The 57,671-nt window shown below is 36.9% G+C and carries 53 protein-coding genes and 8 tRNA genes (1 of these 61 running past the window's edge); 11 read left to right on the top strand and 50 right to left on the bottom strand.

All coding sequences use genetic code 11. The annotated features are described in order from the left end of the window. Nucleotides 1-224 precede the first annotated feature (224 nt). The 18 genes from ACIQXW_RS20555 to acpS form a co-directional block, all read right to left on the bottom strand. Nucleotides 225-298 (bottom strand) — tRNA-Gly (locus ACIQXW_RS20555). Between the two features lie 19 nt (nucleotides 299-317). Further along, nucleotides 318-394 (bottom strand) — tRNA-Arg (locus ACIQXW_RS20560). Nucleotides 395-423: 29 nt separating this feature from the next. Further along, a tRNA-Leu gene (locus ACIQXW_RS20565) sits at nucleotides 424-509 on the bottom strand. 71 nt (nucleotides 510-580) lie between these two features. Then, nucleotides 581-653, bottom strand: a tRNA-Lys gene (locus tag ACIQXW_RS20570). A gap of 15 nt (nucleotides 654-668) precedes the next feature. Next, nucleotides 669-743 (bottom strand) — tRNA-Gln (locus ACIQXW_RS20575). A 5-nt stretch (nucleotides 744-748) separates the two neighbouring features. Further along, nucleotides 749-824: transfer RNA gene (locus ACIQXW_RS20580), tRNA-Asp, on the bottom strand. A 30-nt stretch (nucleotides 825-854) separates the two neighbouring features. Continuing rightward, nucleotides 855-926, bottom strand: a tRNA-Glu gene (locus ACIQXW_RS20585). Between the two features lies 1 nt (nucleotide 927). Next, a tRNA-Asn gene (locus ACIQXW_RS20590) sits at nucleotides 928-1,004 on the bottom strand. A 79-nt stretch (nucleotides 1,005-1,083) separates the two neighbouring features. Beyond that, the gene (locus ACIQXW_RS20595; RefSeq protein ID WP_402765131.1) at nucleotides 1,084-1,557 is read right to left on the bottom strand and encodes a SprT family protein; all 474 of its coding nucleotides are present in this window, start codon (nucleotides 1,555-1,557) and stop codon (nucleotides 1,084-1,086) included. Nucleotides 1,558-1,623: 66 nt separating this feature from the next. Then, a complete protein-coding gene (locus ACIQXW_RS20600) occupies nucleotides 1,624-3,798 on the bottom strand; it encodes a Tex family protein (RefSeq protein WP_402765134.1) in 2,175 nt (724 codons plus the stop codon). Nucleotides 3,799-3,949: 151 nt separating this feature from the next. Next, complete coding sequence (gene sigB, locus ACIQXW_RS20605) at nucleotides 3,950-4,735, bottom strand: RNA polymerase sigma factor SigB (protein ID WP_340822062.1); 786 nt, start codon at nucleotides 4,733-4,735, stop codon at nucleotides 3,950-3,952. Next, nucleotides 4,713-5,183: an anti-sigma B factor RsbW gene (gene rsbW / locus ACIQXW_RS20610; protein ID WP_340822060.1), complete on the bottom strand. Its 471-nt coding sequence runs from the start codon at nucleotides 5,181-5,183 to the stop codon at nucleotides 4,713-4,715. The genes sigB and rsbW overlap by 23 nt, the downstream gene beginning before the upstream one ends. Continuing rightward, nucleotides 5,170-5,514 carry an STAS domain-containing protein gene (locus ACIQXW_RS20615; protein ID WP_340822058.1) on the bottom strand — a complete coding sequence of 115 codons (345 nt, stop codon included), beginning with the start codon at nucleotides 5,512-5,514 and terminating at the stop codon, nucleotides 5,170-5,172. The genes rsbW and ACIQXW_RS20615 overlap by 14 nt, the downstream gene beginning before the upstream one ends. Before the next feature lie 278 nt (nucleotides 5,515-5,792). After that, complete coding sequence (locus tag ACIQXW_RS20620) at nucleotides 5,793-6,143, bottom strand: type II toxin-antitoxin system PemK/MazF family toxin (protein ID WP_008177055.1); 351 nt, start codon at nucleotides 6,141-6,143, stop codon at nucleotides 5,793-5,795. 4 nt (nucleotides 6,144-6,147) lie between these two features. After that, nucleotides 6,148-6,411, bottom strand: a complete 264-nt coding sequence (locus ACIQXW_RS20625; protein WP_139859927.1) for a hypothetical protein — start codon at nucleotides 6,409-6,411, stop codon at nucleotides 6,148-6,150. A gap of 509 nt (nucleotides 6,412-6,920) precedes the next feature. Beyond that, nucleotides 6,921-8,042: an alanine racemase gene (alr, locus tag ACIQXW_RS20630; RefSeq protein WP_402765140.1), complete on the bottom strand. Its 1,122-nt coding sequence runs from the start codon at nucleotides 8,040-8,042 to the stop codon at nucleotides 6,921-6,923. Nucleotides 8,043-8,531: 489 nt separating this feature from the next. Next, nucleotides 8,532-9,644 (bottom strand): LolA family protein, encoded by a 1,113-nt coding sequence (locus ACIQXW_RS20635; RefSeq protein WP_340822056.1) that lies wholly within the window; start codon nucleotides 9,642-9,644, stop codon nucleotides 8,532-8,534. A 91-nt stretch (nucleotides 9,645-9,735) separates the two neighbouring features. Next, nucleotides 9,736-10,089 carry a holo-ACP synthase gene (acpS, locus tag ACIQXW_RS20640; RefSeq protein ID WP_340822054.1) on the bottom strand — a complete coding sequence of 118 codons (354 nt, stop codon included), beginning with the start codon at nucleotides 10,087-10,089 and terminating at the stop codon, nucleotides 9,736-9,738. Nucleotides 10,090-10,153: 64 nt separating this feature from the next. On the opposite strand from acpS, the gene ACIQXW_RS20645 reads away from it, so the two are divergent. Then, nucleotides 10,154-10,774, top strand: a complete 621-nt coding sequence (locus tag ACIQXW_RS20645; protein ID WP_401021728.1) for a rhomboid family intramembrane serine protease — start codon at nucleotides 10,154-10,156, stop codon at nucleotides 10,772-10,774. 106 nt (nucleotides 10,775-10,880) lie between these two features. Here ACIQXW_RS20645 and ACIQXW_RS20650 read toward each other — a convergent pair whose 3' ends face one another. The 8 genes from ACIQXW_RS20650 to ACIQXW_RS20685 all read right to left on the bottom strand — a co-directional run bounded on the left by ACIQXW_RS20650 (nucleotide 10,881) and on the right by ACIQXW_RS20685 (nucleotide 19,796). After that, on the bottom strand, nucleotides 10,881-11,456 hold the full coding sequence (locus tag ACIQXW_RS20650; protein WP_340822050.1) for a GNAT family N-acetyltransferase: 576 nt from the start codon (nucleotides 11,454-11,456) through the stop codon (nucleotides 10,881-10,883). A 111-nt stretch (nucleotides 11,457-11,567) separates the two neighbouring features. Beyond that, on the bottom strand, nucleotides 11,568-13,040 hold the full coding sequence (locus ACIQXW_RS20655; RefSeq protein WP_401021757.1) for a PH domain-containing protein: 1,473 nt from the start codon (nucleotides 13,038-13,040) through the stop codon (nucleotides 11,568-11,570). Next, nucleotides 13,033-13,512: a PH domain-containing protein gene (locus ACIQXW_RS20660; RefSeq protein WP_340822048.1), complete on the bottom strand. Its 480-nt coding sequence runs from the start codon at nucleotides 13,510-13,512 to the stop codon at nucleotides 13,033-13,035. Before ACIQXW_RS20660 ends, ACIQXW_RS20655 begins: the two co-directional genes overlap by 8 nt. A gap of 117 nt (nucleotides 13,513-13,629) precedes the next feature. After that, the gene (gene cshA, locus ACIQXW_RS20665; protein WP_340822047.1) at nucleotides 13,630-15,174 is read right to left on the bottom strand and encodes a degradosome RNA helicase CshA; all 1,545 of its coding nucleotides are present in this window, start codon (nucleotides 15,172-15,174) and stop codon (nucleotides 13,630-13,632) included. A gap of 349 nt (nucleotides 15,175-15,523) precedes the next feature. Continuing rightward, nucleotides 15,524-16,216 carry an alpha/beta hydrolase gene (locus ACIQXW_RS20670; RefSeq protein ID WP_340822045.1) on the bottom strand — a complete coding sequence of 231 codons (693 nt, stop codon included), beginning with the start codon at nucleotides 16,214-16,216 and terminating at the stop codon, nucleotides 15,524-15,526. 167 nt (nucleotides 16,217-16,383) lie between these two features. Beyond that, complete coding sequence (locus ACIQXW_RS20675) at nucleotides 16,384-17,751, bottom strand: UDP-N-acetylmuramoyl-tripeptide--D-alanyl-D-alanine ligase (RefSeq protein WP_402765147.1); 1,368 nt, start codon at nucleotides 17,749-17,751, stop codon at nucleotides 16,384-16,386. A gap of 11 nt (nucleotides 17,752-17,762) precedes the next feature. Further along, the gene (locus ACIQXW_RS20680) at nucleotides 17,763-18,842 is read right to left on the bottom strand and encodes a D-alanine--D-alanine ligase (RefSeq protein ID WP_340822043.1); all 1,080 of its coding nucleotides are present in this window, start codon (nucleotides 18,840-18,842) and stop codon (nucleotides 17,763-17,765) included. Between the two features lie 201 nt (nucleotides 18,843-19,043). Then, nucleotides 19,044-19,796 (bottom strand): hypothetical protein, encoded by a 753-nt coding sequence (locus ACIQXW_RS20685; protein ID WP_340822042.1) that lies wholly within the window; start codon nucleotides 19,794-19,796, stop codon nucleotides 19,044-19,046. 172 nt (nucleotides 19,797-19,968) lie between these two features. Here ACIQXW_RS20685 and ACIQXW_RS20690 point away from each other — a divergent pair, with 172 nt between their 5' ends. Further along, entirely contained in the window at nucleotides 19,969-21,156 is a 1,188-nt protein-coding gene (locus ACIQXW_RS20690; protein ID WP_340822040.1) for an FtsW/RodA/SpoVE family cell cycle protein, read from the top strand. 69 nt (nucleotides 21,157-21,225) lie between these two features. Here the strand turns inward: ACIQXW_RS20690 and ACIQXW_RS20695 are convergent, their stop codons facing one another. Continuing rightward, nucleotides 21,226-21,363, bottom strand: coding sequence for an Lmo0850 family protein (locus ACIQXW_RS20695; protein WP_004232019.1), 138 nt, complete (start codon nucleotides 21,361-21,363; stop codon nucleotides 21,226-21,228). A gap of 478 nt (nucleotides 21,364-21,841) precedes the next feature. Between ACIQXW_RS20695 and ACIQXW_RS20700 the strand changes: the two genes are divergently transcribed. From ACIQXW_RS20700 to cls, 3 genes are all read left to right on the top strand, one after another. Then, complete coding sequence (locus ACIQXW_RS20700; protein WP_402765152.1) at nucleotides 21,842-23,002, top strand: MFS transporter; 1,161 nt, start codon at nucleotides 21,842-21,844, stop codon at nucleotides 23,000-23,002. 97 nt (nucleotides 23,003-23,099) lie between these two features. Then, nucleotides 23,100-23,897 (top strand): YwqG family protein, encoded by a 798-nt coding sequence (locus ACIQXW_RS20705; RefSeq protein ID WP_401021713.1) that lies wholly within the window; start codon nucleotides 23,100-23,102, stop codon nucleotides 23,895-23,897. Nucleotides 23,898-24,190: 293 nt separating this feature from the next. Beyond that, on the top strand, nucleotides 24,191-25,648 hold the full coding sequence (gene cls / locus ACIQXW_RS20710) for a cardiolipin synthase (protein ID WP_340822036.1): 1,458 nt from the start codon (nucleotides 24,191-24,193) through the stop codon (nucleotides 25,646-25,648). Between the two features lie 222 nt (nucleotides 25,649-25,870). Here cls and ACIQXW_RS20715 read toward each other — a convergent pair whose 3' ends face one another. The 4 genes from ACIQXW_RS20715 to ACIQXW_RS20730 all read right to left on the bottom strand — a co-directional run bounded on the left by ACIQXW_RS20715 (nucleotide 25,871) and on the right by ACIQXW_RS20730 (nucleotide 29,079). Continuing rightward, complete coding sequence (locus tag ACIQXW_RS20715; protein ID WP_340822035.1) at nucleotides 25,871-26,641, bottom strand: M15 family metallopeptidase; 771 nt, start codon at nucleotides 26,639-26,641, stop codon at nucleotides 25,871-25,873. A 347-nt stretch (nucleotides 26,642-26,988) separates the two neighbouring features. After that, nucleotides 26,989-27,237 (bottom strand): hypothetical protein, encoded by a 249-nt coding sequence (locus ACIQXW_RS20720; protein WP_340822033.1) that lies wholly within the window; start codon nucleotides 27,235-27,237, stop codon nucleotides 26,989-26,991. 56 nt (nucleotides 27,238-27,293) lie between these two features. Continuing rightward, on the bottom strand, nucleotides 27,294-28,055 hold the full coding sequence (gene yidC, locus ACIQXW_RS20725) for a membrane protein insertase YidC (RefSeq protein WP_340822032.1): 762 nt from the start codon (nucleotides 28,053-28,055) through the stop codon (nucleotides 27,294-27,296). Between the two features lie 229 nt (nucleotides 28,056-28,284). Continuing rightward, a complete protein-coding gene (locus tag ACIQXW_RS20730) occupies nucleotides 28,285-29,079 on the bottom strand; it encodes a helix-turn-helix transcriptional regulator (RefSeq protein ID WP_173479406.1) in 795 nt (264 codons plus the stop codon). A gap of 505 nt (nucleotides 29,080-29,584) precedes the next feature. Between ACIQXW_RS20730 and ACIQXW_RS20735 the strand changes: the two genes are divergently transcribed. From ACIQXW_RS20735 to ACIQXW_RS20745, 3 genes are all read left to right on the top strand, one after another. After that, nucleotides 29,585-30,235, top strand: coding sequence for a LytTR family DNA-binding domain-containing protein (locus ACIQXW_RS20735; RefSeq protein ID WP_173479405.1), 651 nt, complete (start codon nucleotides 29,585-29,587; stop codon nucleotides 30,233-30,235). A 295-nt stretch (nucleotides 30,236-30,530) separates the two neighbouring features. After that, entirely contained in the window at nucleotides 30,531-32,051 is a 1,521-nt protein-coding gene (scpC, locus tag ACIQXW_RS20740; RefSeq protein ID WP_340822029.1) for a succinyl-CoA:acetate CoA-transferase ScpC, read from the top strand. Between the two features lie 106 nt (nucleotides 32,052-32,157). Then, nucleotides 32,158-33,309, top strand: a complete 1,152-nt coding sequence (locus ACIQXW_RS20745; RefSeq protein ID WP_340822028.1) for an MFS transporter — start codon at nucleotides 32,158-32,160, stop codon at nucleotides 33,307-33,309. Between the two features lie 207 nt (nucleotides 33,310-33,516). Here the strand turns inward: ACIQXW_RS20745 and ACIQXW_RS20750 are convergent, their stop codons facing one another. The 13 genes from ACIQXW_RS20750 to ACIQXW_RS20810 form a co-directional block, all read right to left on the bottom strand. After that, complete coding sequence (locus ACIQXW_RS20750) at nucleotides 33,517-33,828, bottom strand: hypothetical protein (RefSeq protein ID WP_340822027.1); 312 nt, start codon at nucleotides 33,826-33,828, stop codon at nucleotides 33,517-33,519. Between the two features lie 75 nt (nucleotides 33,829-33,903). Continuing rightward, on the bottom strand, nucleotides 33,904-34,353 hold the full coding sequence (locus ACIQXW_RS20755; protein ID WP_340822025.1) for a GNAT family N-acetyltransferase: 450 nt from the start codon (nucleotides 34,351-34,353) through the stop codon (nucleotides 33,904-33,906). Nucleotides 34,354-34,695: 342 nt separating this feature from the next. Further along, on the bottom strand, nucleotides 34,696-34,977 hold the full coding sequence (locus tag ACIQXW_RS20760) for a GNAT family N-acetyltransferase (protein ID WP_069508933.1): 282 nt from the start codon (nucleotides 34,975-34,977) through the stop codon (nucleotides 34,696-34,698). A gap of 198 nt (nucleotides 34,978-35,175) precedes the next feature. After that, nucleotides 35,176-36,090, bottom strand: coding sequence for a DUF1002 domain-containing protein (locus ACIQXW_RS20765; protein WP_402765162.1), 915 nt, complete (start codon nucleotides 36,088-36,090; stop codon nucleotides 35,176-35,178). Nucleotides 36,091-36,223: 133 nt separating this feature from the next. Then, complete coding sequence (locus ACIQXW_RS20770; protein WP_401021697.1) at nucleotides 36,224-37,081, bottom strand: CvfB family protein; 858 nt, start codon at nucleotides 37,079-37,081, stop codon at nucleotides 36,224-36,226. Nucleotides 37,082-37,261: 180 nt separating this feature from the next. Then, entirely contained in the window at nucleotides 37,262-37,681 is a 420-nt protein-coding gene (gene mntR, locus ACIQXW_RS20775) for a transcriptional regulator MntR (RefSeq protein ID WP_173479397.1), read from the bottom strand. Nucleotides 37,682-37,821: 140 nt separating this feature from the next. Then, nucleotides 37,822-38,100, bottom strand: a complete 279-nt coding sequence (locus ACIQXW_RS20780; protein ID WP_173479396.1) for a late competence development ComFB family protein — start codon at nucleotides 38,098-38,100, stop codon at nucleotides 37,822-37,824. Nucleotides 38,101-38,270: 170 nt separating this feature from the next. Then, nucleotides 38,271-40,394: a heavy metal translocating P-type ATPase gene (locus ACIQXW_RS20785; RefSeq protein WP_401021694.1), complete on the bottom strand. Its 2,124-nt coding sequence runs from the start codon at nucleotides 40,392-40,394 to the stop codon at nucleotides 38,271-38,273. Beyond that, nucleotides 40,375-40,746 carry an ArsR/SmtB family transcription factor gene (locus ACIQXW_RS20790; protein WP_340822021.1) on the bottom strand — a complete coding sequence of 124 codons (372 nt, stop codon included), beginning with the start codon at nucleotides 40,744-40,746 and terminating at the stop codon, nucleotides 40,375-40,377. Before ACIQXW_RS20790 ends, ACIQXW_RS20785 begins: the two co-directional genes overlap by 20 nt. 376 nt (nucleotides 40,747-41,122) lie before the next feature. Continuing rightward, nucleotides 41,123-43,486, bottom strand: a complete 2,364-nt coding sequence (locus ACIQXW_RS20795; protein WP_402765168.1) for a penicillin acylase family protein — start codon at nucleotides 43,484-43,486, stop codon at nucleotides 41,123-41,125. Nucleotides 43,487-43,724: 238 nt separating this feature from the next. Beyond that, nucleotides 43,725-44,480, bottom strand: a complete 756-nt coding sequence (locus tag ACIQXW_RS20800) for an exodeoxyribonuclease III (protein WP_402765171.1) — start codon at nucleotides 44,478-44,480, stop codon at nucleotides 43,725-43,727. A gap of 55 nt (nucleotides 44,481-44,535) precedes the next feature. Then, nucleotides 44,536-45,450: a UDP-N-acetylmuramate dehydrogenase gene (gene murB / locus ACIQXW_RS20805; RefSeq protein WP_402765174.1), complete on the bottom strand. Its 915-nt coding sequence runs from the start codon at nucleotides 45,448-45,450 to the stop codon at nucleotides 44,536-44,538. Between the two features lie 258 nt (nucleotides 45,451-45,708). Further along, complete coding sequence (locus ACIQXW_RS20810; protein ID WP_340822016.1) at nucleotides 45,709-46,014, bottom strand: winged helix-turn-helix transcriptional regulator; 306 nt, start codon at nucleotides 46,012-46,014, stop codon at nucleotides 45,709-45,711. 143 nt (nucleotides 46,015-46,157) lie between these two features. Between ACIQXW_RS20810 and ACIQXW_RS20815 the strand changes: the two genes are divergently transcribed. Further along, nucleotides 46,158-47,021, top strand: a complete 864-nt coding sequence (locus ACIQXW_RS20815) for a VOC family protein (protein ID WP_402765178.1) — start codon at nucleotides 46,158-46,160, stop codon at nucleotides 47,019-47,021. 118 nt (nucleotides 47,022-47,139) lie between these two features. Here the strand turns inward: ACIQXW_RS20815 and ACIQXW_RS20820 are convergent, their stop codons facing one another. From ACIQXW_RS20820 to ACIQXW_RS20830, 3 genes are all read right to left on the bottom strand, one after another. Next, nucleotides 47,140-49,500, bottom strand: coding sequence for a bifunctional 2',3'-cyclic-nucleotide 2'-phosphodiesterase/3'-nucleotidase (locus ACIQXW_RS20820; RefSeq protein ID WP_401021680.1), 2,361 nt, complete (start codon nucleotides 49,498-49,500; stop codon nucleotides 47,140-47,142). A 306-nt stretch (nucleotides 49,501-49,806) separates the two neighbouring features. Then, nucleotides 49,807-50,433 (bottom strand): FMN-dependent NADH-azoreductase, encoded by a 627-nt coding sequence (locus ACIQXW_RS20825; RefSeq protein WP_340822011.1) that lies wholly within the window; start codon nucleotides 50,431-50,433, stop codon nucleotides 49,807-49,809. Between the two features lie 235 nt (nucleotides 50,434-50,668). Further along, the gene (locus ACIQXW_RS20830) at nucleotides 50,669-51,376 is read right to left on the bottom strand and encodes a DsbA family oxidoreductase (RefSeq protein WP_340822009.1); all 708 of its coding nucleotides are present in this window, start codon (nucleotides 51,374-51,376) and stop codon (nucleotides 50,669-50,671) included. A gap of 126 nt (nucleotides 51,377-51,502) precedes the next feature. Between ACIQXW_RS20830 and ACIQXW_RS20835 the strand changes: the two genes are divergently transcribed. Next, on the top strand, nucleotides 51,503-52,882 hold the full coding sequence (locus tag ACIQXW_RS20835) for an FAD-dependent oxidoreductase (protein WP_340822008.1): 1,380 nt from the start codon (nucleotides 51,503-51,505) through the stop codon (nucleotides 52,880-52,882). 359 nt (nucleotides 52,883-53,241) lie between these two features. On the opposite strand, the gene ACIQXW_RS20840 is transcribed toward ACIQXW_RS20835, so the two are convergent. Then, complete coding sequence (locus tag ACIQXW_RS20840) at nucleotides 53,242-54,168, bottom strand: manganese-dependent inorganic pyrophosphatase (RefSeq protein ID WP_402765183.1); 927 nt, start codon at nucleotides 54,166-54,168, stop codon at nucleotides 53,242-53,244. Nucleotides 54,169-54,497: 329 nt separating this feature from the next. Between ACIQXW_RS20840 and ACIQXW_RS20845 the strand changes: the two genes are divergently transcribed. After that, the gene (locus ACIQXW_RS20845; RefSeq protein ID WP_402765186.1) at nucleotides 54,498-55,304 is read left to right on the top strand and encodes a GNAT family N-acetyltransferase; all 807 of its coding nucleotides are present in this window, start codon (nucleotides 54,498-54,500) and stop codon (nucleotides 55,302-55,304) included. 123 nt (nucleotides 55,305-55,427) lie between these two features. Here ACIQXW_RS20845 and ACIQXW_RS20850 read toward each other — a convergent pair whose 3' ends face one another. Together ACIQXW_RS20850 and ACIQXW_RS20855 are read right to left on the bottom strand one after the other, a co-directional pair. Continuing rightward, nucleotides 55,428-56,294, bottom strand: coding sequence for a MurR/RpiR family transcriptional regulator (locus tag ACIQXW_RS20850; protein WP_401021668.1), 867 nt, complete (start codon nucleotides 56,292-56,294; stop codon nucleotides 55,428-55,430). Nucleotides 56,295-56,650: 356 nt separating this feature from the next. Next, nucleotides 56,651-57,671, bottom strand: the 3' portion of a protein-coding gene (locus ACIQXW_RS20855) for an MFS transporter (RefSeq protein WP_340822001.1). Its footprint extends 194 nt past the window's final position; only the last 1,021 of its 1,215 coding nucleotides appear in the window; its start codon lies off the right edge, out of view; it ends in the stop codon at nucleotides 56,651-56,653.

The raw sequence follows: 57,671 nt of genomic DNA on the forward strand, positions 1-57,671 counted from the left end.
ACTCTCCATAAAAGAAATTTGATTAGCTCAAATTGTTTTGCTGGCATCAATTTTGATGTCCAAAATTTTGTTTCGTTCACTAACGAAGTTAGCTAATAAAAACTATATTGATTACGTTTTGCTTGTTCAGTTTTCAAGGTTCATTTTGTTGCCGTTTGTTTTTAGCAACTCTTACATCATATCATCAATCATTTGTGATGTCAACATTTTTTTAAAATGTTTTTTGGAGCGGGTGATGAGAATCGAACTCACGACATCAGCTTGGAAGGCTGAGGTTTTACCATTAAACTACACCCGCAAATATTTTAATTTTATAATGGCGCGCCCGGCAGGAGTCGAACCCACAACCTTCTGATCCGTAGTCAGACGCTCTATCCAATTGAGCTACGGGCGCAAGTATTAAATAACCGAACTGACTTGACTTGGTGCGGCCGAGAGGACTTGAACCTCCACGGGGTTGCCCCCACTAGGCCCTCAACCTAGCGCGTCTGCCGTTCCGCCACGACCGCATTCATAAAATAGGAACTTTCTTATTATACTATGATAACTTGAAATATCAACCTTTTTTCTTAAAAAAAGATGAGCCATGAAGGACTCGAACCTTCGACCCTCTGATTAAAAGTCAGATGCTCTACCAACTGAGCTAATGGCTCAAATTAAGAAATGAATGGCTGGGGTACCTGGATTCGAACCAGGGCATGACGGAATCAAAATCCGTTGCCTTACCGCTTGGCTATACCCCAATAAGTGGCGGTCCCGACCGGGATCGAACCGGCGATCTCCTGCGTGACAGGCAGGCATGTTAACCGCTACACCACGGGACCAATGTTACAATTATTTATATTTATGAAAAATGACCCCTACGGGATTCGAACCCGTGTTACCGCCGTGAAAGGGCGGTGTCTTAACCGCTTGACCAAGGGGCCATGGCTCCGAAGGCAGGACTCGAACCTGCGACAACCTGATTAACAGTCAGGTGCTACTACCAACTGAGCTACTTCGGAATAATCATATTGTTTTGTCGTCTTTATCTTGTCGACTTTTACTATTATAAGGATAAGCACAGTAAACGTCAATCTTTTTTTAAAAGTTTTTTTCACCAATTAACTTTAATTGCCCTGAACACTTGCCACAGCAGTATCTCTTCACATTTAATCTTATTTTTCTAACATATATTTGGTGGCATTTTATACAAGTGTATTTATATTGAGAACGCTGTTTTTCGTTCCGAGATGTAGGTTTCTGCAACGCTGAACAAAATCGTGGAGCGTTCACTTTTTTCAATAAATCTCGAAAATCTTTATCTCGATGTTGGTAGCCCTTCCCTTCTATGTGCAAATGATAATGACATAATTCGTGAAGAATTATCCCCTCAACCTCACTGACACCATACATTTCATATGCTTTTGGGTTTATTTCAATATGGTGGGATTGTAAAAGATAGCGACCACCTGTTGAACGCAGTCTTGAGTTAAAGTATGCGCGATGCATGAATGGTTTATGAAAACTTTCTAATGAAATGCGGGTTACAAGCTGTTGCAGTTCCTCATTGTTCAACTTTATCACCTCTAACAATAAGAATACCACACTGCGCAGTATAGACAGTGTGGCAATAAATTATTACTACTTTTCAATTGTTTGTTTTTCTGGAGGTAGCATCGTTAACGAAATACGCCCTTTGTTTACCTCTATCTGTTCCACCCAAACTGTGACAATATCACCTAGCGCCACAACTTCTAATGGATGCTTAATACGTTTCTTTTGTAACTTAGAAATATGCACAAGCCCATCTTGCTTAACACCGATATCAACAAATGCACCAAAATCGACTACATTACGTACAGTGCCTTGTAATTCCATACCTACCTGTAAATCTTCCATTTTCAAAACATCTGTTTTTAGTAGTGGCTGCGGAAAGGCATCGCGCGGATCTCGACTTGGCTTCTTCAAGGTATCCACAATATCCTGAATTGTAACAACACCCATACCTAATGTGTTACTTAGTTCTTGAACATTAAGGGATGCAATTGCTTCCTCCGCCTTTTGCGTTCCTAGTTCTTTTTTATTTAAATTTGCTACTTCTAAAATTTGTTCAGCTATATTGTAGCTTTCTGGGTGAATACCTGTAGCATCAAATGGATTTTTCGCTTCAGGCACACGTAAAAATCCGATTGCTTGCTCATACGTTTTTGCACCAAGTCGTGGGATTTTCTTTAGCTGCGAACGCGTTGTGAATTGTCCATTTTCTTCTCGAACTTTCACAATATTTTCGGCTACAGTTTTCGATAACCCAGAAACATATTGCATTAATGAAGCTGACGCTGTATTAACATCAACACCGACTTGATTGACTGCAGTTTCTACTATAAATGTTAACGACTCTGATAATTTCTTTTGAGAAACGTCATGTTGATATTGACCAACACCTACTGCCTTTGGCTCAATTTTCACTAATTCTGACAATGGATCTTGTAAACGTCGTGCGATAGAAACGGCGCTTCGCTGCTCTACTTGTAAATCCGGAAATTCAGTACGCGCAATCTCGGACGCTGAATAAACTGATGCACCAGCTTCGTTTACAATCACATATGCCGCATCTGTTTTCACTTCACTCAATACATCAGCAATAAACTGCTCCGTTTCACGTGAGGCAGTACCGTTACCAATCGCGATAATCTTAATAGGATACTTCGCTAAAATTTCTTTCACTACAGCCTTTGATTTTGCCACATCTGGTTTTGGTGGATGTGGATAAATAGCTGTAACTTCTAGCATTTTTCCTGTCTCATCAACAACAGCTAATTTACAGCCAGTTCGATAAGCAGGGTCCACTCCTAAAACATATTTGCCCTTTAGCGGTGGCTGTAGCAAGAGGTTGCGGAGATTTTCTGAGAAAATGTGAATAGCTTGCGCCTCTGCTTTTTCTGTTAATTCATTGCGTAATTCTCTTTCTATAGATGGCTGAATTAATCGTTTGTAGGAATCTTCTATCGCTAGCTTCACCTCCGCGATAGCTGGCGATGAACCTGTAGCAGGTATCCATTCTTTCCACATAATCATCAGTACTCGATCTATCGGTACTTGTATCGCTACCTTTAAGACATCCTCTTTCTCCCCACGATTCACTGCTAAAATACGGTGAGGAACAATGCGATTAACAGGTTCTTCATATTCGTAATACATTTCAAAAACCTTTTTTTCATCTACTTCTGCATTTTTTAATGTGGTTGTAAGTACGCCCTCTTTCCAAGAAAAGGCACGGATTTTTTGTCTTATACCCGCATCATCCGCAAAGCGCTCTGCTAAAATATCACGTGCCCCAGCTAATGCGTCATCTACTGTTGCAACATTCTCCACGTCAACAAATTGTTGAGCTAACTGGACTAATGCTTCATTACGATATTCTAATAGAATGTCGGCTAAAGGTTCTAATCCTTTTTCCTTTGCGATTGTCGCCTTTGTACGTCGTTTTTGCTTGTATGGACGATACAAATCTTCTACACGCTGTAGAACTGTTGCTATCTGAATTGCATTTTCAAGCTCGGGAGTTAGTTTATCCTGTTCTTGAATTAATCGAAGAACCTCTTCTTTACGTTGTTCAAGTTGCTGTATGTAATGGTAACGATCTTCTACAGCTTTAATTTGTACCTCATCAAGAGAACCAGTAGCTTCTTTTCGATAACGCGCGATAAACGGAACGGTGTTACCCTCATCTAATAATTTTATCACTGCCTCCGCTTGATTTGGTCTGATAGCTACATCCTTTGCAATAAGCTGTAACATTTGTTTTTGTTCCACATTATCACTACCTTTTTTCTTTTCATTTTAACACTACACTTCAATAAAAAACCAAGGATAGTCTATATGATGGAAAAAAAAGACAAAAAACAAGACGCTTATCGCTATTGGACGGAGAAATCCTCTAGTAATAAACGCCTTCGTTTCATCCTCACAGTGGCACACTACCACTTGCAAGAATGACTTCTTGTAATTTCTTAATTGCTTTTCTTTGTATTCTGGATACATGCATTTGAGAAATGCCCAATTGTTCGCCCGCTTCTTTTTGGCTAAGCTGCTCTAAATAAGTAAGCTGAATAACTTGCTTCTCTCGTTCATTTAAAACTTCCATAGCATCAGCAACGATCATCCTTCTATTGGTCATTTCATAACCCATATCTTCTTTACCCATAATATCAGCTAGTGTGACAGTACTTCCGTCATTATCTGATTCTATTGAATGATCCATTGAGAGTGCTTGATAACTGCGACTCATCTCCATCGCTTCTAAAACTTCTTCCTCAGGTACCTCTAATCGCTCAGCAATTTCTTGAATGGAAGGTGAACGTTGGAACTCTATCGTTAACGATTCTACAGTCGATTTAATACGTGGCCCTATCTCTTTAATTCGTCTTGGCACATGAACGTCCCATGTTTTATCTCGTAAAAATCGCTTAATCTCTCCAACAATAGTAGGTACAGCAAATGCCTCAAAACTGCGGCCAAAACTTGCATCAAAACGTCTTATTGCACCTAGTAACCCCAACATCCCTACTTGTACGATATCATCATAATAAGATTTACCATACGAATATTTGCGAGCGATGGACTCTACTAAATTTCGATAATGAATTACCAAATTGGTTTGTGCTTCTTCATCCTCTGTTGTTTGGTACTGTGCTATCCACTTTAACACATCTTCTTTTGAAGAAGATTTATGTAGTGATTCTTTCGACATTTTTTTCCACCTGCTCCCTAGCGACGTACTTTGTCATGAAAACAGTTACGCCACCATCGTTATTAATCATCACCTCATCCATCAAAGTTTCCATTAAATAAAGCCCTAAACCGCCCTCTCTTAGCCCCGCAATACTATCTTCAGGATGATAAGGCCCAATTTTTGTTTTAACTTCTTCAAAATTAAAACTATTTCCATAGTCTGCAATCATCATTTCCAACTTGTTATCATAAAGGGCGCAACCTATTACAATTTCGCCTTCCTCAGCATCTTTATAAGCATGGTGCACAACATTCGTTACCGCTTCACTAACTGCAATTTTCAAATCCTCGATCTCATCGAAGTTAAATCCAATACGATTAGCTAATCCAGAAACAGTTAAACGAATGACACTGACAAACTGAGGTTTTGCAGGAACCCTTATTTCAATATAATCAAATTCCTTCATTGCTTAATTCCACCTTTTTATCAGTTTCAATATCCATCAGTTCACTTAAGCCAGTAATTTCAAATAATCTTTGTAGTCGCTTAGACAGTCCAACAATCTTTACTTTACCTTCTTCACGTAAAGCTCTTTTATAAAAAGCTACAAAAATACCAAGACCAGTACTATCCATATAATTTACTTTTGATAAATCTAATTCAATTTCAATACCTTTTGTAACCTTTACTGCCTCTAGTTCCTCACGAAGACCTGAGGCTGTATACGTATCAATTTCACCTTCAACAAACCCATATAATTTTGTACCATCTTTTTTAAAATGCACCACCATGTCCATATAGTACACCTCCACCATATTTATTCGACTTTTTTTCTTTTCCCACATTTATCGGATGTTAAACATAATTAATTATATTTATTATCATAACTTTAATTTTTTTTAGAGTTAACATAAAAGCATCGACATTTTTCTACAAAACTTATAAATCGATATTACTTGCATTTTTTTTCATTCTATTAATACTACTAAATAGTATTTTAACTATATGATAACGCAAAAAATTAAAAAAACATCAGGATACGTAAAATCCCTGATGCTCTATACATATATGTATATCAAAATTTAACAAGCCCTAAGCTAATCATCAACGCTCCATCCACTTTTTCCATCACTGCATGATCGAGCTGTGTAATACGATCAGTCAATCTAGACTTATCGATTGTACGTACTTGCTCAAGCAAAATGACCGAGTCACGTTCAAATCCATACTTCTCAGCATTTATTTCAACATGTGTCGGTAACTTTGCCTTTTGAATCTGTGCAGTAATTGCTGCGATGATGACAGTCGGACTAAATCGATTTCCAATATCATTTTGAATAATCAATACCGGCCTAGTGCCACCTTGTTCGGACCCAACTACCGGCGATAAATCTGCAAAAAAAACGTCACCACGTTTTACATTCAAAGTGTCATCCCCCGCTAACGAGACGCTCCACTGTATGTTGTGCTTCATATTCCGCGTGCAAGCATTCACTTGCAATCATCAGATTAATATGAGACATCTCAACATATCCTTTCATCATAGCTTCCCGTATTTGATTTGGTTGCTCCTGCATTAAATTTTTGCGCGACAAAAAACGCACAAAAGATTCACCTTCAATTACTTCCTTTGTTTGTAGAAACAGTCTATCTTGAACAGCAATTGTAGCTTCTCTTAACTTTTTCTCGTACACAGCAAGCACCTCCAACGGAACCATACACTTTTTCATTACAACTCATTCTACCATTGAAAGATATTGTTGAAAAGACATGAAATGACAAAATATCTGACTATTTGAAGAACAAGTTGTGAAATTTCGTTGGTTGTCGATGGTAAATACTGCTTCCATATGTCTCTTTGACATTGGTGCCTGTTGCTTACATTCCTTATATGCCTAAGTTATAACCGAATTGGATTATGTTTTCCCACACAATTATTAATTTCGACAAATATTTTCTAACTGCGAAGTATATAGAAATTATTTTTATTGATGACTGCTATAAATAAAATCAATTACATCTCAGGCGTAATTGCCTTCAGACTTTTTTAGAGCTCCCTCGCAAAGCTCCTGTTAAAATCTGAGACATGCACTAGTAACTAATAATATGATTCAGCCTGCCTCCGTGTGACCCATACAGAAGTCATTACTTATTTAACATTTCTCCCCTACTTGTAGATGTGAAAAACTTATGCTGCAACAAGTTAAATGTATACTCGAGGAACTCTGGCTGTAATAATGCATGGTACTTCATAATTAATAGTTTCAAGTCTTGTTGCCCATTCATCCATTGAAATAACTTCTTGCCCTTGACGACCAATAAGCGTCACTTTCTTACCTATAGCATATGCTTTTGGTAGAGCAACCATACATTGGTCCATACAAATTCGTCCGACTATCGGCATTCTTTGTCCGTCTATAAGTACATCTTGTCCAGCTAACTTACGAATAACCCCATCCGCATAGCCTACCGGAATCGTTCCAATCCACATATCTGTCTGTGCAATAAATGTTGCTCCGTAACCTACTGAATCACCAGCTTTTAACTGTTTGACATGCACAAGTTCACTCTCAAGTGAAAAGGCAGGTTTCAATGGAAATGGTAAAATTTCTCCTACGTAAGTAGATGGCGCTAGCCCATACATTGAGATGCCATAACGTACAGCGTCATAGTGTAAATGATGATCTTTCACTAATGCCGTTGCTGTATTGGATGCATGTACTAGTCTAGGTTTTTCAGGCAATGTAGAAATAAGCTTTTCAAATAATTGTACCTGACTATCGAAATAGGCTGTATCCTTCTCATCGGCAGTTGCAAAATGAGTAAAAATGCCATCCAATTCTACATTGTATGTTGAATTGATTGTATGATATACCTCTAACAATTCTTTCTCTGTGCGAACCCCAATTCGCCCCATTCCGCTATCAACCTTTATATGTAGTTGTAAAGGGTTTACTTCACCAGCTATGAACGTTGAAGCTTGCTGTATCCATTCACTAGAAAATACTGTAAGTGAAATACGCTGTTGCGCTGCATAAGGTGCAAACGCTACTGGTGATGCTCCTAATATTAGTATGTCTGGTTCTTCGAAATGTGCCCGAATATGTAATGCTTCGTCTGGTGTAGCCACTGCAAGCATCGTTGCGCCAGCTTCCAAAGCAGCTTGTGCAACTGCTATATCCCCATGTCCATATGCATTGGCTTTTACGACTGCGATAATTTGTACATTTGGTTGAAGTAGTTCTTTTAAATTTTTTATATTTTGCTGAATAGCTTGTAAATCTACAATTGCTTTCGTTGGTCTAAAATGCTGCTGTGTCTCCATTAGAATACCCTCTTTTTTATTTATTAAACCGTTATGTATTGAAAAAACTACCAAATAACAATTCAATTATGCATTAGCCTTATTTACATCCAGAATTTTCTCAAGCTTTCTAAAAAACTTCTCTTAAAAATCTATACTATCTTCAGATTCCTTTAACTTAATTCAGCAAGGTTGAAGCTCCCCATTGAATTTAATGCATTCATCCTCTACATCTCGAAGTAAAGAACTTCCGCAAAGGTTGAATTTTAAGCATAATGCTCGTCCGCAATTCGAATCAACTTCACATAAAAATTTACAGCACTCGTTACTTAAATTCGACGACACATCGCTATCTCCCTTTTTTTTCCTATAAAAAACCGCTTGTTTTTACAAATTACATAACACTATTCTATAGTTTGTATTATCTATAGAATAGTGTTATTATCAAATTTACATTTTTTTCTAACAAACTACAGCTTCCTTTATATCGAAAACTGTAGCTTGAAAAAATTATTTCATACTGCTTATCGTCATGGAAGCAGCAACTTCCACCATTTCTTCACGGGTTAATTTACTAGAAGCTACAAAGAATGCAACTCCATCTTTTTCCCAGCTAATAGACGTATCGGTAATAGCTCCGATTGTAAATCCTAAGTCTACAGGATCGCCAGGTGAAGTAACTGGTAACATAGACGTCTCTTTCATAACTGGTTGTTGCATAACCGTAAACGCTTTATCACCTTCAAACGTTAAAATAACACGATCCATGCCACCCTCGCGGATAGCTTTCTCATCTGTCATTTTAGTGTTCTCGAAATTCACAACTGGATAATGCGTTTGGAATTCTTCATACTCAACCTCTGCACCGACTGCTTCTTTTTCACCATTTTCACCTTTAGCATCTTTTTCACCTTTAGCATCTTTTTCATCTTTAGTAGCATCTTTTCCGTCTTTATTTGTAGGTGCAGCTTGTTCGCCTTTTGAATCATCTGATTCAGTAAATTGCTCAACAGCATACTCTTTTGCAGCATGTTGTACACCTAATTTAATATTATTAAAAGTGATACGGATTTGCTCTTCCTTGACATCATTCATAATGACTACTGATGTAGGGAGCATAGTTTTCTTATCAACTGTAATGACTTGGTGAGGCATACTATTTTTATAGCTATTTCTAGTAGCCGCTTCAAATATATATGCTTTGTCCTCTTCTTTCATGACTAAATTTTTATCTTCAGCTAAATCTTCTGCTAGTGCTCCGATTAAATATGCCTGACTATTTTTCTTTGGCCAATCACTTTGGAACTTATACATTTTGTTTAATGTTGGTGTTACAACAAAAACTCCATCTGCATTACGCACAATCATTTGCGAAACATCTTTCCCACTTTCAACTACTTCCACTCGATAGAAATCAGGTTTAGTATGCCATACCGTAACATCATATGTTCTAGGTTCTCCACCTGATTTAATCTCCATCTTAGCGTCTAACTCATAACCATTCGTCTCTGACCATTTACCATTAACTTTCTTTAACACTTTTTCCTGTGAGGCTGTACCACACGCCGACAGAAGTAATATCGCACAAATTAAGACGAGCCAAGTAACTAAACGGTTGCCCACGCTTTCACCCTTTCTTCTTTCAAATCCACTACGACAATATATGAACCGTATGTGTCAGTTATGTCATTTGATGAAAAGGCAATATATTTTATTACAACAGTAATATTACTTGTGCGGCTGCATATTGCTTAGAATGCGTGATACTGACAAAGCCATTTACAAGCTCTCCTTTAAAATATAAAACAGGGTTACCAGCTTCCCCTCTTAATATTTCAATATCTTGCAGTGCACAATCTTTACCGATACCTGTGCCTAGCGCTTTCGAAAAGGCCTCTTTTGCGGCAAATCGTCCTGCCAAAAACTCTACTTTGCGAGATTCTGTATGCAAAGCAAATAGTGCTCTTTCTTTCTCTGATAAAATCCGGTCTTTAAATTTATCTGTACGAGTCATTGCCTTCACAATACGCTCGGTTTCTACAATGTCGAGACCTATTCCTTTAATCATATGAACTTCTCCTTTTCTTATTTCCAAAAAGCCATGTATAATAATTGTAAATTGAGGTGGAGCTATGTTTAGTAGAACAGAAAATTTTAAGCAATATACAAGTTATTACCCTGTCGTTTCAACATTAATAGCAGTGAATCTAATTCTTTATGTATTAACACTTGTTCCCGTTATAGGGGAACTTCTGTGGAACTATGGGATTCAGGTCAATTTCCTCGTACAAAGCGGTGAATGGTGGCGAGTTTTCTCAGCAATGTTTTTGCATGCAAACTTTATGCATGTGCTCTTTAATATGTTCTCCCTGTTTTTATTTGGGCCAGAACTTGAGAAAATTGCAGGTAAAGCACGTTTCATTACGATTTATTTATTATCTGGTATCGTAGGTAACATGGCAACCTTTATGCTTAATGACGGAAGCTATGCTAGCCTTGGCGCAAGTGGTGCAATTTTCGGGATTTTTGGAGCGTTCGGTGCTCTTGTATACTATACACGTCGCACAATGCCAATGCTTCGTAAGCTTATATTGCCGATTATCGTCATCAGTGTCATCATGACTTTCTTACAGTCTAATGTAAATGTTTATGCACATTTAGGTGGTTTAGTGACAGGATTCGTTCTCGGTCTTATTTACTTACATCCCAAAAGAATTTTAAGCTGGCGCAAGCAAAAAATGGCTGGCAAATAGCTTATAAAAAGAGGAGCTGACCCAAACAGTGACGTCTATATCACTTAGGGCTAGTCCTCTTTTTTCAGCTCAAAAACTCCGCATCACTGTCATACTATCGTTGAAATTATAGTACAACATTAGCCTCTTTAGCCATTTTTATTTTTTTCCATTCTGCCGCGGTTATCCCATATACAACTTGATCCACATGATGATCGTATAACCATTCAGCATCTCTTAATCGTCCTTCTTCATTAAAACCTAACACTTTTGGAATTGTACGACTACGAATATTTCCTACTGCAACACGTACCTCAATGCGATTTAACTTTAAATAGTCAAAAGCAAAATCGATGAATGCCCTCATAGAATTTGTCACAAGCCCCTTGCCAACAAAATCACTTCCAAGCCAATAGCCAATGCTCGTCCATTTATGTTGCCAATTCACTTGATGATAACCAATAACTCCCGCTAGCTTACCATCATAATAAATTCCAGCCTGTATTCCATTATTATCGGCATATTGTTGCATCGCATTTCGTACAAATTGTTCCGTATCCTTGACCGTCTTCACATTGTCTACAAAGGGTAACCACTCACGTAAAGTCTCTCTCGAACGATCCGTTAGCGCAAATAATTCATCTACATCACTTAAATCCAACATTTTTAAATATGTGTGTTCATTTATGCTGTATTTAAACATCAATCCCACCCCTTTTCGTTGATTTATTCTATTATAAACGCGTTTTTCCTATTATTGTATATAAAAAAAGCCAATCTCCACATTTTCATGTAAAGATTGGCTTTTTATCTATTAATGTTCATACCAAGATAATATGGTTTCTGCATCTCGTTGCTCTAAGCTTGGTACATTACCTGTCATACCAGACATTCCTGACATTACCGTGGCTTTTATAGACATCACTTGCTTGCGCTTTTGGAAATACGTTTGACTACTTTCCATAGATTGTATACGTTTTTTCTCCATAAACAATGTGATACGACTGAAAATACGATATTGCATTGCGAGTTGCTTTCCGTCAATCATATAACCCGCTGTTCTATGTTGCCAAATGCCAAGCAATATTGATAATGGAATTAGTAATAATGACAACAACCCATAAGGATATAAGAAATAACTACAAGCACCTAAAATCGGTACAAGCCATAAAAAATCTATGCGATAAAAGAATGGACGTGCTCGTTTCGGAGCCCTCGTAAATTCAGGTTGCCAATTCATTTCAGGGAAAAGCTGAACTAATGTTTGTAAACAATCTTGCTTTTTAATTAATGGGAATAACGCAATTTTCTTATCTCGACCTTTTTCACCGTTGCCACCAGCGCTTTCTACAACAACAGTAGCAAAGCCAAATACTTGTCGCAAAGGATTTTCAACAATTCGGATTGCCTGAATACGGTTTAAAGGTAGTGTAATTCTTTTCTTCTCCAGTAACCCCTTAGTAATCATTAGCTTTTCATCTTCAATACGAACTGTATAATCGTAATAATTTACAAGTGTTATAACAACCGATACTAACCATGCAATGATAAGTACGAACATGACCATTAAGGCAACTAAAAATGCCCCAACTTTCACAAAATCCGCCAGTTCATGAAAAACCTCTTCATAAGGGATAATATCCGAAAACTGTGAGACTACTGCCGCAAGCCCAGACAATACTACTCCTATCCCACCAGAAGTCGTTGCTAATACAAGTAAATCCCGCATCGACATATGGTAAATAGCAGGAACCATTACTTCACCTATTTGCTCAGGTGACTGTTCAACGTCAATGTGTTGAGCGAATTGCGTTTTTGCACGACGCATTTCCTGTTCTATTACGTCTGCTGCTATTTTCTGGATAGCTGTCAATTCTACCTCTGGCTTACCGCCTTTATTCCCCGCAGTCTCAACTTGCACCTTTACTAATCCGAATAGCCGATGAAAAATACCTTCATGGTAATTCAAGCTTTGAATGCGTTCAAATGGAATATAACGCTTCTTCTTTACGAATAACCCATACTTCACCCGTAATTCGCCATCCTCAAACCAATAAACAAAAGTACGCCATTTAACGATACCACCAACAAGTGCAAGCACTGCTGCTACACCCCACACTCCAAACAATAAAACTGTTTCAAAAAAATGTTCGCTGCGGAAGTTAAATGAAAAGTTAAAACCGTTACTAATAATAATAATCGCAACAGGTAATATCATACTTTTTAGCGCTTTGACACTAGAAATAATGGCCGATACTGGGTGCAATCGATACACTTCATTAGACATCATCTTCTGCCACCCTTGCTAATTCCGAAATACGTGCACGAAGTCCATCTGCCTCATCCATGACAAGTGCAGGAATTGTATGTACTGTGGCAGCTGTAGAAATTGAAATATTTCCTAAGCTATATCTTTTTAAAATAGGCCCTTGTGTAGTATCGACATGTTGTACACGTACCATTGGTATAAGTGTGCGTTTTACAACAAATAAACCATGTTGTACTTCAATTTCATGCTCACGCACTTCATATCTCCAACGCTCCCATCGGATTTTAGGGAATAAATACGCCAATAAAAAGGCACTTAATAAAACAACAGCAATTGCAATGATATAAATAAATGATGGCCAATCAAAATAATAAGTACCGTAACATACCAATGCTGCGACGACTAACAATAGTAATGTTTGTAACACACCATATAATCGCCATACAGTTAACCCTTTTCGGGAAATTTGATGGATTGGTTCAGCTCTCATGTTGTTCCTCCTCTTTTCATTACCTATGTATACGTACACTAACACTAATTTGTTTCAATATAAATATAAAAAACCTTACAGTCGAATTGACTGTAAGGTTGGAAGTTTTAAAATTAATTAGTCTTCATGACGACGTGGTGCACGTGAACGACCTTGTCCACCTTCACGGCGAGCTCCACCTTCACGGCGACCACCTTCACGACGGCCTCCACTGCTGCGACGATCTCCGCCACCACTACCTTCACGACGGTTACCGCTAAAGCTACGACCGCCACCGCTTCTGTTACGACCGTTACGATCGCCACCGCGACCACCGCCGCCGCCAGAACGCTCACGGCGCATTGGTAATGGACGTTCTTCTGTAATTGTAACAGGCGAATCATCCGGCTCTTTTGTTAATGAACGTAATGCAGCAGCTACTACATCAATTGCATCATGGTTTTCAAGAACTTCTGTAGCTAATGTACGATAATCACCTAAGTTATTAGTTGAAATAATACCTTCAAGTGTCTCAATAGCTAAACGTTGTTGACCTACTAAAGCTTCGTCATTTGTTGGTGGACGAAGTGGTGTCATACGTTTTTTCGTTGTTTCTTCAACGATACGTAAATAACCCATTTCACGAGGTGTTACAAACGTTACTGCAAGACCTGATTTTCCGGCACGGCCAGTACGACCGATACGGTGAACGTAAGACTCAGGGTCTTGAGGAATATCAAAGTTATATACATGTGTAACGCCTGAAATATCAAGACCACGAGCGGCTACATCTGTTGCAACTAGGATATCAATTTTATTTTCTTTAAATTGGCGTAAAACTGAAATACGTTTTGCTTGGCTTAAATCACCGTGAATTCCTTCTGCAAGATATCCGCGGATTGATAAAGCTTGTGCTAACTCATCTACGCGACGTTTTGTACGTCCAAAGATAATTGCTAATTCTGGTTGGTGAACATTCAATAGACGAGATAAAACATCGAATTTTTCACGTTCAGCAGCTTTCACAAAAAATTGTTCAATGTTATCCACTGTTAATTCTTTAGCTTTAATTTTTACAATTTCAGGTTCACGCATAAATGTTTCAGCAATTTTACGGATTGCTGGTGGCATTGTTGCTGAGAATAATAATGTTTGACGCTCAGCAGGTACGTTTTCTAAAATTGAATTAATATCATCGATGAAGCCCATGTTTAACATTTCATCTGCTTCGTCCAGTACAAGCGTTTGAACATCTTCTAGTTTTAAAGTACGACGATTAATATGATCTAAAATACGACCTGGTGTACCAACAATAATTTGTGGTTTATTTTTCAGTGCACGAATTTGACGGCCGATTTCTTGACCACCGTAAACTGATAATAATTTCACACGTTTGTCGTAACCGATTTTATATAGTTCTTCTGAAACTTGAATCGCTAATTCACGAGTTGGAGCAATTACTAATGCCTGGATATTAGGGTTTTTAGGATCGATTTTCTCGATAAGTGGAATACCAAAAGCGGCAGTTTTACCAGTACCAGTTTGCGCTTGACCTAATACATCGCGACCTTCAATGGCAAAACGAATAGTTCCCTCTTGGATTGGTGTTGCTTCTTCGAATCCCATACGTTTTACTGAACGTAATGTAGATTCGCTAATATTTAATTCTGAAAAATTTGTCAAACTTCTCAATCTCCTTTTTTCCTTTTAAGTTGACAAATGGTTACATTTTCAGATGAAGTTGTCGGCAAATTCGAGCCTGTGTTGTGGAACGTTTCCGTTACTTAAAAATTTTCTCTACAAAGGTTTCATGTAGAGCTCTCTTATATGAAAAGGAAAGCCCGGTCTTTACCGAGCGGTTCGATTCTGCGTAATTATTCACTTAGAATAAAACCGTTATGTTCAAAAAAAAGTACTCTTCAACCAAATTATGAAGAGTCTTCGCACAAAATGTATCCATTGCTTACACTAGTCTATCATGGTAATCAGCCGTATGCAACGATAACGCATGAGTCGTAATAATCTGACTACTTTATTGCTCCTTTAAAAACGCTAAAACCTTCGCAAACCAGTCAAAACAATCTTCACAATAACATATATGATGTTTGCCATTGTCAGAAAAATACAACTTTTTATTTATTGAGGCTAGTTGATCAAATAAAAATCGGGCGGTATGATACGGCACAATACCATCTAATTTTCCTTGAATAATATAAACTGGCACTTTGATATCTTGGTAATACGGCGCAACCTTTTGAACGAGTTTCATGAATTCAATTGTTGCTGATAATGGCACATTATTAAACTTATGGCGATATCTCAAATACAGCTCATTATTAGAAAGGTTTCGATGATATGCCTCAGTCGCTAGCATTTTAAAATCCTTTACAAGTTGCTTAGGACTTACATATTTAGCTGCCGCACTAAGCAGTACGAGCTTCTTTACTTTATAACGCTTTGCTAAATATAGCGCGATAATCCCGCCCATTGAAAAGCCAACGACAATGATTTCATCAACCTTTTTGGCAAGCGCTCGAAAAGCCAACTCCGCATCCATTAACCAATGCATTGCTGTAAAACCTTTCATGTTTAAATCTTCCCCATGTCCTGATAAAGTCGGAGTCTCGATTAACCAATCTGTATTAGCACGTAAATAAGTTGTAAACGGCTCTACCTCATAAGCGCCACCTGAAAATCCATGTAAACATAAAACACCTATTGCCATTACTCTCACCTCTAAAAAGTGGACATTATACGCGCAACTTAGCCCGCCATAAAGGCATCCTATATTGCCTTTTTCAATAAAAGGTAAAAATCCGCATAAGATGTCTATTGCAGCCAAAGCGGATTTTTACCCTATAGGTAACTATTTATTATACTTACACTCGTTAATTATGAAGTAAATGCTTGTAAAATCGTCTCTAGCTTCATGCCTCGTGAACCTTTTAATAAAACGATGGATTGCTCCGTTGCCTGTTGAAGCTTTGCAATAATAGGTGCAAAATCATCCTGCTCATATAGTAAATGATCAGCATCAAAACGGTCTTTTAACACTTCATATAAATATGCCATACGTGGACCATATAAGCACACGTAGTCAATTTCACCTTCGTGAATAGCAAGTGATAAGTCTTCATGGAAGCTTTGTTCATTAGCTCCCAGTTCGAGCATATCGCCTAAGACAAGCCACTTTTCTGGTCGAATCGTTGTTGTAGCAATAAACTGAATGGCCGCCTTTACAGATGTAGGTGCAGCATTGTATGCATCATTAATAAATAATGCACCTTGATTTCCTTGTACTTGTTGCATGCGCATATCAGTTAAAGTTACACCTTTTAATGATTCGCGAATTTGTTCATCATTTAACCCTAGCTTTTGTGCGATAAGCATTGCAATCAATGTGTTTTTCACCTGATGCTTACCAAGAACTGAGATAAAGAATTCACCTTCAATCGCGCCATGCGTTGTAAAGCTACTTCCATTGGCAGTTGCTTCAATATTCTCAGCATATAGCAAATCGCCTGGTTCTAAACCAAATGCCTTGGCATTTAAATTTTGCTCTTTTGCAACGAGTTCTTTTAATAATGGTTCATCACCATCATAAAATAGTACACCGTTATCCTGCATACCTTGAATAATTTCAAACTTCGCCTTGGCAATGCCTGCACGAGAACCTAAATCTTGCATATGCGCCTCACCAATATTTGTAATAACTGTCATATGAGGTCGAGCTAATTTTGTTAAAAATTCTATCTCACCAAAGCCACTCATGCCCATTTCCAGCACTGCAACTTCTGTATCCTCATCGAGCTGTAAAATCGTAATCGGTAATCCTAGTTGGTTATTAAAATTGCCAATCGTTTTTTGCACTTTAAAAAACGGAGCAAGCGTACCTGCTAAAATATCCTTTGTTGAAGTTTTACCATTCGACCCTGTAATACCAATAAAAGTCGCCTTATGCTCATCGCGATAAGCCCGTGCCATTTGCTGTAAGGCTTGCTCTGGATCTTCGACAAATAATAATGGAACACCCTCTGGTGGATTCGGTTCATCTTTTTGCCAAAGCGAAGCACCTGCACCTTTTTCAAAAGCTTGTAGTACGAACTTATGACCATTTGCCAATTCTCCACGAAATGGTACAAATAAATCTCCTTGATTGATTGTTCTTGTATCAATAGAAATACCAGTTACAACCGTCTCTCCGAAAGTCGGCTCCTCTTCATTCAACCATGCTGCTAATTGCTTTAATGTCTTTTTCACAATAATCCCACTCAGTCTTTTTTATAGTGAAGCTGTTGTTTTTCTTCATAACGCTCAAGTGCAAGAGCAATCAGACGATTAATAAGCTCTGGATAGCTTACATTTGTGTGTTGCCAAAGAAGTGGATACATACTAACAGGTGTAAAACCTGGCATTGTATTTACTTCATTAATATAAATATCATGATCTGCTGTAACAAAGAAGTCAGCACGTACTAAACCGCTTCCATCTAAAATTTTAAACGCGCTTTTTGCATGTTCTTTTAAGCTTGTTACAACTTCTGTAGGAAGCTCTGCAGGAATAATGAGCGCTGTTGAGCCATCCTTATATTTCGAATCATAATCATAAAATTCAGTCATAGGCTTAATTTCACCTGGCACTGAGACTTCTGGAAAATCATTGCCCAATACAGCCAATTCAATTTCACGAGCTACAATTCCTTGCTCTACTACAATTTTACGGTCGAATTGTAAAGCCACTTCGATTGCTTTAATTAGCTCTTGACGATTTGAAGCCTTACTAATGCCAACACTTGAACCTAAATTGGCAGGCTTTACAAACATTGGCCAAGTTAATTTTTCTTCACAGCGTGTTAAAATAGCTTCTTGTTCGTTAGCCCATTCACTGCGAATGAAGTACGTATATGGCACTTGTGGTAAACCGGCAATTTCAAATAATTGCTTCATAATTACTTTATCCATACCTGCTGATGACGCCAATACACCATTTCCAACATACGGAAGATTCAAGACTTCAAGTAGGCCCTGTACAGTTCCATCTTCCCCATTTGTTCCATGCAGTAAAGGGAAAATAACATCAAATTGTACCGCTGTCCCGTTATTATCGATTAAAAATGCTGTAATATTATTTTCTAAAATAATAGCTTCATCACCAAATTGTAATTCTTCAATCGAATTTGCAGGTTTTTCTAGACGCTCACCGCGTCGCCATTCCCCATCTTGTGTAATGTAAATCGGATATATCTCATACTCCTCGAAATTCAAAGCTCCAGTGACCGCACACGCTGTCGACAATGACACTTCATGCTCCGCTGATTTTCCGCCGTATAATAAACCGATTCTTTTTTTCATTTTTGTGCCCTCCACATACTTCTTGAGTATTATTAGTTTATCACGAAACGTCTTGACAAATGACATAAAAATCTCACCGTTAAAATTACGGTGAGATTTGAGTGCCTTATTCATTCGAAAGTTGGTCACCGAAGTAAATGACATAAATCACTCGCTTCGGTTCCCTTCATATTTGGCTGGTGGAATGCCTGCTAAATAGAGCTAAATAATTTGAATCAATTCATCGTGTTCGTTTTTCAAAATTGTATTTAAATCATCCCAGACTTCATCTGGGAAGGAATAATCTGATAAGTTACGAATTTCTATACCATATGCTGCTTTCGGCTTCTCGATGCGATACAGCGATAATAATGCACCGTCCTTAGCAAAAGAACGATAAGCTCTTAAAAATTCAGGTGTAAGACAAGGAATACTCGATTTTACTTTACGTCTCCAAAAGCCTGTGCTTCTTTCTTTCTCACGAATTAAAGAATTAATGACATTTGCAACTAGTAAATCTGAATCACTTAAATGGCGAAAATAAATTTTTGTCATCTTCTCTACATCCGAAGAACAATAAACAAACCGATTTTGCAATTTATTAAAGAATGGCGATGTAATCGGTTCCTTTTTATGGCTAATGTAGAGCAGTTCTCCCTGCTCCATCGCAGTCAGCTGATCTAGCCTCTTTTCATCCATAAAATCTATCCAACACAATTCTTTTGACTCTGTAGCCTTTTTTACAAAACGAGGAACCTCCTCATCAGGTACATAATCAAACTGTGTATGCATATTAAATGATCCATCTTCATAGGAATGCTTAAGTAAAAGTAAGTGATGCAGTGGATCTAAAGCAGCCACAAATTGCGAGAGCTTAAGCCCGCTAAAAATAACAAATTTATCGACATCGTTCATATGAACGTATATATGATACATAAAATCTTCAGCTGACTTTAATTTCTTAGCCACATCCATCACCCCATTCTTCACTTCATTATAAAACTAATCATCATTTTTTGAAACATTTTATGCTATTTGTCGTCAGAACAATATACTCAGGCGTAAAATTGTTTTTTGCGTTATAATGTTAATGTTCAACATGCGTATACACGCATCTCTTTAAACTATTTTATTTTAGGTGGCTTTTATGGAAAATAAACGAAATTTCGTGAACCGTTTTGACTGGACGCTCGCTTTTATACTTTTCACTTTTCTTGTCATAAGTTTGTTAGCTATTGCATCTGCGCAAACTTCTGGACAATACGGTATTAACTACGTGCCAAAACAGTTACAGTGGTATGTAATTGGTGCAGTTATTATCGGTGTCATTATGTTTTTCGAACCCGATCAATATAAAAAAATGGCTTGGTATATGTATGGAGCTGGGATCGCCCTTTTAGTATTACTTATTTTCATGCCGGAAGGAAAAGGTCAGATTGGTGAGCCTGTAAATGGAGCAAAAAGCTGGTTCCATACACCACTCGGCAATATCCAGCCCTCCGAATTTATGAAAACATTTTATATTTTAGCACTTGCGCGACTTATTAGTAAGCATCATGAAGTTTATTCTTTAAGATCCATAAAATCCGACTTCATTTTACTAGGCAAAATTGCTATAACGTTGATTATACCACTTGGTATTATTATGAAACAGCCAGACCTTGGTTCTGCACTTGTTTTCTTTGCGATTACTGCAGCACTTGTTATTGTTGCAGGCATTTCATGGAAGATTATATTACCTACTTTTTTAGGTGGAGCAGCTATCGGAGGAAGTCTCCTTTGGATGGCGCTTTATATGCAGGACTTTTTAGAAAAAACTTTTGGGTTTAAAGCTTACCAGTTTGCCAGAATTTATTCTTGGCTAGATCCTTATTCTTATTCATCCAGTGATGGCTACCATTTAATCACTTCCTTAAACGCCATTGGTTCGGGTGAAATTTTTGGTAAAGGTTTCCGTGGGCGCGAAGTGTACGTAGCAGAAAATCATACGGACTTCATATTCACCGTCATTGGTGAGGAATGGGGATTTATTGGTGCAAGTATCGTAATCTGTATTTTCTTTTTGTTAATCTATCATTTAACAAAAACAACACTATTGTTAAAAGATCCTTTTTCAACTTATGTATGTGCAGGAATTATTGCTATGATTACGTTCCACGTATTCGAAAATATCGGAATGACAATTCAATTACTACCAATTACGGGTATTCCGCTTCCGTTCATTAGTTATGGAGGAAGTTCATTAATGGGGAATGCACTTGCCATCGGACTGGTCTTTAGCATGCGTTTCCATTATCGTACTTACATGTTTACAACATATGATGAAGATGATTAAAAACTTGAATAAAAAAGAATGGATAGTCTTATTTTCAAAAGACTATCCATTCTTTTTTTGTAAAACGAGTTAAGCTTGAACTTGCGGAGTTTGCGTTGGAGGTGTGAGCACTTTTAAAAGTTCAAGTCGAGACTTCGTTACAGTGGCAGTCACACCCAACTTCGATAAATTCGAAACAATCTTTTTCAAATCTACTTCCTTTGTCATACATTCCACCTCAATCTTTCCTCGATTTTATATAACGTTTTATTTCCAAAAAAGTTTCAATTTTCTATGTTATAGATGTCAGACGAGTTTATCTTTATCTATCATACCATTTAACTCGCCTTTAATATTTTTCAATTTTGTTACAATGTAAATTATGTTTAATGACCATTTTTTACGGCAAAAAATAAACTGATTTGATATAACTATATTCTTTGCATATCTCATTGGTTCTATTCGTATTTCCTCATTTTTTTTTGACATTCAATACGGATATTTGGGACCTGTTAAAACCTCTACCAAAGGAGGGAATAGAAGAAGAAATAAATATTGTGGAATAACCGCTCAGCGAAATAAAAAACAATTTAAAAAAACTTTTTACAGTACCCAACAAAATGCTTTACCTACGTTTCCTTGTAATAGCAAGAACAAGAGAGGTAGAATATACATACTGAAATATTGTAAGAAAGCAGGAAATTAAATGATAAAACCAATTTTACTCTTAATGTCAGTACAATTTCTCGTCTACTTAGGCTTCGGAATTATTATTCCAGTCTTACCAGAAGTCATTGTGCAACAAGGCTGGCAAAACATTCATGTAGGCGGTTTACTGACAGTGTATTCACTTGCAAGTTTTTTTACTGCACCACTGTGGGGAAAGCTATCCGATAAAGTCGGAAGAAAGCAACTTATTTTAACGGGATTGGTTGGATTCAGTCTCAGCTTCGTTATCTTTTCAATATTTATTGATAATTTAACGATGCTATACGTATCACGTATAGTTGGCGGCTTATTCTCAGGTGCACTATATACAGCGGTAACAGGCTTTATCGGTGACATGTCGAGCGAGGAAGATCGTAATAAATACATGGGTTTAATGGGCATGTCCATCGGTCTAGGTTTTATCTTCGGTCCTGCAATTGGTGGCATGCTAGGTCATTATAGCTTGCAACTACCATTTATCGCATCAGCAGTTTTAATTGCGCTATTATTTATTTATGCAATTTTCGTCTTAAAAGAACCAGAAAAACGAAAAGATGTAACAAAACGTGCAATCGTACCAAAAGGTGTTAGCAAAATGCTTCAATACCGAGTTCGTTATTTATTTATGTTCTCTTTTTTAGTCACTTTTATGCTCGCAGGAGTAGAAGCAACATTCCAGCTTTTCCAAATTGATCGCATACACATAACACCATTGCAAATTGGTTATTTATTTATGTTTAGTGGTTTTGTAGATGCGGCAATACAAGGCGGTGTTGTTCGTCGTATTAAAAATGGTACGGAAACTTCTTGGCTTATTGGAGCTCAAATCGTTACTGCACTTGGTATGATTTTATTTACTTTAACAGGCAATCTATTAATGGCAGGATTTGCTCTTTGTGTATTCACAGCAGGAAATGCCCTTGCAAGAACATGTGTTGTGTCACTATCCTCCAAAGAATCTGGTGGCCAATACGGAACAGCAGCAGGCCTTTCTTATTCTATGGACAATTTAGGACGTATTCTCGGCCCTCTATTCTTTACATGGTTATTCACAATGGAATCAAACCTTGGCTACTACATTGCTGCAACAATCGCCATTATCTCCATTAGTCTAATGTTTATTTATAACGCATCAAATAAAACTTTACGCCTTGAATAATTTACTTACAAAATGTCGTACCTTATAGTAACAAACGTTTTTGATTATGTTAGTTAAAGACATCAATGTTTGAAAGTGTAAACTCGGAGGGCACTGCATGAACAAAACGATAAATTTATCTCTACCTAGAGAGCTCTACCCATTACGTTCTGAAATTGAAGATTCGCTTTCTCCAGCGATTATTATTTCGCCATCTAAACGAACAACTTCATTAACAGAAAGTAAATTTGCTGGTGAACCTTATTTACCATATTATCAAACAGTTCCAAAAGACATTACTGGTGAATCTATGCGTTTATTAGCTCAAATAAATTTTGCAGAAATACCGCTCATACAAGATTTCCCTACACAAGGTATTTTACAATTTTTTATATCATCTAATATTTTTGCCAATGCAGCGCACTATAAAGAAGATATTTTCCAACAGTTTTATAAGGTACGATTTTACCCGACAGTAGAATCCAAAATAACTATGCCATCACATAATAACCTATCACAATCCTCAAATGATTGGTTTCCTATTAATGAGGAATTAGCATTACAATTTCACTACACGCAAGAACCTGTTTCTGCGTTAGATTATCGTGCTGTGCATCATTTACCTAGCCTAATAGCAACGCAAAATTATGATGTTAATTTATATGAAATTTATTTACAGCATTTTTTAGGTGCAGGGGCAAAGATAGGTGGTTATGCATATTTTTTAGATGAGGACATTCGACATGCATCTCAGCTTTTGCAACGATATGATGTACTTTTACTACAAATAGATTCTAATGATGAGTTCGGTATTATGTGGGCGGATAGTGGCGTAGGTAAGTTTTTTATCAATCGTGATAAACTTCTACAACAAGATTTTTCCGATATACTATTTCAATGGGAATGTTATTCATAAGTTAGTAAGATGCCCCCCTCCTCTTGAAGGGGGCATCCACAGTAGTCAAAACCGGCAAGCCATACCACAGGGGAGGCTTGCCGGTTTTCTATTATAGTTTGCACAGTCCATACAGCACGAATTTCAAGCATCCGTATTTATACACTTTCATTTATAGAAGCGCTGCGGATTACCTCTTTATATTTTAGGGTAATCTTTTCTATGGTGACAACAAATAGCGGACTCTTCTTTCTTTCCACCTGAAAAGTAGGCTATACTAAGTATTATATGAAAAATAGTAGAGGGGTGCAGGAATGAGCATTTTTACAGATGTAGAATATCTAGTACCTTTAGTATTAATCTTTAACATCTTATCAGCGATGACCATAATTTTTTTAGAACGTAAAGATGCCTCTTCTACATGGGCATGGATTCTCGTCCTATTTTTCTTGCCATTAGTTGGATTTATTTTATATTTACTAGTCGGCAGGCAACTGCGGAAGAAACATTTGTTTCGTTGGGAAGGGCGCAAGGATATTGGGATTGATAATCTGATTAGCTATCAAATGGATACGATTCGAGATGATACATTTGAGTTTCGTATTGAAAATGCTGAAAATTATAAAGAGATGATTTACATGCATTTAAAAACGAATAATGCCGTATTAACACAAGACAACCATATTTCTATTTTTGATGATGGTGCAGACAAATTTGAACAGCTTATAAAAGATATCGAAGCAGCAAAAGATCATATCCACATTCAATATTACATCTTTCGTTTAGACAATTTAGGTACGCGTCTCGTCGACGCAATGATTAAAAAGGCAAAACAAGGGGTTAAAGTGAGGCTCTTGTATGATGAAATGGGCTCACGTAATGTTAAAAGAAGACATTTCAAAGAACTTCTTGAAGCGGGCGGTGAGGTTGAAGTGTTCTTCCCCTCAATATTCCCACTGCTTAATCCACGTCTAAATTTCAGAAATCACCGTAAAATTGTAGTAATTGATGGTCGTATTGGTTATATTGGGGGCTTTAATGTAGGAGATGAATACCTTGGACTTCAAAAGAAATTTGGCTATTGGAGAGATACACATTTACGTATCGAAGGTAGTGCCGTCCATCCGTTGCAAACACGCTTTTTGCTAGATTGGAATCAAGCTTGTGCACAGCAAAAAATGGGCTATTCAGATCGCTACTTCCCTGCTATTCCGAAAAAGGGTAATGTAGGCTTACAAATTGTTTCGAGCGGACCAGACTCTGAGTGGGAACAAATTAAAATTGGTTATTTAAAGCTTATTAATATGGCCAAGAGATATATTTATATTCAAACCCCTTATTTCATTCCAGATGTCAGCTTTTTAGATGCCATTAAAATTGCTACGCTTTCAGGTATTGATGTTCGTATCATGATTCCAAACAAACCGGACCATATGTTTGTTTATTGGGCTACATACTCTTATGTGGGGCAATTACTGCGCGCTGGGGCAAAAGTTTATATTTATGAAAAAGGATTTATTCATGCTAAAGCCATTATTATCGATGACGAGGCTTCTACAGTCGGAACTGCCAATATCGATGTACGAAGTTTCAGTTTAAATTTCGAAGTAAATGCTTTTATTTACGATTCAACAATTTCTCATCAGTTAGCGGAGCTATTTGAAAAGGATATTTTAGATTGCACGGAATTAACTTGGGAGATGTATCAAAATCGTTCGAACATGATCAAGTTTAAGGAATCTATTTCACGTTTACTAACACCAGTACTGTAGTAAACTACTTGTTCAAATCTTGCTGATACAAAAAGAAAAAGTGTTAGATTGACTTCAAATCAATCTAACACTTTTTCTTTATTTTTGATTTTCGCTACGGGCACTTTTAAACAATTCTCCCCTGATTTAGGTAATAAAATGGGATCTCCTTTCAACACGGTCAGTTGATTGGAGCGGAAAGCACCCGCTGTAGTGGAAATCAACGATAGTAGTCTTCTATTGTTATTTCACGCCTAAATATTCTTCTAAAGTAAGGTTTTGTTCTTTAATTTTTTTCGCAATGTCGACTCCAACGAAACGGTAATGCCATGATTCATACATATAACCTGTAATGTCTTCTTTGTTTTGAGGGAATCGTAAAATGAAACCAAATTGCGCAGCATTATTAAATAACCATTGTCCAGCTGGTGTTTCGCCAAATTCCTCAGTCAACCATAAATCATCTTTGCCAACTTCACCAATATCAAATGCTAAGCCTGTTTGATGCTCAGAAAAACCTGGTCGCGCACTATAGCGGTCCGCAGCAGCCTGACCATCACGCTTAACATAGTTGTTATACAATGTTGTTTGATATTCGTATGAACGATATCCACTAAACGCCACTAAGTTAAAACCCTGTTGCTTCGCTTCTGCTATCATCTTATTTAACGCTTGACGAGCCTCTGGACTTTCACCAGGTGCAAATGTTGATGGTAGTGGATATCTTTTATTAGCTAATAAAATACCATCAATATAAGTAGGCTCTGTTGGTATAGTTTGATTTGGGTAATAACCGTTTTCATCCGGCTGTTCTTGAGGCTCAGATGTATTATCAGGTGTTTTTGGTTGTTCTTTTGTTGGCTCATCTTCTTTGCCTTTTTGTGCTACTGGTTGTTCCTCATCAGATGCTACATTTACTTGGCTTTTTTTATAGTTTATAACTACAAAAATTGAAACGATCAATGCCACTGAAATAACAGCACCAATAATAAGTGGTAAACGACTTTTTTTCACTTTTTTTTGCCCCTTTTGTACAGATACAGGATTGCCCAACTACCAGACAGGTCGTTTCATCGAGAGTTTGAGCAACCTTAAGACCTTTAATCAATTACGCCTCGGCGTAATGGCGTCCAGATTTTTTCGAGCTTGCTCGAAAAGCTCATGTAAAAAATCTGTGACATCCGCCGGGGCTTTTAACTTGGTTCAGCAAGGTTTTGAACCCCCATAGATTTCAGTGCATATTCAAGGCATTCATCCACCACTTCTTGAAGTGGAGTACTTGTGCTGAAGCAAGTTATAACATTTTCATTTGATAGTTTTATTTTATCACTGTTCACATTTTTAAGTGAAGCTTTTCACTATTATTCTGTAAAAATGATAATAAGGACAACAATTGAAGCTATCGAGAAAAAGATAGACATATACTTCATCCATTTTGCCTCTTTAATATATCCCTGCTCCTTAAAACTTTTCGCTCTAAAACCATTAGACATGGCAAACATGATTGTCATCGCTAGTACAGCAAAGTTGAAATTTCCTAAAATGATGCATACAATTGCCGCGATACTAAAAATTGCCACAAGAATTGATGATATCCATTTTGTATTCACTCTGTTTTCCTCCTAAAAAAAATCGAGGCTACACAAGCGCCTCGACATAAATTCATTTATGATTTTGCTTTTTCGGGATGCTCCGAATAATATTTTCGACCGATATATGTTTGAAGAATTAGTAATGCTCCGCTGACAGACCAGTAAAGAGGTAGAGCTGCCATAGAGGACATAGAAATAAAGACAATCATAATTGGCGAAATGTAAATAAACATTTTCATTTGCTTTTTTTGTTGCTCAGGTACAGTCCATAAAGATACACGTGCTTGTACTAAATAAACGATCCCTGCAATAATTGTCATAACAATGTCTGGTGAACCTAAGCTAAACCATAAAAACTCATGTGATTTCACATCGGCAGAATATAAAATTGAAAAGTAAAGACCCATAATGATTGGCATTTGAATTAACATCGGTAAACAACCCATATTTAACGGATTAACACCATGCTTTTGATACAATGCCATCATTTCTTGCTGATATTGCGTTTGTTCTTCTTTTGTCTTTGCTTCCTTCATTTTCTTCTGAACGGCTTCCATTTCAGGTTTGAAGGCATCCATTTTCGATTTCATTAATTGTTGCTGACGATAGTTTTTCAACATAATCGGCATTAAGACTAAACGAATAAGGACCGTAATGGCGATAATCGCTAAACCATAGCTACCTGAAAAAATATCATTTCCGAAAAACTCCAGTAAAAATTCCATAGGTTTTACAAAAACACTATAGAAAAAGCCTTCTTTGTTCTCAACTGCTTGACAGCCGCTTAATACAAAAACAACAAGACCAAGCATTGATAATAGCTTCAAATTTTTCATTTTTCCACCTACTATTATTTTTCAACTAATGTGAAGTATACCTTATAAAGACTACCTTTATCAAATAGCAAGCGCTACTTATCAATTCTTCCTAGGTGTTTTGTAAGCTTGGAACTATGGCGATCATTTCATATAAAAAAAGATGCGCGCTTTAGCATCGCTAATACGATCGCATCTTATCAGTATGTTTTTATATTTAGCGCCAGTCATTCAATGCCCATGATTAAAATTATACGTTTTGCATCTCAGTCTCGTTCATTTCAAAACGGTAAAATTCATGGTGTAACTCATCACGGAAATGCTTAGGTGTTACACCTGTGTATTTTTTAAAAATACGTGTAAAGTAGCTCTGATTACAAAAATGGAATTGGTCTGAGATTGACGTAATGCTTTTATTTGTATGTCGTAAGTAATATTGTGATTCTTCTACTCGGCGTACATTTAAATATTCAACCAATGTTATGCCCACATGTTCTCTAAAAATACGTGATAAGTGACTAGTACTAATATGGAAGTTATTCGCGATACTTTCTACTGTCAGATCATTTTCTAACTCATCATTTATATACATAATCACTTTGTTGACTGTCTGATGACGGAAAGTCGGTTGTTTTCTATCTGCGATAAAATAGACAAAGAAATCAATTAAATCATCAGCAAATTGCAAAAATTCAGCGTCTTTCATTTGGTTTTCAATCATATCATTACAAGCAATATTAAAAGCAAAGGCTTTTTTTGAAGGTACTTGATTGTCTAGCAATTTACGAGCAACAATCGACGCTAACACAGAAAAATAACCTCTCACAATTTTAATAACTTGCTTGCCAAAGCGTATAGAAAGAATATCAATTAATTCATGCAAGGATTTTTTCGCCTTCGCAGATTCTAAATGATAAATTTCAAATATTAACTTTGACTCAATATTAAAAAATTCTTCTACGCCGACATATTGGTTAATATTATCGATTTCTTGGAAGTATCTTTTTGATATCGTTTCGGACATAGAATGTTGATGTAGTTGCATAATCTTCCCCATCTTTCCTCAGAGTGCACGAATTACATTACAATATTTGACATCAAATTACAATTTCTAAATAAGAAAAAAGTATTTACTTATCTATCATATGAATTGAGTCCTATTACACAATTATATATTGAATATAGCTTAAAAATAACCCAACTTAAACACCAGTCTTAAAAAAAAATATACTTTACAGTGAATTTTACCATATTCTGCGATTTCCTTTCAACCACATTTTACACATCATTCTAGTTCTTATTTATCATATAAAGATAGTTGAAACCTTGTAAACTTATTAATAGACATTTAAATTTTACCATATACATAAAAAAAGTAATTAGTAATTAATTACTCCATTTTGAATATTATGTAAGCATTTATCCTACTTTTTATTTCAGGAAACGACATATCTCTTTTTTATTCCGAAATCTTCTCTATATAATTTATACGAATATGTAGTAAAATAGATGATAATACTATTTTTAAAAGTTAAAACGAGGTGCTAATAGTGGATCCAAAACAAATAGAAGAAATTATGGAGATTATTAAGGAGTTTTTCCCTGAGAATACTTCAATCGCAATTTCTGATACAAATGAATACTTGTACTACCAACCAAGCAAAAAGGTTGATTTAAAAATTAAGCCAGGTGATCCGATTAAAGAAGGTTCAGCTGCACATAAGGCTTTAAGCTATAATCAAAAAATCAGCACGTATATCGAACCTGATGTATTTGGTGTTGCTTACTATGGTATGAGTATTCCTTTAATGGAAGAAGGCGAAACAAAAGGTGCTATCACAGCCATCTTCCCGCAAAAGCCATCTGCATTTTTAACAAACTATATTACGATTAAAATCGATGATTGTTGGTATCCAATTAAGCACGATCAAGTCATTTATCTTGAAACACAGCTTCGTAAAACATTTGTTAAAACAATGGGACGAGAAGGCTACCACCGTTTAAATTTAAGTGATCTTGAGCTATTTTTAGCACCTGACTCATTTATTAGATGTCACCGTTCCTATATTGTAAACATTGATTACATTGATGAAATTCAACCAGATTCACACTCAACTTTCTTATTAATAATGAAAGATGGTACACGTATCCCTGTTAGTCAACGTTACGCAAGTTATTTCCGTCGTTCTTTAGGCTTCTAATTTTCTCTAGTACAGCAAGTACCTACTTCAGGATAGCTTGCTGTACTTTTTAATTTAAAGCTTGAAACCTCAGCTCTACAATAAAACGTTTTCTCTGTCGAAAAATCAGCCTTCCGCTCGTTTTTTCTTCGTTTACTTAATTTAATGCTAATTATAAAGTTTTTGTGACAAATTGGTGATAGTATTAATCAAATGGTTGGAGTCATACTACAACTAAATAAACAGAAAATTCATACAGGTTTTTTCTAGTTTTGTAATCGGTTTCCATCAAAATGATTTAGGGGAGGATTTTTTTATGGATGCAAATATTCAAAAACGCCTAGGTTTAAAAGAACTTGAAAGTAAAATTGTCACTGCTGAAGCAGCAGCAGCGCTTATTTCTAACGGTGATGTAGTTGGTATGAGTGGTTTTACTCGTGCTGGGGATGCAAAAGTAGTGCCAATGGCATTAGTTGAGCGTGCAAAAAATGAAGAATTTAAAATTGATGTATACACAGGTGCATCATTAGGACCAGAAGTAGATAAATACTTAGCTGAAGCTGGTGCAATTCGTAAACGTGGACCATTCCAAGGTGACGCTGGTATCCGTAACTTAATTAACTCTGGCGATGTCCTATATGTAGACGCTCACCTTTCTCATAATGCTGAGTTAGTGCGTCAAGGAATTATCGGACCAATTAAATATTTAATTCTTGAAGCAGTTGCTATTACAGAAGATGGTTATATTATCCCAACAAACTCTGTAGGTAACTCACCAATCTTTGCTCAATATGCAGAAAATATTATTATTGAGTTAAACATTTCTCATCCAGAAGCTTTAGTAGGTATCCATGATATTTATGTTCCAGGAGAACAAGGTAATCGTGAAGCAATTCCAATGACAGATGCTATGCAACGCATTGGTGAAATCGGTATTAAAGTTGATCCAGCTAAAATTAAAGCGATTGTTATTTCTGAAGAGCCAGATGCTCCTTCATTAATCGTACCACCAGATGAAGAAACACAAGGAATGGCTAACATTCTATTAGACTTCTTCCGTGATGAAATTAAAGCGGGTCGTTTAACAAAACAATTAATGCCATTACAATCTGGCGTAGGTTCAGTAGCAAATGCTGTACTTGATGGCTTTGCAGATTCTGAATTCGAAGATTTAGTCGTTGCATCAGAAGTGCTTCAAGATGCTGTATTTAACTTAATCGATGCTGGTAAAGTTAAATTTGCAGCTGCTACTTCAATTACACTTACTGAAGAATTACAGAAAAAAGTATACGGCAATTTAGAAAAATACGCTGATAAAATTTGCTTACGTCCACAAGAAATTTCTAACCACCCTGAGCTTATCCGTCGATTGGGATTAATTTCAATCAACACTGCTCTTGAGTTAGATATCTACGGTAACGTAAACTCAACACACGTATCAGGTACTCGTATGATGAATGGTATCGGTGGTTCGGGAGACTTCGCACGTAATGCACGTCTTGGTATTTTCGTAACAAAATCTTATGCAAAAGGCGGAGCGATTTCTTCAATCGTACCAATGGTTTCTCACGTAGACCACACTGAGCATGATGTAGATGTAATCATCACTGAGCAAGGTATTGCTGACTTACGTGGTTTAGCACCAAAAGAACGTGTACCTTTAATCATTGAAAACTGTGCACACCCAGATTACAAAGAACAATTATGGGATTACTACAACCGTGCTATTGAAGCAACAGGTAACCAACAAACTCCTCATATTTTAGAAGAGGCTCTTTCTTGGCACGTAAACCTTGCGAAAAACAAAACAATGAAAAAAGAAATTGCTAAAGCTTAATTTTATCAATTCACGAATGTCTAATAAGTTCAACTTATTAGGCATTCTTTTTTTGTCGAAAATGGTATAATAAACCCACTATGTCGTAATTTGTAGTGGAGGAGTTATGAAAAAGTTTATCTATTTGATTATATTCTTTTCATTTTTTGACCTATTTACTCAGCTTCCTGTAATGAGTACATATGCAGAATCTTTAGGTGCATCTGCCTTTTTAACTGGCCTTGCCGTTGGTATGTATTCTCTTTCTAATACGTTCGGGAATATTATTTCTGGTTTTTTAACCGATCGTAAAGGACCCTTTATCATATTAATTATCGGTCTTTTAACAACAGGACTCTCACTAACATTATATAATTTAGTAGATGCACCACTTGCCCTATTAATAGTCCGCTTTATTCATGGACTAGTTGCTGGTTTTATTGTCCCTGCTGCTTTTACATTTTTAGCTAATGCTACAGAGCAAGAAAAGCGGGGCAAAGGTAGTGCCATTTCCGGAGCATTTGTAGGGATTGCAGCCATTATCGGTCCAGCTTTTAGTGGTATCCTAGCAAGTCGTACTAGTGTACCTTTTGTCTTTAATATTACTGCAAGTTTTATGCTACTGTTAGGTATCCTTTCTTTCTTTTTACTAAACTCTAATAAAGTAAAAAAAGAAAAGTCTTCTTCTAAAACCTATATCCCAATTAGTGTATTTTTTAATAATGTAGGTACGTTAAAGGCTTTCACAGGCGCATTCTTTTTAATGTTTTCACAAGGTGTCATTGCCTATTTACTACCTTTAAAGGTTCAATCTTTAGGTTTTGATTCGCGCTTAAGCGGTACTTTAATGAGTGCTTTCGGTATTGTTGCTGTACTTGTATTTATATTGCCGAGTAATCGCATTTTTGATAAAGTAGCTCCAGTTAAAACATTATCGCTCGGTATTGCTTTAATGGGCTTAAGTCAAATACTGATTAGTCAGGCTGATTCAAGTACGTTACTTTATACAGCAATGGCTTGTTACGGCATTGGCTTCGGTTTATTATTCCCGTCTGTGAATTCACTATTAATTGACTCTACGACTGTTGAAATCCGTGGGAAAGCATACGGTTATTTTTATGCCTTCTTCTCATTAGGAGTAGTGTTAGGCTCCTCATTACTCGGATGGTTATCACTTGGTGTAGTCAGTGGATTCATCTTCACAGGAATTGTGTTAATCACATTCGCTGGTGTTACCCTTATTCCTAATAAAAAGGGGCAACCTCTTAATTCGCTATAAGTAAACTACTGGACTACCTCTTTCGTAAAAGCCCACTTCGCTTTCCACGGGCGCATTGTAAGGCGCAGCCCTCGCTCTAGCGCGGCTTATTGCGTCTTACGTTCTGTAATGTTCCCGCAGGATTCTACGTGGGTTTTTAAATTCAGAATTGTTTACGTGCCTGGCACTATAAAAAACCTTCTCAAAGCTAAATGAGAAGGTTTTTTATTATTTTTCTTTTTCTTGAATTTCTTCATTGTAGAAATGAACACCTGTATGCCCTCCACCTTCAGAAACCATCTCGTTTGAAGCGAGCTTTGTAGGTGCTGTCCCTGCTTCTGTAGCTACTTCAGCAGTTACACGTTCCGCGATTCTATCATCCATATTAACATTCGATGTATTCAAAAAAGATTCAAGTTTCGATTTTGCACTGTTGAACATTTCACATGCTTTATCACGATTTTCTTTTTTACTTAAATAAGATGCTGCAAATCCTGCTAATCCAGCAAGCACAACACCTGTTCCTTTACGCTTTGCCATAATAAATCCCTCCTAAAAATGATATAGAAACTAGCCTTATACTATAGCTATTCCCTATTCGGAGAGGACTAAACATTATTTTTTTGCTTGATATAGCATATCTAAATGTGGCAAGCTATCGTAAATATACGGCTCTGAGACTTGTTGAAAGCCAAAGGAACCATAAAAATTTTTTAAGTATTCTTGCGCTTGAATAAATACTTCAGAACCTGGCCATCGCTGTTCGATTGTTTCTAATGCTAATTGAATCAATTCTTTACCTAGTCCTGTCCCTCGCATCTCCTGACTAGTAATAACTCGCCCAATTGACGCCATTTCAAATTTTTCTCCTGGGGGCAATATACGCGAATATGCGCATAATTTTCCATTCTCAACATATGATATATGTATAGAGTTTTGATCATGGTTATCTAAATCCTCATAGCATGTTTGTTGCTCAACAATAAAAACATTTACTCGTAGCTGAATAATTTTATACAGTTCTTCCGTCGTTAATTCATCGTACGTCTGTATTTTCCAAGACATTCGCAATCACTCTCCTACTCGTTATTATCACATAATTCTAATATTTTTTCGTAATTCTTTATTATTTTGCACTTATATATGATTAATACTGACAATATGAGGGAAATAATACAATAATACAAACGATAGGAGGATGTCATTTATGAAAGATTTAGATTTAGTATATGATTGGGTAGATATGGCTTCGTTAGTTGGAGGATCAGGCTTTTTAACAGTACTTATTTACAGTGTCCTTTTTTTATAATATGTGTAAAGAAAAATTTCTATATTCAACCTAAAAAGCAATCCGCATTATAGCTCGAGGCTATGTAGCAGATTGCTTTATTTTTTTGTTTTACATTTTTATTGTTTTACATCGTCATAAGCATCCGATTTTTCAAATGCTGCGACTACATATGAACAAACAGCTACCATTTTATAATTATTTTCACGGGCATAATCTGCAGCACGATCTAATAATTTTTTTGCTACCCCTTGACCACGAAGCTTATCTGAAACGTAGGTGTGATCCATGACCATTACTTGACCTTCCTGTTTCCATGTAATTTCCGCTAACTGTTCCCCATCCTGCTTATAAACAAAAGCCAGTTTGTTTTCCGTTACATTTTGTAATTGGAATTCCATTTCTCACCACTCCTTTTTTTTCATAGTACCATAGCTATTTGCATTTTTACAAAAATAGTAGAAATCGTTTCGTATTTACGCACCGACTGGACATCATATTGTTTATATAAAAAAAGACTGTAAACAAAGCCAAATATTTTTGACTTTATCTACAGTCTGAAGCGCCACTACCTACCTAATAGCAGAGCGCTCTTTTATTTAGTTAAACCATGTTGAAATTGTATCCTTTAAATTTGCAAAGAAATTTTTCACGCTCGTCCAGAAGCCTTCATCTTCCATTAATGCTCCAAACTTCTCTTGCAATGTATTACTAATATCATTTAGTTGATCGGACCATTTACTAAAATCAATATCTAGGTTACTAATTTTGTCCATCAGGTCAACTAATAGCTGACGATCTTTTTCGCTTAAATTTACTTCTAGCTTATCTAGCTGCTCTTGAACAATTTTTTCAACATCTTCACGCGTTTCCGGCTTTACTTCAGCAATTTGTTTTTTAATTTCTGTAAGTAATTCCGCAACCTTTGCATCATCTACACCAGCAGAATCAGCTAGTTTAGTTGCTACTGATAGTTCTTCATTGGCAACGTCTGTACGGTCTATATCTAACGTTTCGCCTGTTGTTACCTCATAGGCTTTATAAATCCCTACAAGCGCAGAGTGACCTGTTACAGGCTTTGGCGCTGCTACTTGAACCGTTGCATCCTCAATACCCGCTGTCAGCATTGCATTTGCATACATTTCTGAAGTTACTTGTGTAATGTTTGATGGTGTGACAATTTCGATAACTAAGCCTTTTCCAGCATCCTTACGCGTAATTTTTGCAGAAGAATACATACGTGAGCTTGAATTACTATCTTTAATGTATTTAGCTAAGTCATTCCCTGATACTGTTATTTCCTCAACTTCAGGATCTTCATTTACTTTTAACGATTTTTTTACAGATTCTTTTTCGGCCTCAGATAGGTTTGCGCCATATACGACAATTGGTACACCTAATTTTTCATCAATTGCTTTCGGTGGCGTATTGTCTGCTGCAAATCCCGTTGTTGGTGCCAGCACACCAAACACTAGCATCGTTGCTACTAGTATTTTCCCCCATGTTTTTTTCAAATTGTGTGACCCCTTTCGCTAGAAAAATCATTTAGCCTGTATAATGTATGTCATTATACAATTATTAGTACGAAAAAATGACGAGAAGGTTTCAGGCATGGTTCTCGTCATTTCTATATATATTTTAAAGAAATTAAATTTCTTCTGTCCAGCCATTTTGCTGTTTCACTTTACCAGCCTTCATAAGTGTACCGAGTGCACGTTTAAATGCTGCTTTACTCATATTAAACATTTCTTTAATTTCATCTGGTGAAGACTTATCACTAAATGGCATTTTACCACCGACATCTTGCAAGTAGCTTAAAATTTGCTGTGCATCTCCTGTGATGCGCTCGTGTTTTCGAGGTAAAAGAGAGCCATTCATTGAGCCATCATCTTTTATATCAATAATACGGACCTCTACATCTTGTCCAAGACGCGGTTCCTCATAGCGTTCTGTTTCATGCACGAAAATACGATATGGTTGATCTACCCCTAGTAAAAATGTGCCCACTGGTAATAATCGATATGGACGAGCTGTAATATTTTTATTGTGCATATCTTCAAATGCACCTTCGAATAGCTCCGAAATCTTTTCTTCCGTTACTAAACGACCAAATAAATCTCCATTTCGATCTGTTCGTAATGTCATAAATACATGGTCACCTGGTTCTGGCCATACTTCTTTAACAGCAGGTAGATCCTCTGCTTCGATAAGCACTTCACGTGAAGTACCAATATCTACAAAAGCACCTTCATGCTCTACAACACGAAGAACTCGAGCCCAGCCGTATTCGCCTTGTGCAAATGCCGGAATAGCAGTAGTAGCTGCTAAATCGCCTCGTCTATCCGCAAATAAAAAAACTTCAAGACGATCCCCTACAGCTAGTGGTTCTGTGACCTCAGAAGCATTTAATGGCAGTTCAACTACCCCATTTGTTAAGATCCATTTCGATGCTTGTTGCTCTAACACTGTTAAAGTAACAACTTCACCTGATTTTAATTCGTTCATAATGTCTTCCTTTCCTTCATACCATCAATTTCGCAAAATATATAATTCCGTACTTAATGCATATACTTCAAAGCAACGAGCACAAGTTTACACAATATTGGTCATCTAAGCATCGTCTGTAACACGGAGATTAAATTTTCCATAACAGTCGACGTAACCCCAAAAGATGAATGTTTTATCTTATAAATTGTGCTGTTTTCTTGATGCTTCTAGTTTTTTTGCGATGTCTGGATTTTCTTCCATTACTTGCACAAGTTCCGCAATACGATCAATTGAATTCCAACTCAAATGATGCTCGATTCCTTCTACATCATTGTAAATACGCTCTTCATCTACACCAATGATTCGCAAAAATTGTTCTAGCAGTTCATGTCGCTGCACAAGACGTTTTCCAAGTTGTTCTCCTCTTGGCGTCAATGTAAGTCCACGATATTTTTCATAAACTAAATAACCATCTTTATCTAATTTTTGAACCATCTTAGTAACAGAAGAAGGAAGAACAGATAATGCTTCAGCAATGTCAGACACTCGAGCATAACCTTTATTAGCGATCAATAAATATATTTGTTCGATATGGTCCTCCATACTAGGTGTTGGCATATCCTATTCCCTCTCTTTCCTATTCTTACTCTCTAGTTTACTACAAGCTTGCCTTAAAAGTTAACTGAAAATACATAACCAAGATAAACACTTCTTTGAAACATAAAAAAAGCCTACTTCACTATAGAAGTGGGCTCTTTTTAATGTCGAGGATACTTATTTACCACATGTAATGCATGAATAATTTCTCTGTTAATCAACTCGATATTTTCAGGAGTATTCAATGCTTTAAATGCTTCATCTCGCGTTTCCATAGATGTAACATACTTACTAGCCAAAGCATTTAATGCAAGTGCCACTGTATCAAATTCGCAGTTTTGACATTTACAAAATGTTTGATATTCTGGTCCCCGAAGCAGAAAACTTACTAAACCACGCACAATTTCCTCTGTAACATTTACTAAAATAGGTTCTGACATATAAAACTTTCGCCTCATTTATAATGTATTGTTACATTTTTCCTCTATTAATAATAACGTGAATTTTAATGCTTTTCAAGAATCGCTAGTAGCATCTATACAACAATAATAAATAAACATTGGAATGATTATTTACCTACAGAGAAAAACATCGCACATCCTTATACCTATTATTTTCTCGTTTTAATAAGCCTTAAAGAATTGAAAACAACGAGTAATGTTGCACCCATATCTGCAAAAATGGCAATCCATAATGTTAACCATCCTGGAATAACGAGTAATAGGGCAATTAATTTTAAAGCTAGTGCAAATATAATGTTTTCTTTAATAATTCGTAATGTTTTTCTGCTTAAAGCTATCGTATACGGTAATTTTGTTAAATCGTCACCCATTAGTGCAATATCAGCTGTCTCCAACGCGGCATCTGTACCTGCACCACCCATTGCAATCCCTACATTAGCCGAAGCCAATGCTGGCGCATCATTCACACCATCTCCGACCATTGCAACAGCTCCGTATTTCGTGCGTAATTCTTTAATAGCAGATAGTTTTTCCGCTGGAAGTAACCCTGCTCTTACATCGCTCATACCTAATGTAGAGGCAATCGCTTCAGCAGTTGATTTGGCATCTCCTGTTAGCATCACAGTATGCTTCACCTTTAAAGCACTTAATTTTTCTAACACTTTTTTACTTTCCGCGCGCAATTGATCAGCAATAGCTATTAATCCTATAAATTGACCATCACTAACAGCTGCTACTACAGTCTTACCCTGTTTTTGAAGTTTGTTAACCTGTTCCTTTATCGTGTCATCAACTGTCGCTAACGATAAAATCCAATTCATACTACCCACATAAACCTTCTGACCATCTACCGTTGCATAAGCACCCTTACCAGTTACGGATTGAAAATCTGTCGGAACAAGCTCTGTCAGCTCTTTATCATGTAACGCCTTCAATATCGCTTTTGCTAACGGATGCTGAGATTGCTTTTCAACTGCTGCTACAAGCTGTAATACATCATTCTCTTGCAATCCCTTATGTGTAACAATATCTGTTACGACAGGCGTTCCTTTTGTTAATGTCCCTGTTTTATCAAATGCAACTGCATCTATATGACCTAATTGCTCTAAATGAATACCACCTTTTATAAGAACGCCTTGTCTTGCAGCATTCCCAATAGCTGTTACGATTGCCACTGGCGTGGAAACAACAAGCGCACATGGGCATCCGACAACAAGTACTGCCAATCCTTGATAAATCCAGTGTTGCCAATCTCCTACAAATAAAGGTGGAACAATCGCTACAAGAAGCGCCACAAGCATGATTGCTGGTGTATAGTATTTAGCAAAACGATCTACAAATTGTTGGGATGGAGCCTTTTCTGCCTGTGCCTCCTCCACTAAATGAATAATCTTCGCAATTGTTGTATCCTCTACACGTTTCGTTACACGTACCTCTAATGCGCCTTCTTCATTCAACGTTCCTGCAAATACCTCATCACCGACTGATTTGTTGACAGGAATTGATTCACCTGTAATGGCTGCCTGATTAACCGCGGATAGCCCCGTAAGTACAATGCCATCCATTGCAATTTTTTGACCAGGCTTCACCATTAAAATATCGCCAATTTCAATTTGTTCTGTTGCCAATTCCATCTCGTGGAAGTGCTCACCATGCGCTCGTTTAATAGTGGCAGTTGGCGGAGCAATATCCATTAGCTGACGAATTGATTGACGTGCCTTATCCATTGAATAGGCTTCAAGTGCCTCACTCACTGCGAATAAAAAGACAACAACTGCCGCTTCTTCCCACTCACCAATTATTGCAGCGCCAATTATCGCAATGGTCATAAGCGTTTTCATATCAAATTCTAGTCGCGCAAGATTGCGGAAGCCTGTTTTAAAAATCTTTACGCCTCCAACGATAATCGCAATGATAAACATAGCAATCGTCAACAAGTCTTCTTCTCCACGAACAGAAGATAATAGATAGCCAACTACAACGAATAGCAGTGAGACACTAGCTAATATGTTCTCCATTTTCTTATAAAAAGGAATTGTTGCTTCACTTGCTTTTGCCGCAGATTGTGACACTTTAATGCCATCAAATGCCCCTGCTTCTTCTATTTGATCAACACTAACTGCCCCTACAATCATTAATTTAGAAGCTCCAAAGTTCACTTGTGCATCTTGAACGTCAGGAAGAGCTTTTATATTTTTTTCGAATTTAGCTGCACAGCTAGCACAGGATAAGTTTTGTAGACGATACTCTTGCTTACTTGGTGTCACTGCCATTGGCAATCCCTTCTTTCGCATGTTCATAGGCAATCGTTACAATTTGGTATACATGCTCGTCGGCTAAAGCGTAATACATTTGCTTCCCCTTACGATGCGATTTCGCTAAACTATGTTCTTTTAAATATCGTAAATGATGCGATGCTGTCGCTACAGATGAACCTATTATTGTCGCAACATCGCAAACACATAATTCATCCTCTACCGTTAAGGCATATGCTATTTTGAGTCTTGTTTCATCAGATAATGCCTTTAAAAATTTGGCTACACCTGATAAGTCTGGCATTTGCTGCTGTACCTTTGTGACCGCTTGTTCATTAACATGCGTCACTTCACATACTTCTTTCGTCATTTCCTCACCTCATTCAAATATTCGTTTGATTGTTTTTAATATAGCATAATATTCCATCATATTCAAACAGACATTTGAATGTATAGGATTACTATCACGAAAGTAAAATAAATTGTTTGCGTGCCTGACACTTAGCTAGCATAATGTAGGCTTCTATATCGGAAAATCCATTCACTTTCTACGGGCACGACGTAAGCTGCAACCCTTGCTAACGCGTGGATTGTTGCGTCTTACGCTACGTAGGTTCCCGCAGGAGTCTACGTAGATTTCTACTTAGGAGGGTATATAAATTGTTTGCGTGCCTGACACCTTCTAAACAGGCACCTTCCGCTCAACAAAAAAATCAGCGCATAAAAACATGCGCTGATCGTTTCTATTATTGAGATTTTAATAATACAGTTTTACCCTTAATATCTTCCTTTTTGACAAACGTTTCATGATAATTACCATTTGCCCAGTCCATTACTTGATCTTGATACCAATCCGATTTCACGTGACCGCTTTGGCCAGGCCCTACAATATGGTAAGCAGAGCTTAAATCACCTACATCAGCAACAAAACGCCATGATGCACCGTGATTAACGTTGCCCGCTAAATCATTATCTGCTGCCTGCACCGTCACCTTCGAGCCACCAACTGGAACCTTCTTAGCATTAAAGTATGCAGCAAGTATCGGTGAAGCACTGCCTAATGTATGATCAAACGTTAGTTGGTGGAAGTCACCCCATTGCCATTTCGATACATTTTTCCCGAATTGATTTTCAATTTGTGTAATAGAGCGTTCTAACGCCTCAAAGACTGTGGCATCTACACCACCTTGCTCTTCCATCCAAATACTTCTCTCGCCTGCATATGCTTTACGTAGAAGCTGATCAGTAATATTAAATTTACCGTACATCATTTTATACATATCTTCTGGCATCTGCTCTTTAAACAATACTTCTTGTAATTGCACCATTAACGTATGGAACACTAACGGAGCACCTAAATCTTGGGCATCCACCATGTTCCAATCCTCTAACAATGTAATGACTTCAGTATACTTCCCATCCTTATCCATCTTTTTAATAGACTTTAATAAATCCGGTAAAAATTCACGTGCATATAGATTATGCTGATCCATTTGCAGATTCATCATATCCTCGACTGTTATTGAATCATTCGCTTCTAGCACTTCTTTAATCCGTTCAAAGCGGTAAGGCTGCGCCCAAAAATCAGTAATATGATATGGATATTCGTCGCCAATAACCTCATTATTTGCGGTTGCAATAAAGCCTTCTTCTGGATTGACAACAGTCGGTAACTCATTCCAAGGAATAAAACCTTCCCAGCCATAATCACTTGAGTCACCAGGTACTGGTAATTGTCCATCCCCTTGCTTTCGCAGTGGAATTTGGCCGTTAGCTTTATAAGCTATCGTGCCATCCTTAGAGGCAAAAACAAAGTTTTGTGCGGGTGCTTTAAAATCCTCTAAAGCCTTCTCAAACTCACTCCAAGATTTCGACTTATTAAAACCAAGCACTGCTCGTAATTCAGCAGTTGGTTGAAGTGCTGTCCACTGCATTGAAAATTGGGCTGAAGGCTCCGTTTCTTTAAACATTAAATCTGTCATAATTGGGCCATGGCGTGTAACAATTACTTCAAAGTCTACCGTTTCTCCATCCTTTACCTTTATCGACTCGTCACGTACCTCTGCTTGTTCCCACTCACCGTCATAACGGAATTGTGTTGGATTATCGGGATTTGGAATTTCAATATATAAATCCTGTACATCAGGGCCTACATTCGTTACCCCCCATGCAATTTCTTCGTTATGACCTAAAATAATGCCTGGAATTCCCGCAAATATTACACCACTAACATTTTGTTCTGGTGATTGTAAATGCATTTGATACCAAATAGATGGTGTACTTAACCCTAGATGAGGGTCATCAGCTAAAATTGGCTTTCCTGACTTTGTTTTATCGCCAGATACAACCCAGTTATTACTGCCATTAAATTCATTGGGCAATAACTCTGCATTAAACTGCCCTACTACAGACACTGGATTTTCTTTATTTGCCTCGATAATCGATGATGCATTTTCAGGATACTTAATAAATAATTCCTTTGCCTTTTCTTCATCAAAGTTTTGTAAAGCCCAATGGCGGAAGGCCAGCGTATTCCAATTTCCCCCTAAATCATAAGCCATATATTTTCCGATTGTTAAAGAGTCTACAACAGTCCATTCTTCTGGCTCGTAACCTAGTAACGCAAATTCATAGCTTAATGTATTCGTACTCTTCGCCTCTTCCATAAAGGCGTTTACTCCCTCTGCAAACCATTCAAGAACTTGCTTACTCGCTGGATCATACGCTGCTAATGATTTTTCAGCAGCATTACGAAGACTAAATGTACGAAAATGCTTATCTGTCTCAACCGTCGCCTCGCCAATGATTTCCGACAGGCGACCACTAGCCTGCCTACGTGCTAAATCCATTTGAAACAGACGATCCTGCGCTTGTACATAGCCTTGTGCCCGATACAAATCCGCATCTGTCTCGGCAAATATATGAGGAACCCCTTTGTCATCCCTTGTCACAGTCACATCTTGATCGAGCATGCTAACTGCGAGCTCTCCATCAATAATCGGTTTTGATTTATTCATAAACCATGTAAAGACAATAAAAGATGTTATTGCGACTACCGCCAACACACCAGCGATTGCCAATAACCACTTTTTCCACTTAAACTTTCTCACCTTACAACCCCCTCTATAAGCAATATATTCTTTATTTGGCTTCTCAAATCCTTTTCTACAATCAGAATAACCTCAAATTTTATCGAATTTTGCTGTATTGCGCACTTTTTTTCTACATATAAACACAAGCAATTCTTTTAATACAACAAAAAACCGTATTTCCAAATGGATAATACGGTTCTCAAAAAAAAGTGCCAGGCACCCAAACAATTCTCAAACAATTTCAAATAAAAAAAGGTTATACATTCAGTTGAAGTTCGATTGGGCAATGATCACTGCCCATTATATGTGGATGTATTGTCGCTACATCAATTTGTTCCTTTAAACGTTCAGACACAATAAAATAATCAATGCGCCATCCAATATTTCGTTCACGAACTTTATTCATATAAGACCACCACGTATAATGATCGGTCACATCTGGATGCTTGTAGCGGAAAGAATCTACAAAGCCACCTGCTAATAAATCTGTCATTTTAGCTCGTTCTTCATATGTAAAACCCGAATTCCCTATATTTGATTTTGCATTTTTTAAATCAATATCAGCATGGGCAACATTCAAATCTCCACAATAAATGACTGGTTTTTTCGCATCAAGTTCTTTTAAATACAGCGCTAAGCGATCCTCCCAGTCTAGTCGAAAAGGTAATCTTGCTAAATCACGTTGCGCATTTGGTGTATAAACATTTACCAAATAAAAGTTTTCATATTCTAATGTAATAATTCTTCCTTCATCCTGCGACTCGTCCTCACCAACACCGTAGTGTACAGATAGAGGGGTATACTTCGTAAAAATTGCGGTACCTGAATAACCTTTCTTCTGAGCGTAATTCCAATATTGCTCATAACCTTGTAATGCAAGCTCTACCTGCCCTGCTTGGCATTTTGATTCCTGAATACAAAAGAAATCTGCATTCACACTATTAAAAAAGTCTAAAAAACCTTTCCCCAAACAAGCTCGTATACCATTCACATTCCATGAAATAAATTTCATCCATTCCCACTCCTCAAAAAAACGCCCTTCGCCAAAGCGAAGAGCGGCATTGTTTTTATAGGTCGTCACCGACTATTTTCACTTCTGTTTCCAAATCAACATTATACTTTTCTTTTACAACTCGTTGTACCATTTTAATCGTTGCGATATAGTCAGTAGCCGTAGCATTTCCTTTATTGACAATAAAACCGGCATGTTTTGTAGAAACTTCTGCTCCACCTACCCCTTTTCCTTGTAGGCCGCTATCCTGAATAAGCTTGCCTGCAAAGTGTCCTGGCGGGCGTTTAAAAACGCTACCAGCTGAAGGATACTCTAGTGGCTGCTTTGATTCACGTTGAAACGTTAAATCAGCAATTTTTGCATCAATTTCTTCCTGTACTCCTGGAGTTAATTGAAACTCAGAAGACAGTACATAATAACCTTTTTTGGCTATACTACTTTGACGGTAACCTAATTCTAGCTCTTCTTTTGATAAAATTAATATTTCTCCTTCTTTTGTTAAAACTTTTGAAGAAATAATAATATCTTTTATTTCGCCACCATAAGCACCTGCATTCATCGCCATCGCTCCACCAATAGAGCCTGGGATACCACACGCAAATTCAAAACCAGTAAGAGATGCTGCAGCGGCAAGCTTTGATACATCTTTAATGAGTGCACCACTTTGTGCATAGACATGTTCGCCATTAATATGAATTTCATCTAAATGTGAGAATGTCACAACAATCCCTCGCATGCCTCCATCTCGGACAACCATGTTAGATCCATTTCCTAACATTAATAATGGAATTTTATTTAAATGTGCATAGCGAATAACTGCAATTGCTTCTTCCTCTGTTTCAGGAAGAACAAAAACATCCGCTTTACCACCTAATTTTGTCATTGTATAGTGCTGTAATAATTCATCTAACTTAATATTGGCCGGATTTATGTTTTGTGCTAAATCCGCAGCCCATTGTTCTTTTGTCATGAGAGCTAATTCCTTTCTAACGTCCTTCTTACTCTACACTAGTATGGATTTAGAACCTCGATTTGACAAGTAAAATGAAGGGTATTTTTTGCGCTTTAACGGGCAGTTTGTTGTCCTTTTCAGTTATCCTCTGTATTTTTCAGAACATCCGGGACTTTGTAACTGCCCGATTTATCCAACTAATCATCTAAGGAAAATGGCTTTCACTTGATGAAGTCTAACTATATCGCGCATTCAACTGACATTTAGTTTCGAATACTATAGCCAGTTAGTAGCCCATGATTCAATATTACGAATAGCACCTTCTAATGCTTGACCTTTATCCGTTAAAGAATATTCTACTCGCACAGGCACCTCTGAAAATACTTTGCGCTCAACAAGCCCCTCTTTTTCAAGTTCCTTTAAACGTTCAGATAATAAACGGCCACTTACAGGCAATGCTGATTCAATTTCATTGAAACGCTGCGATCCGTCTAATAATTGATATAAAATTAGCCCAGTCCAGCGTTTTCCGATTAAATCCATTGCCTTAGCTAAACGAGGACATAAAGTTGTCTCATTCATATTTTTCACCTCTTATGTATTCTATTGTAACGATTAATTTAGTAAAAGTAAATTTAAAGTAACTTATTTACTTGACGTAATGTGTTTACTATTCTATATTTAATTACAAAAAGTAACTTATATATTTGGAGGATTTATTCGCTATGACATTTAAAATTGATGCAAATTTAGAGCTTGAGCATTTACATTTACTTGTACAGTCACTAGAAACAATGACTAATTTCTATAAAAAACTTGGACTTCAAGTCCTCAACCAAACGACAACACAAGTGACATTTTCAATCCCAGGCAATACAAAACCCATTTTAGTATTATCAACAGAAGAAAGTGTAGCGATTCGTCCACCTCGTACGACTGGTTTATTTCACTTCGCTATTTTAGTTCCTTCTCGAGAGGATTTAGCATATGTGATTGGCAATTTGTTAAACACAGGTGTAGCTATAACAGGGGCTGGTGAGCATATTTATTCGGAAGCCTTTTACTTAAACGATCCTGAAGGTAACGGAATAGAAATCTATCATGATCGCCCTCGTACTGAATGGATTAGCGATGGTCATGGTGGGCTCATAACTGGCACAGAGGCAGTGGATATAGAAGGCGTAATGGCATTATATGACCGTCAGCGGCCATGGGTAGGTTTTCCTAAAGGAACAGTATTAGGTCACATCCATTTAAATGTGAGCGTTATAAATGAAGCAACAACTTACTTCTATATAGATGCACTTGGTTTTGATATTATGACTAATTTCCACGATAGCGCACTCTTCATTTCTGCTGGTGGTTATCATCATCATATCGCGGTAAATATATGGCAAGGCGTAGGTGCTCCCGTTCCACCAAAACAAACTACTGGTTTACTCAGCTACACATTCGCCCTTTCTTCACATGAAGAACTACAAAAGCTGTTGAATAATTTAAAGGAAAAACAAATCCCGTATACTTTCGAAAACGATCAGTTAGTAGTTGTAGATTTCAATGATGATGCAATGATTTTTTACGTTCGCTAGTTTATATAAAGTACAACGGTTTTTAATTTCTACAATAATTGCTCGTGTTAAAAGCTTTTATACATCATAAAAAGGAGAGCTACGATGACTAATCGTACTCTCCTTTTTATAAACTGCATTATTTAATTAAATATTTACCGAAGCCGCCTTCTGTATCACCAAGATACTCGATGTTGCTACCTGCTGGAATGACTTTTTGTGCATCCTTAGCAGAATGATAAATAATCTTTGTATTAGCTGGGAACGGTACAAATGACCAGTTGTTATCCGCAGCAGGATTAATTGTTTTGTTTGCCATAATGTAGTCAACTACTGCTTGACGATTTTCATAAGCATAGTTTGTTACATTTGTGCCTTCCGCATTTTTAAAGGTTGCTCCATAAGAACCACCAACACGGTAATTGTTTGTAATGATAATGAATTCTTGCTCTAGATCAATTGGCTTACCATTGTATTGTACATTTTTAATACGGTTCGCTTTTTCATCGACAAGAATACCACGACGATCATATTTTGCTGGAGATGTTACATCAATTTGATATGTTAAGCCATCTAAAACATCAAAGTTGTAAGAGCGTGCTTCAGCATCAATAATATTTTGTTCCTCGGTTTTCGTCGGATCGATTGTTGCGAAAATACCAGCAGCCATCTCTAACCATTCGATAGCTTGTGCACCTTTAACTTTTATCGTTGCAACAGTATTATCGTAATGATAAATGTCTGCCATGTTTTTAATAGCAAGTGGACCTACAGGAATGTTTGTGAAGTCCGCAGGGTTGTTACGAGAGCCCGCTTTGAAAGGAGCACCAGCAGAAAGGATTGGTGTGTTTTCATCAGCAGTCCCTTTTAGTTCTTTTTCAATAAACCATTTTTGAGCTTGTGTTACGATTTGAATAGATGGATCATCTTGAACCATTGAGAAGTAGCTGTGAATAGGTGCAGTCGTTTCACCAACAGCTTGGCGAATATACGTTAATGTACCTTCATGTGCTTCTTTAATAGCGTTTAACACAGTTTGCGATGGTTGTAATCCTTCTTGTTTAATAGAACGGATTGAACCTTGTCCATTTACAACAACCCATTCAGAACCTTGTTGTTCTAATTTCAAATCAATTACACCAAGGTGGCTACCATAGCTACCTGCCATAACTGTTGGAACTCCATTAATAGTCCCTTTTTCTTGATCAACATTTTTAAGGTCTTTATAGTCACCTGGGAATGTTAAATGCGAGTGACCTGTAATTAAAGCATCAATACCTTCTATTTCAGAAATTTGGTATCCTACATTTTCAGCGCCTTTTACATTCGTATCTTCACCGATACCTGAATGAGAAAGCACGACGATTACATCTGCACCTGCTTTTTGAATTTCAGGTACAACTTCTTTAATTGCCTCTACAGGCTCCTGCATTTCTACTTTACCTTCTAAATGAATAGCATCCCATTCAACAATTTTAGTTGGTACAATACCTGTTACACCCACTTTTAGTGTATGTTTTTTACCTGTATTGTCCACAACCTCTTTATCGATAATAACAAATGGTGTATACATATGTTCTTTTGTTTTTGCATCGTAAGTGTTCGCATTCACCACTGGATATTGCGCATCATTCAGTACTTCTGTTAAAAATTCTAAACCATAGTTGAATTCATGATTTCCTAAAGTGCCGCCATCATATTTTAGTGCATTTAGAGCAGCAATAGCAGGATGAGTTTCACCTGGTTTTAACACATTTTCTAACGCTTTATAAGAACCTAGTGGTGTTCCTTGAATTAAATCTCCATTATCAAATAATAATGTATTAGGGTTTTCTGTACGCGCTTGCTCAATAAGTGAAGCAGTGTTTGCTAGTCCAACATCAGCAGATTCTGCATCTAAATAGTAGTTATAGTTTGCTAAGTTAGTATGAATATCAGTAGTACCTAAAATTTGAAGATCCACTGTTGTCGCAGATGTAGGTACTTTGTATTCAGCTACAAAACGCTCAACAATACTTTGCATTTGATCGGCTGTCACATAGTCACGCGGACGAATTGTATTATCTTCATATCCTTGTAAAATATTCGCTGCTACAGCATTTGCTAAATCTTGCTTATGTGTCTCAGCAACTTGATCAGCATCTTTGAATTTGTCTAATTCACTAAGTGAAGCATTGTTTGTTACTAATCCACGGGCCGAAATAACAAATGCCTGTTGACGAGTTAATTTATCATTTGGACCAAATAAAGTTGCTGTTTTCCCTTTAATTAACTTTAGTTCTACCGCTTTTTCCACATAAGGTGCTAAATCCTTAGGGACATCCGTAAAACCAAGTGAAGACCCATCACCAAGCTCAACATTCAAGCTTTCTACTAGTTCCTTCACGTAATCTCCACGTGTTACATCATTAGATGCAGCATTCGCTGAAAAGCCAAATGGTAATACAGCAAATAGAACAAGTAACACGGCTAACATTTTAGTTATTATTTTCTTATTCAAGCAATTACCCCCCTATAAATATAATATTTTCCTTCGTTTTCTATTATATTATACTAATCATCAATTTAACTGAACACTTAGTCCTAATTGTATGTACTTTTTAACCAATAGCAGAACACTTTTTAAGTAAATCATATATTATTATCATTTCTTAATTTTCTTTATTTATAGTATGTTATTTTATGTAAATGTTTAATAAATGCACAACACCAATATGTCAGACCTTTATACTTCTACCATACCTCTATAAAAACAATAAAAAAAATCCTCTCAATAATGAGAGGACTTTTAGTAAAAAAAAGTTACTTATGCTTTTACAGCTTGTAAAGATTTTGCTACTTCTTTAACAGCTTCTAGGCCGTTTGCAATAATTTCTTCTGCTTTATCTGGTGTAGCATTATGACCTTCAATGATAACTTCATTAATAATTTCCATACCGAATACGCCACCAACTACGTTTTTAATGTAGTTTACTGACATTTCCATAGGTTGTGCTTCTGGTGCTGAATAATAACCACCACGAGCATTTAGGATGATAGCTTTTTTATCAGTCATTAAGCTAACTAATTGACCGTTTTCATCATATTTGAAAGTGAAACCAGCTTGGTATACATAGTCAATGAAAGTTTGTAATGTAGCTGGGATTGTTAAGTTCCATAATGGGAAAGCAAATACAACAACATCTGCTGCAGTTAATGCATCCATAGCTTTTTGTTTTGCAGCTAAAAGACGTGATTCGATATCAGATAATTCTCCACCGTTTTGCACTTTACCAAATGCGTTGAAAAGATCTTGACCGAAGTAAGGCATATCTTCAGCATACACATCGAATGTTGTTACGTTTACATCTTGTACGCTTTCCATGAAAGTGTCATACATTTTTGTTGAAATTCCGTCTGGACGGTTGTTAGCTTTTACTACTAATACGTTCATTATATAAATCTCCCTTAAATTTCTTAGTTTAATATCTCGAATTCAAGATATATACTTATAATAAGAAAATCAGGATAAAAAGTCAATGTTCCTAACCTAAGACTTTTGACTGAATAATTTTAGTATGAGCCCCAAACCGTAATGACATCCAGATTTTTTTTCGAGCCTACTTGAAAAGCTCCTCTAAAAATCTGAGACAGTAGCTGGGGCTTAAGTGCCGCTGTATTAAATTAAATTAAAATTCACAGCTCTCATCTGTACATACGCCTGCATCACTAGAGCCTTCCATTTTTAAAGCAGGTTGCAAACCTTCTTCTTCTGCTACTTTGCGTAATGTATTTTCAAACACCTCTTGTGGTTGTGCTCCAGAAATACCGTATTTACGATTTAGCACAAAAAACGGAACCCCTTTCACACCAAGTTGAAGCCCTTCTTGTATATCTTCTTCTACATCAGCTTTAAAATCATTGCTAGCTAGAACCTTTATAACATCATCACGATTTAGGCCTACTTGTTCTGCTATGTTTACTAACACATCATCATGACTAATGCGCTTTGCTTCTATAAAATGACTGTGTAACAGTGCCTCAACAAGTGCTGTAGCGTCCCCTTGTTGTTCAGCCCATTTCACAAGTCGATGTGCTTTTAATGTATTTTCTGTCTTCATTTTATCGAAGTTATAGTTTAAACCGACTTCTTTTGCACGCGCAGTTACACCTTGCGTCATTTCTTTCGCTTTTTCTATTGTCATACTATATTTTTTTGCCAAAGATTCATAGACTGACTCATTCGTATCTTCTGGCGTTGTTGGATCAAGCTGATAGCTTTTATAAACAAGTTCCACCTGTCCCTCAAAGCCTGTATCCTGAATAGCCTTTTCTAATTGCTTTTTGCCAATATAGCAAAATGGACAAACATAATCTGACCAAATTTCAATTTTCATAATTGAACACGCTCCTTTTGCTACATTGTAACGACACCAGTTCGCTTGAAGCAATTTTTATGCTTCATTGCATAAATTTTCAAACCAATCTCCATACTAAGCATAAAAACACTGTGAGGGTTAACTATGACACAATCTCTTTGGCTAGCAACGACCGACTCTGATTCATTGCCATCATTGACGGCTTCAACTAAATGTGATGTTTGTATTATCGGAGGGGGTTTGACTGGACTATATACTGCCTATGTTTTAGCAAAAGCAGGTGTTGATGTTGTACTGCTTGAGGCAAATGCTAAGCTTAGTCATGGTACGACTGGTCATTCAACAGGAAAATTAACTGCACAGCATGGCTTAGTTTATGCGAATCTTATCGAAAAACTTTCTGTAGATGATGCTCGGCTTTACTATCAATTGAATCAGCTTGCTATAGAGCAAGCATTACAGTTACTACCTAAAGAGTCCATTCAGCAAGTGGATTCATTACTTTATTGTCAAACAAAAGATGGGTACTCGCAATTATTAAAAGAGTGGAACGCCTATAAAGTATTAAATATAAAGTCTAAGATCACCTCGGATACAGAGCTTCCATTCCCTGTTACAAAAGCGCTCAGCATATCACAACAGGCGCAAATAAATCCTGTAATGGTTAGCAATTTTCTTATTAAAGAGGCGTTATCAATGGGTGCAAAACTATATGCGAATACCCGTGTTCAGCAACTGCAAATTGCGCAAAATAACTTACATACCGAAAAAAATATATCGGTTCAATATAACAAGCTCATTTTGTGCACACATTATCCAATTGAAGCCTTCAAAGGACTACAACTTTTAAAGCTTTCGAATAATCGCTCTTATATGGTCGCCAGTAAAATAACGGAGACGTTCCAAGGACAATATTTATCAGTCGATTTCCCTTCCCGTTCTATTCGTACGACGACAATAAATGATGAACATTATTTGCTTCTCGGTGGGGCTAATCATATAGCAGGTGAAACGGCAAAAACCGAGCCCTATTATGACGCCATTCAAAATGAAATGAAAACGCATTTTGGGCAGGAGCCACTTTATAGATGGTCGGCACAGGATATTGAAACACCAGACATGGTACCTTATGTCGGTAGAATAACAAAATCCTTACCTAATGTCTTTATCGCAACAGGGTATCGTAAATGGGGGATTTCTAATTCGTTTGTAGCTGGAGATTTACTGTCATCACTTATTACCGAGACTACAAATGCCAACGATGCCAGTGCACTCTATTCACCAGCACGCACGAAATTTGGTGCACAATTTATGCAAATGCTAAAGGTCGGAGGCTTCGTGGCAAAGGAATTTGTCTCAGGCCATATTAAAAATGGCAACGCGCCAACTTGTACACATTTAGGCTGTAAAACTAAATGGAATGAAGCAGACGAAACGTGGGATTGCCCATGCCACGGCTCCCGTTTTAATTCCCAAGGTGAAGTGCTAGAGGGGCCAGCAGTACAGCCTTTAAAGCTTGACTAAAAAGGACAGCCCCAAATCGCAAATAAACAAAACAACATACTAAAAGCATTACCTCCAGCATCAGACTGCAGAAGGCTGGGACAACAAAAAAAGTGTTAGATTAACTACAGTCAATCTAACACTTTTTTGCCTTGCTGTTGATGTCCGCTAAGGCGGTCGCTTTCCGCGGGCACATCGTAAGCCGCAACCGTCGCTATCGCGCCGCCTGTTAAGCCTAACGTTTTGTGCATTCCCGCAGGAGTCGCTACTTCCGCTTCCATCAACTAGTATTCTATTTTAACTTTTACATACATAGTGCCATCTCTTTTTAAATTTAAAGTTTTACCCCAGACTCATTTTAGGTTGGGCTATACCTTAAATTATTTTAAAGCTTCCGTTAACACAGGTACGATTTGTTTTTTACGAGAAACAACACCTGGTAATACAACACGGCTGTTTGTAAGCTCAGCACCAAATGCTTTTGCTGCTGCTTCTGCAACTTGTCCAATTGCAACAGCTGTTGAATCATTGTTTAAAATATCTGTTACGACAAAGAAGAATAAGTCTAAGCCATTTTCAGCAACATTTTTGTTTAAAAGAATTTCTAATTCCTCTTGTCGACCAAGTACGTCATTAATATCGACAGCATTTACTTGAGCAACTACTGATTTATATTCACCGAACTGGAACTCTTTAGCATCTAATGATAAAAGATCTTCTAATGATTTATCTGAAAGATCAGCGCCTGCTTTCAACATTGCTAGCCCATAATCAGCAGCGTCAACTCCTGCGATTGTTGCTAGCTCTTGTGCAGCTTTAACATCCTGTTCTGTACAAGTTGGTGATTTGAATAATAATGTATCAGAAATAATAGCAGATAACATTAAACCAGCAATATTTGATGGTACTTCAACATCATTTTCTTTAAAAATTTTATTTAAAATAGTTGCCGTACAACCAACTGGCTCTGCACGATAATACAATGGGTCTGCTGTTTGGAAGTTAGCAATACGGTGGTGGTCAATTACCTCTGTAATTTGTACTTCTTCAATTCCATCAGCCGATTGTTGGAATTCATTATGGTCTACAAGAATAACTTTTTCCGCTTCCCCTACTACGGAAGTAATTAAACGAGGTGCCTCAAAGCCAAATTTCTCTAGGGTATATTTTGTTTCGTTATTTACTTCACCGAGACGTACTGCTTCAGTATCTACTCCAATTTGTTGTTTTAAATATGCATATACAATTGCAGATGTAATCGTATCTGTATCTGGATTTTTATGTCCGAAAACTAAAACTTTACTCATTAATACTTTTCCTCCTAAATGGCTTCTACATTTTCATTTATTTTAACATAATTTATGATAGAACATGATATAAAGTAAAACTTTCATCATCCTGCATTTTCATTAACTATCTTCTTGTTCATTCACGCTGCGCTATACTATAATAAAAGCATTCCCCTTCATTTTATAGTTTATCTATTTTTTACCATGCACTATTTTACTTTTTCTATGTTAAGCATAAATTTCCTTATTTTAGATAGATATATAGTTGTGATTTTTATACAAGAAACGATAATTTTATGCTATTATCATGTAGTCAAAATTTTTTAGGAATTACAGGAATGGGGATTATGATGACAAAGAAGATGGAAAAAAAGTATATTCCTTTAGCAAGCTATTTTGACGTAGCTTCGCAAAATGAGATTACATTATCCTTTAGCGCAATAGAAAACATTATGGGACAAGCCTTACCCAATGCTGCATATTTGAATAAGAGCTGGTGGAAAAAAACAAAACCCCCTCTTACGCACTTTTTATCTTGGACAAATGCAGGTTATTATGTCATTGATGTCAAATTGGGCACGAGTGTCACTTTCTCTCGCACACAAGAGAAAATACCTTCGGACAATATTTCTGAAAATAACGAAAATACTTCTGCGTACATAATCCGAGCGATTGAAGCAACAGATGCTAGAGCATTTATTCTTTTACAAGAAGAAATCCTTCAACAAACTGACTTTTTGTATAATGTAGAAAATGAGTTAGAGCTAACCGTACAGCAGCTAAGAAAAGACCTAACTTATTGGAAGCAATTAAAAAACCGCACGATTTTACTTTGCATTTTAAATGGCACATTTGCGGGCTATGCCGTTATCCATGGTTATAAGCATTCTAAAGCTAAACACGTTGCATCAATTCATATGGCCGTAAAAAAAGAACACCAACGAAAAGGTATCGGTTCAGCACTTATGAATGCAGTGGAAGACTGGGCTAGCAAAAGAGATATTTCCCGCTTAGAATTATCCGTTATGGAGCATAATGATGCTGCGTTACAGTTATTTTCAAAACATGGGTTTCAGCAAGAAGGAACCCGCTCCAATGCTATTAAACTAAAAGATACGTTTAAGGCTGAATATAGCTTCAGCAAAATTTTATAAATTATTTCCCAAGGATGTCTAATGCCTTATTTGGACATCTTTTTTTTACTTCTAATTCGACATCACCTATCGTAAAAAACGTATAGATTAGCAGTTGTACTCCAATCTATACGCTGTATTTTATTAAAATACTTGTTTCTCTCTTGCAATGTCTAAAAACAATAAATTATTTTCTACTTGTTCATACGATTGTTGATATTGCTCATATCGCTCTTTATCTTGGCTAATCATTTCCTCAATCAATGCATGCATAAAGGAAAACAGTACTGGCACAATGTCCAAAGAAGATTGATTTTTCAAACCTAATGCAAACAATGCATTTGCATAATCCCTTATTGGAGACAAAGCCGAACCTGTAATAGCAATGATTTTCACCTTTTTCATTTTAGCAATTTCAACAATTGTTTTTACATCATTGGATTGTTTATCACATGAAAAGACGATTAACGTTGTACGTTCGCTCATACTGTTTATTTGTTGAACAAGATCATCTGAATCTGTTCGCAGCTGCTTTATATTTGTTCGTAAAGTTTTTAACGTATACGATAACCAATTTGCAACGGAAGCATCTTGACGTGCACCTAAAATATAAATAGTATCTGCTTCATGCATCCATTTGGAGCTTTTTTGAAGCATAGTATCGTTAATGAGATGTATTGTATCTTGAATGTTTTGCATGTCGCGTTGCATTACCTTACCAAAGCTAGAAGTCTTCTGCTTGCTCGTCACATATGTAGATTGGAGAGGCGTTCCCTCATTTTGAGAGTTTAAATAACTTCTTAATTCCTCCTGTAGCTCGACATAACCTGACAAATCCATTGCATAACAAAAACGAATAACGGTTGATTCACTTACATTCGCTTGTCTACCCACTTCAGCCGCCCCATTGGCAATCACAACCGCTGGATTACTCATAACAAATTGCGCGACTTTACGTTGTCCTTTAGACAGCCTTACATACCTTTTCTTTATATCTTCTTTTATACTCATTCCTAACAACCTTTCTTTCAAAGAAATTATCACGAATGGAGATTATTCCCTACTGATTCTAAATTCGATTAAAAATACAGTATCACGATTACAATTTGAATACAATGACTTTTCAGAAAAATCTTTAACACATTAATACACTAATGTGTTAGTTCGTAATAAATTGACATATAATTTATGTATTGACAACATTAAAAATATTTTTATTAACTTGGTAATCTAACTGTATACAATATTCAATTCGAAATTTTAACATATTTCAGAAAAATGTGTATAAAAATAAACTCTTATTTTATTTTTTAATGGTGAGCATATTAAAAAGTCTTGAATTCAGTTAGAATCCAAGACTTTCTTTTTTATTCTAATTCAATTTGTTTTGTTTCTGTCCCTAAAAATATAACGCCAATTACCCCGATAATAATTGCACCACAGAAAATCGCAAAAATATAGCCAATATCATAGCCTGCTGTTAACAAGGATCCTACTAATAACGGCCCAAAAATACCGCCAATTCTTCCAACTGCCGCTGCCATGCCTGCACCTGTACCGCGAATAACTGCTGGATACTGTTCAGGTGTGTAAGCGTATAGTGCACCCCATGCTCCTAAGTTAAAGAAAGATAAAAACATACCCGATATTAATAACACTGCCATCGTTTCTGCATTACCAAAAATGAAAGCACTTACAGCCGTTCCAATTAAATAGGAAATAAGTACAAATTTCCGTCCGAACTTTTCGATAAACCATGCAGCTGTGAAGTATCCTGGCAGCTGTGCTAATGTCATAATCAGTACATACTTAAAGCTAGTAATCATATCAAAACCTTTTCCTACCATTACGCTCGGCAACCATAAGAACATTCCGTAATACGAGAATACAACAGTGAACCAAAGCACCCATAACATTAATGTTGAACGTGCATATTTTTTCGACCATACTTCCCGTATATTGAGAAAGACACTGCGCTTTTTAGATTCAGCCTTTGCAGTGAATTGCGGTGAATCTGGTAAATGCCAACGAAGGTAAATAGCGTACACAGCAGGAATTGCTGTTAATAATAAAGCTACACGCCATCCCCATGTAGGTATGACAAAATAAGATATAAGTGCTGCAATTAGCCAACCAGCTGCCCAAAAGCTTTCCAGTAATACGACTACTCTTCCACGTTCCTTCGCCTCTACACTCTCAGAAACAAGTGTAGATGCTACTGGTAGTTCTCCACCGAGCCCCATCCCTACTAAAAAACGTAATGCCATAAATGCTACTAATGTTGTCGTAAATGCGGAAATGCCGCTTGCTACGGAAAATAGAATTAATGTCCACATAAAAACTTGCTTACGTCCGACTTTATCGGCAAAAATACCAAATGCAAGTGCC

Source organism: Lysinibacillus sp. NPDC097162, assembly GCF_044762185.1.
Lineage (GTDB): Bacteria > Bacillota > Bacilli > Bacillales_A > Planococcaceae > Lysinibacillus.

Bases quoted from the DNA above. Each gene is read 5' to 3' on its own strand.
- sigB (WP_340822062.1), bottom strand. From the start codon at position 4,735: ATGTCGAAAGAATCACTACATAAATCTTCTTCAAAAGAAGATGTGTTA.
- rsbW (WP_340822060.1), bottom strand. From the start codon at position 5,183: ATGAAGGAATTTGATTATATTGAAATAAGGGTTCCTGCAAAACCTCAG.
- ACIQXW_RS20615 (WP_340822058.1), bottom strand. From the start codon at position 5,514: ATGGACATGGTGGTGCATTTTAAAAAAGATGGTACAAAATTATATGGG.
- alr (WP_402765140.1), bottom strand. From the start codon at position 8,042: ATGGAGACACAGCAGCATTTTAGACCAACGAAAGCAATTGTAGATTTA.
- acpS (WP_340822054.1), bottom strand. From the start codon at position 10,089: ATGATTAAAGGAATAGGTCTCGACATTGTAGAAACCGAGCGTATTGTG.
- ACIQXW_RS20645 (WP_401021728.1), top strand. From the start codon at position 10,154: ATGTTTAGTAGAACAGAAAATTTTAAGCAATATACAAGTTATTACCCT.
- ACIQXW_RS20650 (WP_340822050.1), bottom strand. From the start codon at position 11,456: ATGTTTAAATACAGCATAAATGAACACACATATTTAAAAATGTTGGAT.
- ACIQXW_RS20655 (WP_401021757.1), bottom strand. From the start codon at position 13,040: ATGTCTAATGAAGTGTATCGATTGCACCCAGTATCGGCCATTATTTCT.
- ACIQXW_RS20660 (WP_340822048.1), bottom strand. From the start codon at position 13,512: ATGAGAGCTGAACCAATCCATCAAATTTCCCGAAAAGGGTTAACTGTA.
- ACIQXW_RS20670 (WP_340822045.1), bottom strand. From the start codon at position 16,216: ATGGCAATAGGTGTTTTATGTTTACATGGATTTTCAGGTGGCGCTTAT.
- ACIQXW_RS20680 (WP_340822043.1), bottom strand. From the start codon at position 18,842: ATGAAAAAAAGAATCGGTTTATTATACGGCGGAAAATCAGCGGAGCAT.
- ACIQXW_RS20685 (WP_340822042.1), bottom strand. From the start codon at position 19,796: ATGGATGTGGCTAAGAAATTAAAGTCAGCTGAAGATTTTATGTATCAT.
- ACIQXW_RS20690 (WP_340822040.1), top strand. From the start codon at position 19,969: ATGGAAAATAAACGAAATTTCGTGAACCGTTTTGACTGGACGCTCGCT.
- ACIQXW_RS20695 (WP_004232019.1), bottom strand. From the start codon at position 21,363: ATGACAAAGGAAGTAGATTTGAAAAAGATTGTTTCGAATTTATCGAAG.
- ACIQXW_RS20700 (WP_402765152.1), top strand. From the start codon at position 21,842: ATGATAAAACCAATTTTACTCTTAATGTCAGTACAATTTCTCGTCTAC.
- ACIQXW_RS20705 (WP_401021713.1), top strand. From the start codon at position 23,100: ATGAACAAAACGATAAATTTATCTCTACCTAGAGAGCTCTACCCATTA.
- cls (WP_340822036.1), top strand. From the start codon at position 24,191: ATGAGCATTTTTACAGATGTAGAATATCTAGTACCTTTAGTATTAATC.
- yidC (WP_340822032.1), bottom strand. From the start codon at position 28,055: ATGAAAAATTTGAAGCTATTATCAATGCTTGGTCTTGTTGTTTTTGTA.
- ACIQXW_RS20730 (WP_173479406.1), bottom strand. From the start codon at position 29,079: ATGCAACTACATCAACATTCTATGTCCGAAACGATATCAAAAAGATAC.
- scpC (WP_340822029.1), top strand. From the start codon at position 30,531: ATGGATGCAAATATTCAAAAACGCCTAGGTTTAAAAGAACTTGAAAGT.
- ACIQXW_RS20745 (WP_340822028.1), top strand. From the start codon at position 32,158: ATGAAAAAGTTTATCTATTTGATTATATTCTTTTCATTTTTTGACCTA.
- ACIQXW_RS20750 (WP_340822027.1), bottom strand. From the start codon at position 33,828: ATGGCAAAGCGTAAAGGAACAGGTGTTGTGCTTGCTGGATTAGCAGGA.
- ACIQXW_RS20755 (WP_340822025.1), bottom strand. From the start codon at position 34,353: ATGTCTTGGAAAATACAGACGTACGATGAATTAACGACGGAAGAACTG.
- ACIQXW_RS20760 (WP_069508933.1), bottom strand. From the start codon at position 34,977: ATGGAATTCCAATTACAAAATGTAACGGAAAACAAACTGGCTTTTGTT.
- ACIQXW_RS20770 (WP_401021697.1), bottom strand. From the start codon at position 37,081: ATGAACGAATTAAAATCAGGTGAAGTTGTTACTTTAACAGTGTTAGAG.
- mntR (WP_173479397.1), bottom strand. From the start codon at position 37,681: ATGCCAACACCTAGTATGGAGGACCATATCGAACAAATATATTTATTG.
- ACIQXW_RS20780 (WP_173479396.1), bottom strand. From the start codon at position 38,100: ATGTCAGAACCTATTTTAGTAAATGTTACAGAGGAAATTGTGCGTGGT.
- ACIQXW_RS20785 (WP_401021694.1), bottom strand. From the start codon at position 40,394: ATGGCAGTGACACCAAGTAAGCAAGAGTATCGTCTACAAAACTTATCC.
- ACIQXW_RS20790 (WP_340822021.1), bottom strand. From the start codon at position 40,746: ATGACGAAAGAAGTATGTGAAGTGACGCATGTTAATGAACAAGCGGTC.
- ACIQXW_RS20800 (WP_402765171.1), bottom strand. From the start codon at position 44,480: ATGAAATTTATTTCATGGAATGTGAATGGTATACGAGCTTGTTTGGGG.
- murB (WP_402765174.1), bottom strand. From the start codon at position 45,450: ATGACAAAAGAACAATGGGCTGCGGATTTAGCACAAAACATAAATCCG.
- ACIQXW_RS20810 (WP_340822016.1), bottom strand. From the start codon at position 46,014: ATGAATGAGACAACTTTATGTCCTCGTTTAGCTAAGGCAATGGATTTA.
- ACIQXW_RS20815 (WP_402765178.1), top strand. From the start codon at position 46,158: ATGACATTTAAAATTGATGCAAATTTAGAGCTTGAGCATTTACATTTA.
- ACIQXW_RS20825 (WP_340822011.1), bottom strand. From the start codon at position 50,433: ATGAACGTATTAGTAGTAAAAGCTAACAACCGTCCAGACGGAATTTCA.
- ACIQXW_RS20830 (WP_340822009.1), bottom strand. From the start codon at position 51,376: ATGAAAATTGAAATTTGGTCAGATTATGTTTGTCCATTTTGCTATATT.
- ACIQXW_RS20835 (WP_340822008.1), top strand. From the start codon at position 51,503: ATGACACAATCTCTTTGGCTAGCAACGACCGACTCTGATTCATTGCCA.
- ACIQXW_RS20840 (WP_402765183.1), bottom strand. From the start codon at position 54,168: ATGAGTAAAGTTTTAGTTTTCGGACATAAAAATCCAGATACAGATACG.
- ACIQXW_RS20845 (WP_402765186.1), top strand. From the start codon at position 54,498: ATGATGACAAAGAAGATGGAAAAAAAGTATATTCCTTTAGCAAGCTAT.
- ACIQXW_RS20850 (WP_401021668.1), bottom strand. From the start codon at position 56,294: ATGAGTATAAAAGAAGATATAAAGAAAAGGTATGTAAGGCTGTCTAAA.